Raw genomic sequence first — 57671 nt, forward strand, 5'->3', positions numbered from 1 at the left:
TTATCATAAATGATAATATTATTAATACACTTAAATCTTGTTTTAGCGCAGTAATTACCCTATCATCAATCACTTGCTTAGTCTAGCATCTGAGCGCGGTTCAATTTTTCTTATACCAAGCTTATTTATTTTTTCTAAAATTAAATCATAACAATATTGAATATCGCCGTCTTTTTCTAAATGCACTCCTTCTAAGTTGACTTTATAGGTACCTTTGGGAATATTAGCCTTATTCCAACCAGTATATTCTTCCCATTCCCAAAAAGTTGCCATATCGGCAATATATAAATCGCCAGTGATATTAAGATAAAAATATTTATCACTGAATATTACACGCCTATCATCATTACTGGGCATTTCATTTAAAAACAATCGAACGATATAGCCACCATCATCAATCCCCATGATAGGTAAGGCAATACCTTCATCAAGCACAACATCACCTTTATCTGTGGTTGTAAATTCTTGAAGAATGTTTTTTCCATTCTCTATTTTCCCGCCAAAAAGAGTCAGTATTCCTGGATAATCAAAAATAATTATCCCATTAAAATCAACGTCAATATGTATTGTTTTAACCATATCTGGCTCCCAAATTTTTATTCAATTATTTATTGTGTTATCGATTCAATTTTTGTATTTAAACTTTTTATAGAAAAGAAAAGACGTTTATATTTATTCATGTTCAAAAAGGGATAGCTATTTTCTTTTGAAGTTTTTCTTCAAAAACGATTATTAACGCCTGAAAAATGTTTTCCCAATTTCTAATATATGCTAATGAATCAACTTCTATAGAAAAATCAGGTAGTAATTTATTCGGCATTCCAGTAGATTTACCTTGTTTATATGATAAAAGGATCGTTTCATCTTTCACTTCATAGTATAAATAAAAATCAGATCCTTGTTCACAAAACCATATTGTTTCTTTTTTAGTGTGTGATAATTTGGCCGCATTTATTGAGTTAATAATGTCATCTAAACAGATCAAAAAATCAGAAAACAGATCTAAAGTAACGTTTAACCCATTTTTAAATGTGATATGTATCAATCCATTAATATATTGAGATAACTCAACAAGAGCAAATTCAAAAGAGGATAGCTCCATTTCATCCTGATCTAAAAATTCATCCAATTCAGGGGGTTTCTCGTTAATAACTAAACTAATATTCATATCTTAATTTTCCTATAAATAAATTGGCTACAGCAACAGCTTTATTTTTTGTGATAACATGCTTAATGTTATGTGTTTAATTTAACTATGTGCTTAATAAAAATGCCCACATAAAAATATACGCAATGTTATTCAATGAATTCTAATCAAAAAGGTGCTGATGCTATATTTGAAAATATCAATATCTGAGCAATTTATTTTACCAAATTGAAAATCAAAATAGTTCTAAAGATTTGTGCCATAATAAATAATATCAATGTTCTACACTGATAAAACTGGGGCTAATTGTTGTGTCGCTCTTGTTAATTTATCTTCTCGTTTTTCTGTCTCGGTTCCCCAATAATTGGTAACCATAAATGATTATATTAAATATCAAATAAAAGCGCATGGATAGGAGCATGTAAGGCTTGTCGAATGTAGTTTTGATTTTCAAGCGTATAATCATTCCAATAATAAAAACCGGGCGAAGTGGGCAATATTTCCATTAAAAATGATTTTAATTCAGATGGAAAAGTAATTTGATAATATTCTTCTGCATGTTTAATTTCCGTGGCAGTCATGCCTTTATCAAATGATATATTTTGATTGATACGTATTATCTAATTGATACCACGCCTACTTTACCTTCTTGAGATAAACCGATAACGATGCCATTTCCCTCAAGCTGTATCACATTATATATGTTATTAACATGCCAGCCTTTTTGTTTAGATAATGCCAGCCAATCATTAAGTTTCCAGTTAGCTACTTCGCCAAAATCAACCACTTTTTTTCTAACACCATGCAAATCAATATCTATCGCTATCACAATGTTATTTTCTGAATAAATAGTAACATTACCATATATATGACAATATATTTTTGTTTTTTTATTTAGTTTTGTGGTAGGCAACTCTGGCTCTCCCATTATTTCATAAATAACTGAATCAGGCGCACCAATATGAAGCCCATGAATTCGTAATTTATTAATGACATGAATCAATTGTATTTGAAATAATGGTTTCCACTCTTTATTCATCATCAACAGCCTAAATTAATATTGTATTTTTCCTATTACAAGCAATATCACTAGACAAATACTTTATCATGACCTAAAAAATTCATAAAAAAATTACACTGTATGTTTTAAGATTTAATGGGTGTTATGTTGATTTATAAAATCAATGACAGGTTGCCAAATTTCTTGTTCTGGCGCTTGATAATCCCATAAAGGTGTGACTAAATCATCTAATATTTTCAGTTTAGTATTAAAATTTTGTGAATAAATTTGACGTTGTTCTTGTGAAATAGCTAATAGTCTTTCAGAGTATATATATTTGCGCTTTCGTCGAGGGTTTTCAATAAAATTAGCTAACCCCAATAATTCTGCTTGGTCTTTACATTCTGTATAGGAAATAGGATAGGTCTGTTCGACCTGTTCAATAGCTTCCGCAATAGCTGATAAATTGACAGCTTGCATTGCTGGCACAATATATTTTGCTATAGAAAAATTCCATAAAAGATTACACCAACCATCACTTTGCCAGTGGCAAATAGTATTAATGACAACAAAGGCATAAAAAGCCTTTCGCTCCAGTTTTATGTGTAGTTCTGATTCACAAGGTATGCATTCACAAATCTTATCAAAAAATTCTATTATATCTTCAGGATCGGATAGTTTTTTATTTTGCGTTAATGTATTAATCGTTATCATTTTGACTCTTCATTCTATTTTGCTTCAAATTTTATTTGAAAAGCAGTATTAAAATCATACTATTTTAAGCAATTGAAAGGTTCACTCCTACACAAAATAGGTAGAGGCTACAGCCCCTTGGTCTATTGAGAATATTTTAAAATATCTTTTATAAAAAGAGTTAGTTAATATTGCTTATTATATTGATTTTTTAAGCAATTCCATAATTAAATAGCGTCATAAATATTGGCATAATCAATGTTAATAAAAAGCCTTGAACAATTGCTGGAGGCACTATGGTTACCCCTGCTCCTTTTTGCAACATGGGTAATGTGAAATCCATTGAGGTGGCGCCACATAAACCAAGTGCGGTAAATTTATAGCGTTTTATTAAAGTTGGAATTAATATGATAGCAGATAGTTCACGCAAAATGTCGTTTAGAAAAGTAGTACTACCAATAATTGGTCCATGAGCTTCAGTCATTAAGATGCCTGATAACGAATACCAACCAAATCCTGATGACATTGCTAACCCAACATGTATTGGTTGGCCTAATATTAATGCAGCAATAATACCACCTAAAAATGCACTAATGACAACTATAATCGTTGTCACGATCCCCACTTTATTGAGCAAAATTTGTTTTAGTGAAATATTATTGCTACGTAGTTGAATTCCAATTAATAGCAATAAAAAAACGAGTACAACCTTGGTAATATCTTCGCTATATTGCCAAATAAAAAGTGGCAATAACCCCACAACAAAACCAAGAGCTAGCGCAATGCAAACACGTAATGACTCTAAGATCATTTTAAAGCGAGATTCATAAGTTTGAACTGTACTTGAAGCTTGCGAAGGAAAACACCGCTCAATCAATATCAAAAAGATAAAATTGCCACCAAATGTGCATAGAAAAATAATACCAGTATAAAATAGAATAATTTGTAAGTTAGCAGTAAGATTATCTAAGCGGGCAAGCTCGCTACCCATAATAAACAGAATAAAATAAACCATCCAGCTTAAGGTTTGGTTAATTTTGGTAATCCAATTCGGTTCATTTAATTTAATCAGATAGCCTATACATAAAGGCACTAGCGCAATAAGAATACCAAAATACATTTTATATTCCTTAACAGTTTATTTTTGTATTTATACTATAAAAAATGGGTTTATTGGATTTTAACATCGCTTGTGTGAATTTAATACAAGCGATTTATTTGTATTCGTTTTAGAAGTACTTAAGTGCATTAAAATAACAAATTTATTTTAATGATGTTAATTGTTCTTCTATTTTGGTTTGAAGTTGATCTAACAGTGTATAACGGTTACGGTATTCTGAACGTTTTTTGCTAGCGATTTCTTCAATTGATTTTCGATGAATTTGGTTGGGTAGTAAAAATAAACCTTGAGCATCTTGTTTGCCATCAATAGTTAACCAAAATTCATCATAATCAGACAAAATACGTTCCTGACGACTATTATAGCGCCAATTGTTGTATATGTGAGTTTTGTTCCCTACAGCAATAATTTGTGTTAAGTGATAATAACGTGCAATGATTAATGCCGCTTCAACAGCAATGCGCTTAGGAAATAGCCCATAACATGCTTTAGTTGCTTTTTGTACACGCGTGCGTGCATCAGAGTAGCCAGTACCTTGTAATCCTGCAATGAAAAGAGTGGGCTTACCTTGATATTCAATAATGGAAAATGTTAATGTTGCTAAATCAATTCCATCACTATCATAAAAATAAAGGCTAATTTCACCTTCCCTCGCAAATTTGTTACGAGCTTGAACCGCAATTTGGATATTGGTTTCATTTTTAACCGACATATCTGCCAGTATAAAAGGTGATTGCGGGTTGTAAAATGCTTTAGTCAAGCTATCAGACTGTTTTGCTAAAAAATCATAATGATAGACTAAGGCATCATATCGCGCTTTTTGACTTAGACAAGATGCCAAATAAGGTCGTTGCAATTTACACGGTAAATTTGTTTGACACGAAAAGTAATAGCCAAGTAACGGGTACTGTCTTAATTTATCAAGCCATTTTAAAGTTATTGGGCTTAAAAACAAGGTTCTTAAAAAAAACTTATAACGATAGGTCGAGTTAAGCCATAATTCATTTAGCGGTAGTTTACCAGTATAAAGCCAGTTAAAGAGTTGCCATTTACTTTTTGGCTGAGACATATTCGTAATATTATTCATAAGTAGAGCTTTAAATCGAGTTAGTTATTTTATCAATTATAAGGAGGCTTATTAATCAATACATATTGATTTTTCAAAAGCCATAAACAATCAAACGGTAAGAGTACAACACAACCTTAGTTGGTGCAACTATTCCTACATTAAGCAGGATTAAATTATATGAAAATAAAAAACGGTGAACTAGTCACCGTTTTTATAAGTGATAATTTAGTTTATCAAAAACTAATTATTGACCCTTAACTTCTTTTAAACCGTTAAATGGTGCTTTTGAACCTAAAGCTTCTTCAATACGAATTAATTGGTTGTATTTAGCAACACGATCAGAACGGCTCATTGAACCCGTTTTGATTTGGCCAGCAGCTAAACCAACAGCTAAATCAGCAATTGTTGAATCTTCAGTTTCACCACTACGGTGAGAAATAACCGCAGTATAACCAGCATCTTTAGCCATCTTAACTGCAGCAATAGATTCAGTTAATGTACCGATTTGGTTAACTTTAACTAAGATTGAGTTAGCGATACCTTTTTCAATGCCTTGTTTGAAGATTTTAGTGTTAGTAACAAATAGATCGTCACCAACTAATTGGATTTTGTGACCTAATGCTTTAGTTTGGTATGCCCAACCATCCCAATCGCTTTCGTCTAAACCATCTTCAATTGATACGATTGGATATTGCTCAGTTAAGCTTTCTAAATAGTGAGTGAATTCTTGAGAGGTGAACTCTTTATTTCCTTCACCTTTTAATACGTATTTACCAGTTTCTTTGTTGTAGAATTCAGAAGCTGCACAGTCCATCGCTAAAGTAATATCTTTACCTAATACGTAACCAGCTTTTTCTACTGCTTCTTTAATGCAAGCTAAAGCTTCAGCATTTGAGCCTAAGTTAGGCGCAAAACCACCTTCGTCACCAACAGCAGTATTCATGCCTTTAGCGTGAAGCACTTTAGCTAAGTTGTGGAATACTTCAGAACCCATACGGATTGCTTCACGTACTGATTTAGCACCAACTGGTTGAATCATGAATTCTTGAAGGTCGATATTGTTATCTGCGTGCTCACCGCCATTGATGATGTTCATCATAGGTAATGGCATTGAGTATTGACCTGGAGTGCCATTAAGATCCGCAATGTGTTGATAAAGCGGAACACCTTTAGCGGCTGCTGCTGCTTTAGCTGTTGCTAAAGATACAGCAAGAATTGAGTTAGCACCTAAGTTAGATTTAAAATCGGTGCCATCTAAATCAAGCATGATTTGGTCGATTACTGCTTGATCTAACGCATCTTTACCAACAACTGCTTTAGCAATTGGACCATTTACGTTTTCAACTGCTTTTAATACGCCTTTTCCTAAGAAACGAGATTTGTCACCATCACGAAGTTCTAGCGCTTCACGAGAACCTGTTGATGCACCTGATGGAACGATTGCCAGACCAACAAAACCGCCCTCTAAATGAACTTCAGCTTCAACAGTTGGGTTACCACGAGAGTCGATGACTTCACGACCATGTACTTTAACGATTTTTGCCATGTTATTTTCCTCTATATGACAGATATTGATATATATTAATTCAAAACTATTTTTGTTGCTGCTCTTGGTATGCTTTGGCAGCTTTTATAAAACTACTAAACAGTGGGTGCCCATCTCGTGGTGTTGAAGTAAATTCAGGGTGGAACTGACAAGCAACAAACCATGGATGGTCTGGAATTTCAATGATCTCAACCAACTTTCTATCTGTTGAAAGACCAGTGACTTTTAACCCTGCCTTAACCACTTCTGGTAATAAATTGTTGTTTACCTCGTAACGATGGCGGTGGCGCTCAGTAATTGACTCTTTCTTATACATATCAAATACTAATGAATCTGGCTCTAAATGACAAATTTGTGAGCCTAATCGCATCGTACCACCTAAATCACTATCTTCACTGCGTTGAACAACGTTACCTGATTTATCGCTCCATTCCGTGATTAAAGCAATGATTGGATTTGAGCAATCTTTAACAAACTCAGTTGAGTTAGCATCTTTAATACCAGCAATATTACGTGCATACTCAATAATAGCCACTTGTAAGCCAAGGCAAATACCTAAATATGGGATTTTGTTTTCACGCGCATAGCGAGCAGCCATAATTTTACCTTCGACACCACGATAACCAAATCCGCCAGGGATTAAAATCGCATCTAAACCTTGAAGTAATTCTGCACCTCGAGATTCAAGATCTTCCGAGTCAATATAACGGATATGAACGGTTAAACGGTTTTTTAACCCCCCATGTTTTAAAGCTTCATTGACAGATTTATAGGCATCTGGCAAAGCAATATATTTACCCACCATACCAATAGTGACTTCACCAACAGGGTTGGCTTCTTCATAAATGACTTGCTCCCACTCAGAAAGATCGGCTTCTTTACATTCAAGATTAAATCGTTTGCAAACAAAAGTATCCAAGTTTTGCGATTTTAATAATGCCGGAATTTTATAGATAGAATCGACATCTTTAAGCGAAATAACAGCGCGCTCAGGCACATTACAAAATAACGCGATTTTAGCGCGTTCATGAGCAGGGATAATACGATCGGAGCGACAAATTAATACATCAGGTTGAATACCAATTGACAATAATTCTTTTACTGAATGCTGTGTTGGTTTAGTTTTCACTTCACCTGCTGAAGCTAAATATGGCACTAATGTTAGGTGCATAAATAAGGTATGCTCACGACCAACATCAACCGCTAATTGACGGATCGCCTCTAAAAATGGCAGTGATTCAATGTCACCTACCGTACCACCAATTTCGACAATCGCAACGTCAAATCCTTTTGCGCCATCAATCACTCGTGACTTAATTGCATTAGTGATATGTGGAATGACTTGCACCGTCGCACCTAAATAATCACCGCGACGCTCTTTACGTAACACATCAGAATAAATGCGTCCAGTCGTGAAGTTATTTTTTCGCGTCATTTTAGTGCGAATAAAGCGCTCATAATGCCCTAAATCAAGATCAGTTTCGGCACCGTCTTCAGTCACAAATACTTCACCATGCTGAATAGGACTCATTGTGCCTGGATCGACATTAATATAGGGATCAAGTTTGAGCATGGTGACTTTTAAATTGCGGGCTTCTAAAATTGCAGCTAATGATGCTGCGGCAATGCCTTTACCAAGTGAAGAAACGACACCGCCTGTAACAAAAATATAATTCGTGACCATTAATACCAGACCATTATTAATTTAATAGAATAATATCGCACTGATTTTAAACCTTAAAAACCAAAGCAATATACGATGAATCAGACGGGAAATTAGTATAACAGAATCTACTTTGTCTCACAATTGAATAATTAATTTTAACTGTTTCTTTAAGCGCGTTAGCAAAATTTATTTTTTAAAGGAACTACTTTTTATTAATACATTGAGAATTTATTATACCTATATTAATCGAGTTATTCTTTTTAGTGGCATTTTATACATTCATCAGCAATTTTTAACCATTTTAATGTTCGTAAAAACCCTTTGTTTGAATAACACAGTCTATTAAGGAATTTATCTTATTGAAAAATAAAATTTTTAAACATTTTTATTCAATTCATGTTTTATTCACTTGAAATTTTTAGACAATACTTCAATTGCTAAATTATTAGCATCTACATTCGACATTAAACTACTTGCTTTTGTGCTATATAGCAAAGTGCTAATTAACTTATTTTTTGCCTAAATGCCCTAAATTTATTAACAACATACTGAATTATATTACTTATAATTATTTACCAATTCTAATCCTCAAATAATTCAGTATTTGTTTTTTTATATCACTTTATAGTTTATAACTTGCAGTCAGCAAGAAAGCTCTCGGAGTGCCTGGCATACTACTTGAACGCCAATATGCTTTACCTAACAAATTAGTCAATGCCAACGTTACCTCAAAGGATGGCGATTGATAACCAACCGCAGCATTCCATACACTATAACCAGCACGTTTAAATTGATTTTTATCATCGTTATACATAGCTCCTTTATAATTGACTTCCAATTCTGTAAACCAATTATCGTAAGGTAAATAACGAATGCTTAAATAACCACTATTTTTAGCAGTATTAGGCAAATATTTTCCTTGGTTGGCCGGTGTTTTTTTATCTTTGTGAACTTTGGCTTGTTGATAACCAATACCACTATTTATATACCATTTTGATGCCAACTGACCAATAACACTTAACTCTATGCCTCGGCTACGATCACTACCTTTAACCGCCCAATTATAAGGATCGTTAATAGCATCAGGTTGATAACGGACATTGTATAATTCAAGATCATAAAGGGCTATTTGAGAAGAAAGCTTATCATCTAACCAATCACTTTTGACACCAATTTCATACTGGCGTGAATATTGAGGTTTATCATCATAAACTGTTTTTGAGTCAGTAGATATAGTAATAAGCCCACGCCCGCCATAAGGTGCAAAATTTTTACTATAAGAAGCATAAAAACTCTGTGATTCTATAGGTTGCCAAATTAAACCAACTCGAGGACTTAACGTGTGTCCATCATATGAACGATTTTGGTGTTTTAATTTATCGTCTGATGCAAATTTATAATCGTCATAACGTAATCCTGCCAGTAACTTCCACTGTGTTGTAAAACTGATTAAATCTTGCCAATAAAAGCCTGTCGATGTTGCTTTATGGTTAGTTTTGGTATTTAATTTATTGTAATGAGGCTTTTGGGAATGCCAATGAGGATGAAAAGGATCAACGGCCTCAGGATAAGCGCTTGTTAAGGCTAATCTTGGCTGACGTTTTTCAATGTTATATTCCACACCAATAAGCATATCATGAACAATACTGGCCGTATTAAATTTTCCCATTAAATCAACAGTATTGCTATAGGTTTTATTGGCTGTCTCTTGCCAAGCGCGGCGAAATTGCAACTTCCCCGGATGGACACAAGCTTTGCCGTTGTTCAATTTTCCATTTAAATGGCAATAACTACCCGCATAAATGTGATCGAAGTTTTGAGCTGCTTGGCGGTATAAATTCGTTAATTTAATTGACCAATCATGATTAAATGCAAATCCCATAACAGAGCGTAATGAACTAAAATTATCTTTCACATAATCATCTGGATGAGCATAAGACGTTTTAGTTGACACGCCTTTGGGTAAATCATAATAAGCTGGCGGCCGATCAGGTTTACGCCACAAATGATCATGCGTGTATTGAACTAACCAATTAAATCCCTCTAAATTATCATAAAGTAGGCTTGGCGACACCATTGTATCTCTTTGCTTAATCCCTTTACGAAAACTTTTATCTGATTGATGATCAATAGTCATTCGCATTACCAGTTTATCATGTAAAATATGATTAATATCAATCATACCACCATATTTATCCCATGAACCTCCACGTAAGCTTAAGGTTGTTGGTGAATCAAAATTAGCTTGTTTACTAATCATATTAATTATTCCACCACCCGAACCCCGTCCATAAAGCACAGATGCGGGACCTTTCAATACTTCTATTCGTTCTATATTTGCAGTACTTTGCCTAACCTGCCCACTAGCACGAACGCCATCACGATAAATATCACCAGAGCTTGCCGAAAAACCGCGAATTTTTACCCCCTCATCACGCATATCATATGTTGTATCAACTCCAGGCAATTTATTTACTATTACATTTAAATCACTTTGCCCATAAATTTTCTGTTGCTCAAGATTCACTGAATTGATCGTTTGCGGAACATCTTTGATATCAAAAGGCATTTTTGTCGCTGTTGATGATTTTTTTATCCGCTGATCATTATTATCTTTAACATTAGCGATAACTTTCATGGTCTCGATATTAGTATCATCTTTAATATTTTCCTGAGCACAAACAATAACCGATGCTGTACTCAATAAGCCGAATATGGTTAATTGATTAACGAATTTCATTGTTTTTCCTATCTTTTATTGTTTTATCAAACCTAAAAATTAATAGTAATGATAACTATTATCATTTGCATTATCAACTTATTTTATGAATTTTGAGCAATTTGCAGGAAAACGCTTACATTGTTTATAGTGATTGGAAAAATTATGGCGAAGAATAGACATAAATTATTATCGAAAAAATAAGTAAAAGTCATCTCAATAATATAAATAAAAATCAGAGGAAAACATTATGGCCAAAAAAGTCAGTACAGTGTTCAGATAACAGACGGTTGACAATGCTTTATCAATACCTGTCTTTGGTTAGCCGAAATCCTTAACCATTTAACTATTGCTAAATTATGCTTGATAAAGGGATGAGGAAAATCAGGTGCAGGTAAACCGATAACAGTAAAAATTATCGCCTTGAATATATTTAAATCTATTATAATCAAGTTTATCGACACTCAGCTGATGGCTCAATATCGCCAAAATAAAATGAAAAGTAGCATTACCTAAATAATATATTTATAACGTCGAGTATTATCTAATATTTTGCCGAGAAGGAAAATTACGAATATTATTTAATATATCAATGAAATAAGCCTTTTCTGGCTTATCGATTCTAGATGAATAGCACCTATTCTTTTTATATGAATGATTTCAAATTTTCTTTTGCTTAAATTAAGGCACACAACGCGCCTTAATTAAATATATTAACTAAAAATACAGTTATTTGACTGTTCTTTCACTACGCGATAAACCAATGATCCCAGATCGAACCATTTCAACAATATTACATGTTTCGCGAATTGAAGCTAAAAATGAGTCTAACTTTTCACTGGTGCCCGATAATTGCACAATATAATGTGTTGCGGTGACATCCACGATCGATCCCCTAAAAATATCGGCACAACGTTTTACTTCGTCACGCGCATCAGCGCCTTTTGCGGCAACTTTGACTAGCATGATTTCTCGCTCGACATGTGGTCCTTCGGTTAAATCATGCACGCGATAAACATTAACCAATTTATGCAACTGTTTTTGGATCTGTTCAAGCACATGCTCATCGCCTGTGGTTTGGATTGTCATACGATGCATAGTTGGGTCTTCAGTTTGTGCGGTGGTTATTGTTTCAATATTAAAACCCCGCTGTGAAAACAAGCCAATAATTCGTGACAATGCGCCCGGTTCGTTTTCAGTTAAAATTGATAATATATAACGCATTAGGTTCTCTCCGTTTTACTAAGCCACATTTCGTTCATTGCGCCACCTCGCACTTGCATTGGGTAAACATGTTCAGTAGCATCAGTCATGACATCAACAAAAACCAAACGGTTTTTAATTTCCAGTGCTTGTTTAAGTTTAGACTCAAGCTCTTCACGCTTAGTTATTACTATACCTACATGGCCATAAGCTTCTGCAATTTTAGCAAAATCAGGAAGGGACTCCATATAAGAACTCGAATGTCGGCCAGCATAAATCATATCTTGCCACTGCTTAACCATGCCTAAAAAACGGTTATTTAAATTTAAAACTAGTACAGGCAAACCATATTGCAAAGCTGTTGAAAGCTCCTGTATATTCATTTGAATACTACCGTCACCTGTCACACAAACAACGGTTTTTTTAGGAAATGCTAATTTAACACCAAGCGCTGCTGGCAAACCGAATCCCATCGTGCCAAGTCCACCTGAGGTAATAAAATGGCGTGGTTTATCAAACGGGTAATAAAGTGCCGTGAACATTTGATGTTGCCCTACATCGGTTGCCACAAAGGCATCCCCTTTGGTCAATTTATATAATACTTCAATTGCTTCTTGTGGTTTGATGCTTTGCCCTTCATGACTATAAGCTAAACAGTGACGAGCGCGCCAGTGTTCGATCTGCTTCCACCAATCAATCAAAGCATCAAGATCACGTTCAGTATTTAATTCATCTAACATTGACAACATCGTTTCAAGAACAACTTTTGCATCACCCACCACAGGGATCGAAGCCAAAATAGTTTTAGAAATAGAAGTAGGATCAATATCAATATGAATAATCTTGGCTTTTGGGCAATATTTTTCAACATTGTTGGTAGTTCGATCATCAAAACGAGCACCAATTGCAAAAATCACATCAGCGTTATGCATAGCCATATTGGCTTCATAGACGCCATGCATACCAATCATGCCAAGATAATGTTTATCGGTACAAGGAAAAGCGCTAATCCCCATTAATGTTGAAGTAACAGGTAAATTGAGTTTTTCAGCTAGCGTTTTAATTTCCTGACTTGCATCAGAGGCAATTGCGCCTCCACCAATAAACAACACTGGTTTTTTTGCAGTTAATAGCGTCGTTAATGCTTTTTTGATCTGCTTTTTATGTCCTTGAATAGTTGGATTATAAGATCGCATTAAGACAGATTTTGGGTAGTGATAATGATATTTATTAGCTGGATTAACAATATCTTTTGGCAAATCAATCACCACTGGACCTGGTCGTCCAGTCGAAGCGATATAAAACGCTTTTTTGATAGTTTCTGGAATATCTTTACTGTCTTGAATTAAAAAACTATGTTTAACAATGGGGCGTGAAATGCCGATCATATCACATTCTTGGAATGCATCATTACCAATTAGATTACTGGCGACTTGGCCAGACAATATAACTAATGGCACAGAGTCCATATAAGCGGTTGCAATACCAGTAATTGTATTGGTTGCTCCAGGGCCTGAGGTAACTAAAACAACGCCGACATCGCCTGTTGCTCTAGCATAACCGTCTGCCATATGTACCGCTGCTTGTTCATGACGAACTAAAATATGTTCAATGCCGCCTAACGTGTGAATTGCATCATAAATATCAAGAACACTACCACCGGGATAACCAAAAATCTGCTTTACGCCTTGGTCAATCAAAGATTGAATAACCATTTCTGCACCTGACAGTTTTGCCATGGTTGTTGCCTCCAATGTAACTGATTTGTCATTTTCTGAATCATTTTGCATCAACTTGTAAACAAAATCAATAAAGTCAATTAACTAAGTACATTACAGGCAAAATTAGGTGCTAACAAAATTAATTTTTGCAATATCATGAATAATATTCATAAGCTATCCCTATTTATTTAAATATTGCTAGTTGATTTGATTGTTAATTTTTTATTTTTTATATACACTCAAAGCCTAAGTTTTTCTAGTCATCATGTTACTAGGATTCTTCATTACCTAAAGGTACTAATATGAGCAATATTTTTTCTAAACCAACTTCCCTTGCTGATTGGCAATTAGTTAAAGTTTCAGGCCAAGATAACCGAGTTTTTCTGCAAGGGCAAATAACTAACGACATTAATCGGCTTTCTGAACAGGCAACACTCTATGCTGCTCATTGTGATAATAAAGGCAGAATGTGGAGTACTTTACTGTTATTTCAGCGAGGCGATGATATCTACTATATCGTGCGTAAAAGCGTTGTAAAAAAACAAATTGCTGAGCTAGCAAAATATGCTGTTTTTTCTAAAGTAACTATTGAGCCAGTCCAAGATTTGAATATAATTGGGTTGGTCGGTAATGCGATTCCGTCAACAATTGCAACCAAATTAAGTAATATCAGCTGTTTTACTGAAAATAACATTACCTATATCAAACTTCCTTTACCACAAATGCGCGTTATAATGGTAACGCCAGAGCCTATTCAAGATGATTTACTACCATGCGATGAGTGGTTAAAACTTGATTTACAAGCAGGCTATCCTATTATTGATGATAACAATATGGCAACGTTATTACCGCAAGCCTGTAATTTACAATCTTATGATGCAATCAGTTTTGAAAAAGGCTGTTATTGTGGTCAAGAAATGGTAGCAAGAGCGCAATTTCGCGGCGCTAATACTCGTGGTATGTATGTAATAAAAGGTACCAGTGATGTCCTCCCTGAAATTGGTAGCACGCTTGAATACAAGCTTGCTGGTGGCTGGCGAGAAGGAGGAATTGTATTAGCCGCTGCAAAATTAGACGAAAAAGACGGCGTTTGTGTCCAAGTTGTACTTAATAATGGGATTGATTTAAATACCCCATTTAGAGTTTATGGAAATGATAACAGCCGAATGACCTTTTAGTTATTTTTAGCGATAAACTGGAATAATATAATGCTTATTCCAGTTATCTTTATGCCCATCTTTTAAAATTAGTTTGCAAGTTCTTGGTTAACAATTGCTATAAAATAACTTACCCCCGTTGTTAACACTTCATCATTAAAATTAAATGCTGGATTATGCAAATTAGCACCACTACCTGCACCTAACCAAACATAAGCGCCGGGAATTTTTTGCAACATAAAGGCAAAATCTTCAGCCCCCATCGACGGATTGGGATCGATGATCAAGTGATCTTCACCGACGACTTTTTTAGCGGCTGTCATTGCAATTTTGGCTTGTTTAGCGTGATTGATTGTCGCAGGATAACGTCGCTGATAATCGACTTCGGCTTTGGCTTCAAATGTTGCGGCAATACCTGTTGCTATTTGTTTAATGCGACTTTCAGCCATATCTTGCACTTGAGCACTAAATGCCCTAACCGTTCCACGAATCACTGCGTGCTGAGGTAATACATTCCAAGTATCCCCGCTGTGAATTTGCGTCACGCTAACGACTAATGAGCTAAGTGGATCAGCACTACGGCTAACAATACTCTGTAAACCATTCACAATCTGAGTAGCCGTTAAAATAGTATCTTTACCTAAATGAGGAGCTGCTGCATGCGCGCCAATACCCGTTATTTTAATTTCAAATACATCATATGATGCCATCATTGGACCGTGGTTAATGTAAAAGTGATTTAACTGCATATTAGGTTGATTATGAATACCATATACAGCTTCAATAGGAAACCTATCAAATAAACCATTTTCAACCATAACTCGAGCGCCACCCTCATTTTCTTCAGCGGGTTGAAAAATAACAACAACTGTGCCCGAAAAATCACGATGCTCACTAAGATATTTGGCTGTACCTAGTAATATTGCCGTATGCCCATCATGGCCACAGCCATGCATTTTGCCTGAGATAGTGGAGCAATAATCGATATTATTTTCTTCAATAATATCTAATGCATCAATATCAGCTCGCAGAGCAATCCATCGCCCTTCTTTATTGCCTTTAATAACACCAACTACGCCAGTTGGCGCAAAATCCGTATATAATTGAGTAATACCAAATGATTGCAGTTTTTCGATAATAAATTGCGTAGTTTTGACTTCTTCAAAAGCCGTTTCGGGGTGAGCGTGAATATGATGACGCCATGCTATCATTTCACTTTTTAGATCATTAATACTATTTGATATCATGAGTGATTCCTTAATGGGTAACTAACTTACAGCATAACACGCTGTTTTTATCAACACTATAACGTGATTCCCACTTTTATAAAAATAACTATTTTTACTATGAATATCAATTTTAGTTATATCTTACATATATTGAAAATGATATAAATTTATACATTGTTAACAGGTTAATAATTAACAAATTTTAACTAAAATAATAGATCGCATAACCAGAAATTAATAAAAAAGGACCAAATGGAATAATCGTTAAGGTATTTTTATTAAGCACATATCGCAACAAAAAATAATATACCATCCCCAGTAAAGAGGAAAAAATCAACAACATGGGTAAGCTTGTATAAGGGAGCCAAGCGCCTAATGCTGCAAGCAATTTGATATCTCCTCCGCCTAAGCCCTGTTTTTTAGTGGCAAAATAAAATAAAGAAGCAGGGACTTTTAATAATAGATAACCCCCAAATATACCTAATAGAGCCTCAGTTAAGATGATATTTGCCATGTCTAAATAGGAAAAGATTACACCAGCCCACATCAACGGTTGAGTAAACAAATCAGGTAATAAATAATATTTAAAATCGATTAAGGCCAAAAATAAAAAATAACAACTAAGAATCATCAACATACCACTTTGATAGTTAATACCATAATCAAAATAAATAATAGTAAATAGCGTTGCTACTAATAACTCTATAATAAGATAATGATGCGAAATCTTAGCATGACAGTAATAACAGTGCCCTTTTAATATTAACCAAGACACAACGGGCACCAATTGCCACGCTTTGAGCCTATTGTGGCAATGTGGACACGCTGACCGATAAACACTAATACGGCATAAATATTGGCATGGTGTCAGTGTTGGCAAATAGCGACAGTATGCAACATAAACAAAGCTACCCATACACAGGCCGAAATAAATAATTATAAACGTTAGCATTAATGAATCACATCACCCATTTGAAATATTGGTAAATACATCGCTACAATTAAGCTTCCAATAATTAAAGCTAATACCAGCATAAGTAGTGGTTCAAAAGCTTGCGATAAATTATCGATTAAGACTTGATTTTGTTCTTGATAATAGATTGCTAACTTATCGAGCATTAAATCCAATGTGCCTGACTCTTCACCTACGTGAATTAATTGTGAGCATAAATTAGGAAAATATAATTGCTGGTGTAAAACATGACTAAATGAATAACCTTGTTCAATACCCGCAATGATCTGTAAAATACTATTACGATAAAGGCTGTAATAAGTGATATTCGTTGTTGCAGCTAAACCTGTTAATAATGGTATACCTGCTTTTTGAGTAATCGCAATGGTTTGAAAAATCTGGGTTAAGCAACTAGTTTGAACCGCCTTACCAACAATAGGGCATTTTATTATCATCGCTTCAATTTGCAGTCGATAGCGCATTTTAAAATAGCGTTTATAACAAAAATAACTGACCATAAATCCTATACACCACATTAACCAACTTTGTTGCAAATTGTTGGAAAAATCAATAATACATTGAGTAAAAGCGGGTAATTGAGCATCGAAATCTTGATAAATATCTGAAAATTTTGGCAACACAAATAACAACATCACTAAACTGACGATCATCGCAACCGATAATAAAAACAGAGGGTAACGCACTGCTTTTTTAAAACTTTTTTGTAATTTGATTGATTTTTCAAGCAATAATGCTAGCTGTTCAAAACTCTCATCAAGTTGTCCTGTTAACTCGCCAACTGCAATAATTTCACAATATAAAGGAGAAAACACCGAATGGTGTTGGTGTAGTACATGAGACAATGCTTCACCTTTAGCGATTTGTTGCTTGATATCAGATAACAAATATTGCCAATGCGGTTTAGGTTGTTCTTGGACTAACAAATGTAATGTATCAATAATAGATAATCCCGCTTTTAACATAGTAGCTAATTGTTTGGTAATTATTAGCAAATCAACACAGTGAAAACTACGTGCAGTAATAATAGCGCCTGCTTTAATCTTAATAGCAATTTTACCTTCCAGTAATAACTGACGCTTAGCGAGTTGTTGTGATTGAGCGATGATTTTGTGTTGATTAAAATCTAGATCATACCAATAGTAGAGTCTTTTCATGCTTTATCTCCCAAGACTCGATTTAACTCCGCTAAGCTTGTGATACCCTGCTTAATTAAATTTTGACCTGCTATTTTTAACGACGTCATATTTGAAGGCAAAATAACTTGGTTTGCTAATATTTGCTTTTGAATGTCGGGGGTAATAACTAAAAATTCATATAGTCCAATTCGCCCTTTATAACCGCCAATACAATTTGGGCAACCCAAAGCTTGATAATTTGCTATTTGCTCTTTACCCAATCTAATTAGCTCACTTGCCCTAACCTTACAGTGTGGGCACAGCTTTCTGACTAGTCGCTGAGCGATAACTAATTTTAGGCTCGATGAAAGTAAATAATTTTCAATACCCATTTGATTTAACCGTGTTATGGCTTCAATGCTAGAATTAGTGTGCAAAGTTGATAAGACTAAGTGCCCTGTCTGTGCTGCTTGAATAGCAATTTCAGCCGTTTCATGATCGCGGATCTCACCTATCATCATCACATCAGGATCTTGTCGCAATAAGGCTCGTAATACGATACCAAATGTCAATCCAGCTTTGGGATTAATTGCCGTTTGATTAACACCTTCAAGAGGAATTTCTATAGGGTCTTCAACACTACAAAGGTTACGCTCAATTTTATTTAATTGTTTTAGTGCGCTATATAACGTAACCGTTTTTCCGCTTCCAGTGGGTCCCGTCACCAATATCAATCCTTGTGGATAGTCTAAAATTTGTTTGAATAGAAAAAGATCTTCATCTGTTAATCCCAAATCATTAATGGTTAGTTCAGATTCATGATTATCCATAACTCTTAAAACTATTTTTTCACCATTCATTACCGGTAAGGTAGCAATACGCATAGTATAACGACCAATGATCAATTGACCATCTTGCGGTAATCTGTGCTCGGCAATATTTAGCTTAGACATAATTTTTAATCTTGCGGTTATTTGTTTAGCCAATGCAAGAGGTGGTGACAACATATCATGTAAAACCCCATCAATACGCATGCGAATACGATAACTATGCAGGTAAGGCTCAAAATGAATATCCGAAGCTCGCTTATCTAATGCTTCAAGCAATAATTTGTCAATACTTTCAATGAGCTGATCTTCTTGCATAAAAGCGCTTCCTTATCCATAAAAGATTAAAGAGTTAACATCAAAATTTGAAAATATCTTCACAAGCACGGGTTAAACTAGCATCGGCTGGCGATGTCGTACAAACCCGGTGCCAATCTAAATTACCGTGGGTAGCACTTACTGTTGGTGTTAATGTGGCCGTTAATCCAGTTAAAGCACTGGTTCCAACTAAGGTAATAACGCCGTTATTGACCGTAATTGATGTGACATAATTAGACGTTCGGCTTGCCGGTATACCATTATTACCACTACTACAGTTGGTTAAACTGCCTTGTTCTACTGCGCAGATTTCGACGGCTGTTTTATATGACGTCATGATTTGCAACATATCTGTCAACGCAGCTTTTTTTACATATCCTTGATAAGCAGGCACACCAATAGCCGTTAAGATAGCAATCACAATAATAGCAATCATCAGTTCAAATAAAGTAAAACCCGCTTGTTTAGACATAAATACCTCAAAATATCAATGAATGATTCAATAGAAAGAGTCTTTATAGCAAAACAAAAAAGTGGAATAATAACGAAGTGTTAAGCGTGGAAAAGAAAATCCATAACACAATGAATTATTACTTTAAATGTGCAAGCTATGAGAAGCTGATCGCAAAAATATTTAGGCATCGGTTTATCAGATAAGTTGGAGTCAATATGTCCTTAAAAATTGTTAATGGTTGGTTACAGGGTGTTAAGCAAGTTATTTCACCTTTTTATGATGAACGACCAATCAATAAGCCGATATCGCTACTTGTTATCCATAATATTAGCTTACCGCCCAATGAATATGACGGACCTTATGTTGAACAGCTATTTACAGGGCAACTTAATCCTGAGGAGCACCCGTACTTTGCTTCGATTTATCAACTTAAAGTGTCAAGTCATCTATTTATTCGGCGTGATGGTGAAATTATTCAATTTGTTCCATTCAATAAACGCGCTTGGCATGCAGGAAAATCAGTATTTGAAGGCCAAGAAAATTGTAATGATTTTTCAATTGGTATTGAAATGGAAGGATGCGATACCGATAGCTTTACTAGCATACAATATCAACAGCTCGCAAAAATCACTTTATTACTTCAACAACACTATGCTATTGAAAATATTGCTGGGCATAGCGATATTGCCCCTGATCGTAAAACAGATCCAGGGCCTTGTTTCGATTGGCAATATTATCAAAGTTTGCTAATGCAACAATCACAAGAGTATATGCTACTGAATCAACTTCAAAAAATAACTAAAGAATTACAAAAAATCAATTTATGGCAAACAATGCCACCAAACCCAGATGCCTTTTTAAGTCAAGAACCCTTTGCTCTAGACACAATGCAACCACACGAATGGTTACAATGGGTTTTTATTCCACGCATGCAAGCACTAATTGATGCCAAAGCTAATTTACCTAAATTTGCCTTGCATCCTTATTTTGAAGAAGCGCTAAAAGAGCAAAAACAAAATGTTAATTATCTACTTTCTCTAATTAAGCAACTTGATGAATTATATTGATTTAATCATAAAAAGTTACCGCATTAATATGCGGTAATGGTTAAAGTGAACGTATTTAAATAAAATACTTTTACAGAGTTAATTATATTTAACGCTGTTTTTAAAACGCTAATTCCCACCGCTAGTCATTCGGCGATACTCATTCACCGCCTGCTGGTGATTGCTGTAAGTACTTGAAAACGTATGCCCACCAGTTCCATTAGCAACAAAAAACAGATAATTAGTTTTAGCTGGGTGTGCCGCAGCTTCAAGCGAGGCAAGACTTGGCATGGAGATTGGCGTTGGCGGTAATCCTTCAATAACATAAGTATTATAAGGGTTTTCAGTATCAGTCAAATCGACACGTCTAATAGTACCTTTATAGTTATCACCTAAACCATAAATAATTGTTGGATCAGTTTGTAACTTCATTTTGGCATTTAAGCGATTAACAAATACTGAAGCCACATTAGCTCGCTCAGAACTGACGCCTGTTTCTTTTTCAATTATTGATGCAATAATCAATAATTCATAAGGTGTTTGATACGGTAAGTTGCTATCACGATTATCCCAAATTTTTTGTAGATTACTTTTCATCGTCATGTGCGCACGTTTGAGAATATTGATATCTAATGTGTCTGCTGTATAACGGTAAGTATCGGGCGATAACCAACCTTCAATAGAACCGTCAATGCCTAACAACTTCGCTATTTCTTCATCTGTTTTACCTACTAAAGTTTGCTGAATGTAAGGCGTATTTTGAATTACTTTCAACCAGTCTTTAGCACGTTTACCTTCAATAAATTGAATTGAAAAATTACTTTCTTTGCCAGACACTAACAATTTCAAAAACTCCTCAACAGTCATATGTGGGTGTAATTGATAAGAGCCTGCTTTAATTGATCTTAATGACGGATTTAGCTTACACAAATAAGGTAACAAATAAGCTTGTTGCATTAACTTGCTTTCTTTTACTTGGGCAACTAATTGATGCATAGACGTACCTTTCTTCAAAATAAACATCTGATTTTCATCATTTACTTGCATTTGCTGTTGAGAAAACTGGTGTAAAAAATAATAACCAATAGTCATTGAACCTCCCACAATTAATACTAGGGGGAGTAGAGTGTATAAAAATATTTTTTTAATCATAACTTATTTATCTACTATAATGAATTTTTGCGCGTGAAGTTAAGCGTGTTATTAACTCGTAAGCACTTATACCTGTATGCTTAGCGATTTCCTCGACGGGGAGTTCTGGTCCCCAAAATATGACTTCGTCACCCGGTTTTTCACTGCTATTTATTCCCAAATCAACCACAATCATATCCATTGAGACTCGGCCAACAATGGGGACTTTCCGTCCATTAATCAAAACTGGGGTATTTGGTGGAATACTTCGAGAATAACCATCGCCATAACCCATCGCAACGACGCCAAGAAAGGTATCTTGCTGACTACACCAAATTTGCCCATAACCAACCGATTCCCCTTTTTTGTGTTTTCGTACTGCAATTAATTCAGATTTAAATGTCATGGCTGGTTTAAGTCCCGCAACTGGCGCCTCAAAGGGCGAGACGCCATATAAAGCAATTCCAGAGCGAACCACCTCATAATGCGCTTGTGGCCAAGCCAATGTGCCACCCGATGCAGCAAGCGAACGCTTTCCAATCAGTGATTTGTCATCAATTGAAGCAATAAACTGATCAAATAGCGCGATTTGCTTTAACGTTTGTTCAGAAGTAAGATCATCGGCCGAACTAAAATGACTCATAATATTAATTGGCTGGCAAATCACTGAACAACGAGCTAAACGATAAAATTCAGCTTTAGCCTCGTCAATACAAAACCCTAACCGATGCATTCCTGTATCAAGTTTAAACCAAGGAATAATTTGCTCACTCAAAGGAGAGCAACACAGCGCATCGATTTGCCATTTACTGTGGATAACAGGTTGAATATTAAAATCAATCAAATCATCAATGCTTTCATGAGGGAAAAAACCTTCCAAAGCCACGATAGGCGCATTAATGCCATTATTGCGCAACGCGATTGCTTCGGAAATTCTCGATACCCCTAAATAATCGACTTTATCACATAACAACTGTGCAATTTCTTTTATTCCGTGTGAATAAGCATTGGCTTTAATGATGGCAACTAGCTGGCTATTAGGCGCTATACTTTTAAGATATTCAACATTATGAATAACTGATTGACGGTTAACTTCAACAACTGCAATAGACATGTACTTACCTGAATTTTGATTGAATGACTATTTTAAATTCTGTTTGTAATAATAACAAATTTTTATTTTTATACATATCTATTAATAGGTTAAGCCTTTTTTGATTTACAAAGCTTTTTATTTATATATCAAATGATAATGATTATTATTTAGATTATCATTTGAATAACTTTTTGCTAGTATAGGATAAAATAAACAATGAAATTAGCTACTTCAAAAACTTATATTAAGCCAACATTATATATTACACTACTAAACCTTTGCTTAAGCACAAATACTTTTGCGGCAGAAAACCGAACCTCCCCACAAGACACAATTATAGTGACCGCAGATCGTAATGAAAAAACCGTATGGGATAGTTCGGTATCAGTTAACGCAATTAATCGTGATGATATCGAAAAACAAAATGGTGATTCTGTTGTCGAAGCGTTACGTGATATTCCAGGTATTGAAATTACGGATAATTCACTCGCTGGACGTAAGCAAATTATGATCAGAGGCGAAGCTCCAGCACGAATTTTAATGTTAATTGATGGGCAAGAAGTAACATATCACCGCTCAGGACATGGTTCTGGTGCTGGTGTATTAATTGATATGGAATCCGTTGAACGAATAGAAGTGATTAAAGGTCCGCATTCCGTTCTTTATGGCTCACAGGCTATTGGTGGTGTCGTTAACTTTATTACACGTAAAGGGAGCAAAAACAACGCTCCGCTTAATGGCGATGTTAAACTTGTTTATAACCAATCCACCGATGGCTTTACCGAAATGGGTACCGTTAATGGCACCATCGATAGTATTTTTGATTATAGAATTAGCGGCTCTAACGCTAAAAATAACGATCGTAAAGCCTATCAAGGTAAATTGCACAATACTGATTTCGATAATGAGAGCTTAAGTTCATGGTTTGGGCTTAATATCGACAAACATAAATTTGGGCTTTCACTTGATCGTTACCAGCTTGATACTAAAACCTATTTTGCTAAAGATGATAATTCACCTTCAATTAAGGATTTTTCTGTTAAATTACCTAAATTACAACGTGAAAAAATGGGGCTATTTTATGACTATGATCTTGATAACCCATTCCTGAAAAAATCCATTACGATGCTTATGCACAAAAATTAAATCGACAATTTATAAATCATGTTGTCGTCTCACCACGCCCGATAATGAATGTCAATACCCATACCACCACAAATGATGAACAAAAAACGTATGGCATGACATTCTAATCTGATTTTGTTCTACATAAAGATATGAAATTGATTATGGGCTCACAATATCAACAAGACAATGTTGATCAACATTCACATAATACGATTGTATCAAAAATGCCGTCGCCAAGAGCCAGTTATACTCAGCACAAATATTTAGCCAATAAATGGCAACAATCGAGCTTTTCGCTATTTGCTCAAAACGACTGGGCTATCACTGATGATATATCATGGAATATAGGAGCTCGCCAATATTGGGTAACATCAAAACTTAAGCATGGTTCAAGCTCAATCAATAAAATCCCAACAATCGGACAACCATTAGTAACACACAAAATTGATAGTAAAAAGAAAGACAGTGATAATAACTTTGTTGTGTCTTCTGGATTAACTTATTCTGGCATTAAAAATGCGCAATTAAGAGCCTCTTTTGCACAAGGCTATGTTTACCCGACGCTTTCTCATCTTTATGCTGTAACTTCAGCAGCAAGCCAAACACTTTATGGAAACTCAAAATTAAAAGCGGAAAAGTCAAATAATTACGAAATTGGATTACGTTATAATAATAGTAAATGGTTAGTTGATACGGCCATTTACTATTCAGCGGCTAAAAACTATATTACAGAAATAAGTTGCAATGGTTCTGCAATTTGCGACGGCGCATCAGGGGCTAATTTTAATTATTACAATAATGCCAACAAAGCCAAAACCCATGGTTTAGAATTGAGTATTGAATACCTTGATTTAGCTTTTACCCCTTATATTAAAGGCAATTATCTACGTCGCCAGATTAAAACTGACAAATATACTACATATGATTCAGGTAACCCACGCTTTACTGGCCGTGTTGGCGTAAAACACACCGCCTATTTTGATCACTTTGATCTTGATTCAGATCTATTTATGCGATTTGCCAGCAATGCAACTCAGCGTAGCGATTCATCGGTTTATCGTTATCGTGGTTGGTCAACATTAAATTTATCTACCAGCACGGCATTTGGCGATAATCGGCAATATAAAATTGGTTTAGATATCAACAATATATTAAATAAAAACTACACAACCGCCTACGAAAGCATACCCGCTGCAAAATCTCACGCTATAGTGAGTGCTAGCATAAAATTTTAAAAATAGAAAACTTAACACGATATGCACTATTTATATCATAATGGTTACTCTAATTGTTACTATGCGATTTACCGCATAGTAACTGTTAGCTAACAAACTACTTACTCAACAAATTTTTATAAAGATGTCGCAATGCCATGATAGGATGATAAATCATCATTCTTGGACCAGAAAACCGCATGACTTGCTTTATTTTTTGTTTATAATCTTTACGATAACAATGCTTAGGACATCGTTCACACGTCGTTTTATTCTCACCAAAGCGACACATTGTTAAACGTTGCATAGCATATTGCAACAGATCGTTGCATTCATTACATAACTGATGATTTTTGCTATTATGCTGTTTATGACAATATAAATAGAGCATGGCACTCACCGTTTTTTTCTCTTGACTAATCTTTGGTCCGGTATTATTGGCAACCATAACTAAAAAACCACTGAATAAAGTGTTAAAATAAAACTAAAACATACCTTTATCATCACAAGGAATAGTAAAAATGGCAAGAATTATTAATAAAGATACCACGGTTTGTATGTCACTTTCAGCAAGGCCAAGCAATTTTGGTACTCGGTTTCATAATTATTTATATGAAAAACTTGATCTTAATTACTTATATAAAGCCTTTACTACCAATAATTTAAAAGATGCAATTTATGGCATTAAGGCCTTAGCTATTCGAGGCTGTGCCATTTCAATGCCGTATAAAGAAGCTTGTATTGAGTTTATTGATGAATTAGATGATTCGGTAAAATCGATTCAATCGGTGAATACCATTGTTAATACCAACTATCACTTAAAAGCTTATAATACAGATTATATTGCTGTTGCTAAACTTATTACAGCCAATAAAATTGATCATACTACGCCCTTTGTTTTAAAAGGTAGTGGTGGTATGGCTAACGCGGTGATTGGGGCTTTTTATGATGCAGGATTTAAAAATGGCATTATTGTTGCGCGTAACCAACTCAAAGGTGAAGCTTTAGCCAAAAGATACAACTACACATGGGTAAAAAACGAGCAGGACATATTACCACAGCAAGCGAAATTAATTATTAACGTCACTCCAATTGGGATGCTTGGTGGGGTTGAAGCTGATGAATTAGCTTTTCCTCAACCCATGATAAACAATGCCGATATTGTTTTTGATGTGGTTGCATTGCCAGTTGAAACACCCATGATAAAATATGCTAGAAAACTAAATAAAATCATTATTTCTGGAGCAGATGTTGCAACAATACAGGCACTAGAACAATTTGTGCTATACACTGGCGTAACACCTTCTGCCGAATTGGTTAAACAAGCCAGTGAGTTCGCAAGGCAAGCTTAATTGATATTCCCCCTAAAGAACGGGGGATTGTTATCGCAGTTGATAGCAAATTACCTTGGTGGTTTTCTACTATCTACTCTTTTCTTTTTATCCCAATAGATTGAACTAATCGCTTAACGAAAGCACAAGCGGAAGATTTCGATTTTGTTTTTAACACTTAAACTTTAAGTCAAAAACCATTCAGAAAAGCTATTGATTTTATTAAGGTTTTTGTTTTGTTAAATCAATGCGTTGGGTAACTATCTGTAAAACTACCTGTAAACAAGACTTTTTATTCTTTTCTTTTTATCCCAATAAATTGAACTAATCGCTTAACAAAAGCACAAGCGGAAGATTTCGATTTTGTTTTTAATACTTAAATTTTAAGCTAAAAATCGTTCAGAAAAGCTATTGATTTTATTAAAGTTTTTATCTTCTATTTTTTTAGCTAAATCAATGTGTTGGGCAACTATCTGTAAAACTACCTGTAAAAAACTTTTACTCTTTTCTTTTTATCCCAATAAATTGAACTAATCGCTTAGCAAAAGTACAAGCGAAAGATTTCGATTTTGTTTTTAATACTTAAATTTTAAGCTAAAAATCGTTCAGAAAACCTATTGATTTTATTGAAGTTTTTGTTTTATGTTTTTTAGTTAAATCAGCGAGTTAGACAAATAAACAGATAAATTTAACTATTCCACCGAATTGATTCGGTGGAATTTTAATAGCGATGCTATAGCATCGCTTGATGTAATTTATGATACACGGCTAACAACTTTTGATGCATTGCAAACTGCTCTAAATTGTTATTGGCTAGTTCATCGACTGAGGCAAAATCCGCCAAGCCAAAAAATGTTTTTTCACCATTAGCATATTGCCACATTTCATCAACACAATCTTTGCCATACATTTTGCTAAATGCATTTTGGTATTGAGTAAACGTTTGAGGATCACGTTCAATCATAAAATTAACTAGTGTTTGCAAGCAACGATAGGCATGATTACGTGCTGGTGTAAATATCGAAGCATTCATTTCAATCGTCCAGTCAATCCATTGTTGTGCTTGATCTAAATCTTTACCCGCCAAGGCCAGCATCGCCTTTAATTCGCCAATTCGCAATGTTAACCAAGCATTATCGCTACCGGTTGCAATGCCCAGTAATTCACGAACACGCGCATAATCATCCAGACCTTCATTATCAAGCTGTTCAATCATTGCCAAATACTGTTTTGTGCTAAATTTCTTATAAGGTAATGACAAAATAAGATCGCGTAGACCAATTGCCATGTTGCTATTGGCAAGTAACAGATCTTCCGGCGGGTAAATTTCGGACATGCCAACAGCTAAAATACGACAAGCGTAAACGCCCAGATGCTCATAGTCCATGATGAGTACTTCTGTATTATGGCGCTGGAAAATAGACATTAAATTAGTGAACTCTTGATCTGTGGTACCCGAAAAATCCCAATCCACAAATTCATAATCGGCTTGCTCTTTAAATAGATCCCATGAAATCAAGCCACTTGAATCGATAAAGTGCGTTTCTAAATTACTAAGATCCGCTATCTCATCATTATCAAAACTTGGCGGAGAAAACACATCAAGATCTTTTAAACTGCGCCCTTGTAATAGCTCGGTGACGGTTCGTTCAAAGGCAACTCCAAAATTTGGATGTGCACCAAATGACGCATAACACGTTCCATTTTGCGGATTAAACAACACAACACAAATCACGGGAAATTCACCACCCAATGAGGCGTCAAAGCAATAAAGCGGAAAACCTTCACTTTCAAGTGCGCTAATGGCTGCCAAAACAGCTGGGTACCGGTTAATCACTTCGATTGGAATTAGAGGTAAGCTAATTGCTTCGGCTATGATTTTGTTTTTGGTATAACGTTCAAAAATTTCTGATAACCCTTGCACGCGTGCTTCATTTCGAGTATTGCCCGCTGACATACCGTTAGATGCATATAAATTAGCAATTAAATTAACTGGCACATAAACCGTTTGCTTATCGGATTGTTGCTCAAATGGTAACGCACAAATACCCCGCTCACCATGACTTGATTGTAAATCGACTAAATCGGTTGCACATAGTTCATTATCCGGATCATAAAACTTCAGCAAGTTTGGGGTTAATAATCCTTTAGGTAAGGAATTATCCTCAGGAATGGTAAACCATTTTTCGGTTGGGTAATGCACAAAATCGGCATTTGCTACTTGTTTTCCTAAATAAAAATCGGAAAAAAAGTAATTAGTAGATAACCGCTCAAAATACTCACCCAAGGCCGATGCTAACGCCGCTTTTTTGCTTGCACCTTTACCATTAGCAAAGCACAAGGGGCACTTTGTATTTTGAATATGCACTGACCATACATTCGGTACAGGATTAAGCCAAGAAGCTTCTTTTACATCTAAATCATATTTTGCTAATTGTTGCTGAAAATAATTAATTGAATCTTCAAGTGCAGCATCTTTTCCAGGAATATAAGTTTTCATAATTAATCTCAAAATAATTTCATGTTACAATAATCACGCTTTACAGCTTTAAAGGCTTATAACTGTATACGCAAATTAGAAAAAATAGAAGTCAAAAATTAATCTCCCTTTCAATAAGGAAATAAAATGAACAAAAAAATAAATTTTAAAGATATTTCCATCAAAGACTTTTTTTTCTTTGATAAAATGATGACACCTGTATTTATCACTATCGTATATTGGATTGCTTTAGTGCTTGTTGGCTTTAGTGCATTAAGCATAATAATAGGTAGCTTTGCTATATTTCCCTATAGCGCTTCCGCAGGAATAGTTGCGTTTTTCACCGGTATCATTACTTTTGTTGTAGGATTTATTTCGACTCGTATTGGTTTTGAATTACTTTGTGTATTATTTAGCATCAACAATAACATCAGAAAACTCGCTGAAGAAAAAACAGGTGTTGAAAATACTAATTCGGAAAAAACAGAATAATCATCGAGCCAAATACAGCAAATTAACAATAAGTAAACTGATTATTTATGCTAAAAAGCGGGAACTTATTCCCGCTTTTTATTGCTTTATCAATAAAATTAAAACCACAATTATTCATTAACTACACTAAGCTCGTTAAGTGGCCACCTTGGTCTAACATTAATGGCCAAATCGGAATACTGCTTCGCTTTTAAATGAATCATACCGGCATAGGCAATCATAGCGCCATTATCGGTACAAAACTCAAGTCTTGGGTAATAAACCTGACCTTTACGCTGTTGCATCAACTGAGTTAATTTATCACGTAAGGTATTATTAGCACTAACACCACCAGCAATGACTAAACGGTTAAAGCCCGTTTGATCAAGCGCTCGACGTGATTTAATTAATAAAGTATCAACTAAAGCATCTTCAAAGGCTCGCGCAATATCCGCTTTAGTTTGGCTGTCAAGCTCATTGCCCTCTGTGCTATGCTGATAAATGGTATTAGCCGCCGCAGTTTTTAGCCCCGAAAAGCTAAAATCAAGCCCTGGTCTATCCGTCATTGGGCGAGGAAACGAAAAACGTGACGCATTGCCTTGTTGGGCTAACTTTGACAATTTTGCGCCACCAGGATAATCCAACCCGAGTAATTTAGCTGTTTTATCAAAAGCTTCACCAGCAGCATCATCAATGGATTCACCAATAAGTTCATATTGACCAATACCTGTAACGCTAATAAGCTGTGTATGCCCGCCAGAAACTAATAAGGCAACAAATGGAAATTCAGGTGGGTTATCTTCAAGCATTGGTGCAAGCAAATGCCCTTCCATGTGATGCACTGCAATAGCTGGCACATTCCATGCATAAGCAAGCGATCGCCCAATTGATGCACCAACCATCAAAGCTCCGATCAAACCAGGACCCGCAGTATAAGCGACACCATCGATATCAGCTGAATCTAAATGTGCTTCTTTTAATGCGGCTTGAATTAACGGCACTGTTTTACGTATATGATCGCGTGAAGCAAGCTCAGGCACAACGCCACCATAATCAGCATGTAATTTAACTTGAGAATAAAGTTGGTTTGCAATCAAACCATGAATATCATCATAAATGGCGATGCCTGTTTCATCGCACGAGGTTTCAATGCCTAGGATCTTCATTAATGTCTACCTGCAAAATCAGTAAGATCTTCTTCACTCCAGAGATCTTGGTCAGTGCTATCTTTATCGGAGATGCGGTGCGCTTCAGTTGCCCAATCGCCTAAATCAATAAGTTGGCAGCGTTTACTGCAAAATGGACGATAAAGACTATCATTATTCCATTCCACTTTTTTTTGACAAGTTGGGCAATTAACAAATATAGCTGTATTTTTATTCATTTCGACTCTTTCTTTTCAGTAATCAGTATTTAAAGTACTAACAGCAAGCTAATTCAAATTCAAGCTTATCGGTATTGACGTTATCACAAACATCTAGCGATAAAAAACGAATACTAAAGCGCGACATATGACCTGATACTTGTGGATACACATTTTTATCTGACGAAACTCGAATCCGAACCAAGTTTACATCACCATTAGTTTCTTGAAAAAAATTGTTAAAACAAACAAATCGCTTAAATTCGCCCATTTGCCTAATTAGTTGCATATAGTATGTTAGAGATTTATCCAGCGTTGACAAGTGCTCTAGCCAACTTTTAACTTGAATATCGCGCTTTTCTTGTGAAATATTGAGCCATAAGTGAAACGAAGGCAAATCAAAACTACAACACCCACCTGGGATCATCAAACGTTGGCGAATAGCAGTAATAAAACGATCATCTCTTAATGGCTGTCCCAAGCGTCCTATCTCATTAAATTGAGCTGAAAAACCATCAAACTGGTGGATCAATTCATTAATGAGATCATGATCAACACAATCAAAAGTTAGCCACAAAGTTAACTTTTGTTTTTGCGATTCAAGCTCTTTAGTCAAATCGCCTTTAACATCATTACGCTCAATAATTTCTAACAGTTCGGACAATGCATGAAAAAAAAGCAATGCATTATTCTGATCAAAATGGCAATGTGTATTTAATTGATTTAATAAAAATTCGATACGGAGCCAAGTACGCATTTTTTCGTTTAATGGATGTTCAAAAATAATGTCATTCATCTATCTAAATCTTACCATTAAAGTTATGTAAATATTGTTGATGCAATTGATCAACTTGCGCAGTTAGCGACGTAAAATTATCATCATTAACAATGATATCATCAGCATAAGATAAGCGTTTTTGCAAAGATACTTGCGATCGTATCATCTTTTCAGCTAGTGATTGACTAATATTATCCCTTTCTATTAATCGCGCCAATTGTAACGAGATCGGGGCATCGATTATTAATACGCGATCTGCTAATGTGTGTAAATTGTTTTCAATCAATAGTGGTACAACCCAAATAACATATGTTGAATTTTGCCTAGCAATTTGTTTTTGTGTTTCTTGTTGAATTATGGGGTGCAGTAAATGATTAAGCCAAAGGCGTTCATGATCATTATTAAAAATAATCTCGCGTAACTGACTGCGATCGAGTTCGCCATTGGCAAGCAAAATTTCTTGGCTAAAGTGCTTAACAATTTGGTTAAGCGCATCGCTACCAACTTGCACAACTTGCCTTGCAATAATGTCTGCATCGATAATAGGCACACCTAATTTGGCAAACAAATTGGCAATAGTACTTTTACCACTGGCAATACCGCCACTTAAAGCAACAACATAAGGCATAAAGTCAATTCCAATCCAACAAAAATATTAAGTTATTATAGCATACAAGTAGATTGATTATGTAACTCAAACCATAAGCTTGAGTTAATAATTCAGCTAACAAAACTATTCATCCAAATAGTACATAATAGCTATAATTCGAAAAATTTATCCACGATTATAAAATAAATTAAATAAAACAGTTGTTTTATATCACTAGCTGTATATAATTACATATATCTGTATATAAAAACAGGAAAAAATAATGAGGCCACTAACCGCACGTCAGCAACAAATTTATGATCTAATAAAAGACAACATTCAAACCACAGGTATGCCACCAACGCGTGCCGAAATCGCCAAAAAATTAGGGTTTCGATCCGCTAATGCAGCCGAAGAACACCTTAAAGCTTTAGCTAAAAAAGGAGCTATTGAAATGATTGCAGGATCTTCACGAGGTATCCGCCTTTTGCTTGAAACTCCTGTTGAACAAAATGATTTTGAAGGTTTACCGCTTATTGGTCAAGTTGCCGCAGGATCACCAATACTAGCGCAAGAGCATATCGAAAGCCATTACCAAGTCGATCCTTCACTGTTTAAACCTCATGCCGACTTTTTATTAAGAGTGCATGGCATGTCAATGAAAGATATCGGAATATTAGATGGTGACTTATTAGCAGTACACAAAACTCAAGACGTTAAAAATGGTCAAATCGTTGTTGCTCGCATTGATGACGAAGTCACCGTTAAACGTTTATCTTGCAAAGGTAAGCATGTCCGTTTAATTGCCGAAAATGAAGAGTTTTCACCAATTGAAGTTGATTTAGAACAACAAAACTTTGCCATTGAAGGACTTGCTGTTGGTATCATCCGTAACGGATCGTGGATGTAACAATAAACATCATTGCAAGTGTATAGATGTATAAGAAAAGTTAGTATAAAATAACAACCACACTAAAGTGTGGGGAGACAACTATGTGGCTATTTTGGTTATACGAATTTTTAGGATTTATTGCAACGCTATTACTTATTTTAGGCTACTGCCGTTTTAGAGGAATTGGATTTTGGTCCTTAATATGGAAACAATTAAAATGGGTATCTTTAGCTGTACTCATTGTTTGGTTAATCATTGCTGTGCTTTGCCGAACTGATTTATACAATGCAACTCACTGCTATTTTAGAGGTGAAAGCATGCATGCCAACACCAAATATTCTATCTTTTTGGGTGAATGCCAAGTTGAAACGCCAAGCGGTAGTTATGTGCCTATCGAACGCTCTAGAGCGATACCAGGATCAAGTAGCCACGATCACGGAAGTGACGATAACAGCAATGTGACAGATGATTTTTACCCAGTTGATTAACCGATTAACTTATAAAAAATAATAAAACAACTACAAATCCAGTATCAAATTACTGGATTTTTTTATCCTAAAAATAAATTAAATAATAAATCGATACAAGCAGATATAACGCAACAGATGAACTCTCCCATGCATGACTACAAAATGCGATTATTGATAGTTGCTCATATCATCCATAATACTCACTTTTTTGAGTGATTGATTCTTGTCAAAATATTAGACTGTGCTCGTCGCTATAAACGCTATAAATACGTTATTAACATTAAGATAATACTGCTTTTCAACTCTGCCTATAGCCGCCTGTTAGCGCGCTGTTTTTGCTATACCCTGAGTTATCTTGAAATTAGTGAAGAACGTTAAAAAGGGCTTGATTAGCCCTTTTGTGATTAGTCAATTTTTACTATTTTTTATTTAATCAAAGTCTATTTAATCATCTTCACAATCACTTGGTTTTACATCCACTGAAAAAACTTTATCATTATTGATATAGTAATTATGGTTAGCGCCTCGTGGAAAGACTAATCGTAGTGTTTTCATACTTGCACTATCACCACAATAAAACTCAATCAAGTTGTTTTTTACCTCTTTTTGAGTGCTTTCATTTTGTAATGCATCTTTAGTGATATTATTCACATTATATTTATAATTAATAGTATTATTCTCAGCTGATACATCAACTAAAGTAGTACTTGAATCCATTGTGGCCGGTAATTTTGTTTTGATCGCTTTAAGCATTAAATCTTGAGCAACGCCATAATGACCTTCTCTTACCTTATTAAGCATATCATCCTTTTCAGATTTTGTTTGTTCATACAAATCTTGAGCTTTATCACTAACAGCTGAACTAACTTGCTTAACTTGCTCGCTGACTTTTGCACCTAATTGGCTGGCCTTATCACTAACTTGTGAGCTTAATTGTTCAGCTTTCTCTTCAATTTGCGAGCCTAATTTACTAGCTTTATCACTCATTTCACTGCCTAATTGCTCTGCCTTATCACTCATTTCTGAGCCTGTTTGCTCACTTTTTTGTTTAATATCATCAGTTGTTGATTTTGAATTATCACAATTAACTAAAAAAAAGCCTAACATTGCTAACGTAATCACTTTTAAAAGTTTCATTTTATTGCCCTTTTGGTTTTCTATTTTTATATTGGTGACTATAATGATTTTATACATCATAGCCTGTTGATTTTAAATCATAAATCATATCATAGCATTAACTGCAAAAGGACTTAAATCCGCCCTTTTGCAGTAAAAAATATCAATTAATTAATATGCATACCACCTGTAACGCCATAGGTTTCGCCAGTGGTATAACTTGACTCTTCTGATGCTAAATGTACATAAACACCAGCAAGTTCAACTGGCTGACCTGCTCTTTGTAATGGAGTTTGTTGACCAAATTCAGGAATGACATCACTTGGTTGACCACCACAAATTTGTAATGGAGTCCAAACAGGCCCTGGTGCCACGCTATTCACACGAATGCCCTTATGCGCTAATTGCTTAGCTAAACCACGAGTAAAAGCGATAATGGCCGTTTTGGTGGCGGCATAATCTAATAAATTACCACTCGGCTGATAAGCTTGAACAGACGAAGTAGTAATAATTGTTGAACCTGGTTTTAAATAACCCAACGCCGCTTTAGTAACCCAAAAAAGTGAAAACACATTAATTTCAAAGGTTTTCTTAATTTGCTCAGTTGTGAGATCCATAATATCTTCAACCGCAGTTTGCTTACCCGCAACCAAGGTTAAATTATCTAATCCACCTAATTGATGGTGCGCTTCATCAACTAATTTTTTGCAAAAAGCTTCATCGCTTAAATCACCAGGAATTAGCACCGCTTTACGTCCAGATGCTTGAATAACTTTGGCGACTTCTTCTGCATCTTTTTGCTCAATTGGAAGGTAGTTTATTGCCACATCAGCGCCCTCTTTAGCATAAGCAATTGCTGCTGCACGGCCAATACCTGAATCGCCACCAGTAACAAGTATCTTACGTCCCTCTAGGCGCCCGTGACCTTGATAACTTTTTTCACCACAATCTGGAGTTGGGGTCATTTCGCACTGTAAAGCGGGAGCAGTCTGTGTTTGTTTTGGGAAATTAGTATGATGATATTTGGTAAGTGGATTATAGATGTGTTTGCTCATAATTTTCTCCTAAGTTAACCATGTATTTGAAAACAAATTCAATATAACTTAAATAAAATTAATTAATGATCACAAAATCCTATTGCTAAGCATATTTTAATCTTTAAAATACCTAACTAATTCAATAAATTATATTTACCGATAATAAAAAATTAGAATATTTATTTCTTAAAGCTTAATAGTATTTCTCAATATCATTGCCTCAAACTTTTAAACTAAATGCATAACAACTAAATGCATAAAAACTAAATGAATAAAAATTTTAGGCGACTAAATAATAAAAGGTGACTTTCCATGATTGGCTTGGTGGAGTCAATAAAAGCAATAATACCAAAGCCATAAATGCTGCATAATCTTGCACCTGATTAAGTGTAGCAAATTACGATATATTAAGCTAGTGATAACAGGCTTAGTACAGCAAATTATTTTCATTAATAACCAATTGATTTAAATTAAATTATAACGGTTTTATTATAATTAATATCGTAGCAATAGTTAACACCATCAAGAAAATGTTTTTAGCACTTTTACTCTATCGCTGTTTTCAATATTGAAACTTTTTTATCAATTCTTCATTTCATATTACAAATCATATTACAAAAGCTAAAAAAAACTGTTGCACTTTTTTTTAAAACGAGTATTTTGTTAGAAATAGTTTTTAAAAATGACAAAAAAGTTAATTATACAACATTATGAAATTTTCACTCAAACTCGTCCTCATCAACATTATTATTGTCAGCGTGGTCATTATTCCAACGCGGGGGCGTTTTTTGAATTAAAAATATGTTCGTACATAACTCAAAAACCCCCGCTCTCCAAAAGCGGGGGTTTTTTTATGAATAACAACTGAACAAAAAAAGCACAAGTGAGGAATAAATGTTAGGAACACAGTGGATAGTAAAAACCTTAAAAGAAAAAGGCGTAACCACCGTTTTTGGGTATCCTGGTGGACAAATTATGCCTCTTTACGATGCACTTTATGATGGCGGCATTGAGCATGTGCTGTGTCGGCATGAGCAAGGAGCCGCTATGGCCGCCATTGGCTATGCGCGTGCAACTGGAAAAATCGGGGTTTGCATCGCTACATCAGGGCCTGGTGCAACTAACATCATTACAGGTCTTGCTGATGCCTTAATTGATTCAGTTCCTGTTGTTGCTATAACAGGGCAAGTACCGACCAAGTTAATTGGCACCGATGCCTTTCAAGAAGTCGATGTTTTAGGATTATCGCTAGCTTGTACCAAGCACAGTTACTTAATTGACGACGCCAAAGACTTACCAAATACCTTAGAACAGGCGTTTAATTTAGCCTGTTCAGGCAGACCTGGGCCAATATTGATTGATATTCCCAAAGATATACAGCTTGCCAACCTTGACTATCAACAATATTTAACACCATCCTCATTAAAAACCACTCAAGATAAGACTCAACTCTACCCAATCAGGCCTAGTGATATAAAACACGCTAAAGAAATGATTGCCCAAGCCAAAAAGCCAATACTTTACATTGGTGGCGGGGTTGGGCTGTCTGGTGCAATATCTGAGCTAAGAGACTTTATGACATTCACACAAATCCCAAGTGTATCAACCCTAAAAGGACTTGGCGTTGCAGATATTAATAACCCTTATTATTTAGGATTAATTGGTATGCACGGAGCCAAAGCGGCGAACTTAGCGGTGCAAGAGTGCGATTTATTAATTGCTTTAGGCGTTCGATTTGATGACAGGGTGACTGGTAATCTTAATGAATTTGCGCGATATGCTAAAGTGCTTCATATCGATATTGATCAAGCCGAAATCAATAAATTACGCCAAAGTCACTTAGGATTACAAGGGGACATAAAGCAGGTATTACCATTGCTTAATCAAAGCGTATCGATACAAGCTTGGCACCAAAAGATTGAAGAACTAAAAGCTCAACACCCAACTCGTTACGATCATCCTGGTGAGGCTATTTACGCCCCAACATTATTAAAAATGATTTCGGAACGCAAATTGGCCAACACCATTATCACAACAGATGTTGGGCAACACCAAATGTGGACAGCCCAGCATATGCGTTTTAATCATCCACAAAACTTTATTACATCAAGTGGGCTTGGCACAATGGGCTTTGGTTTACCTGCAGCAGTTGGCGCACAAATGGCAAGGCCAACTGATTGTGTGATTTGCGTATCAGGTGATGGATCTTTTATGATGAATGTCCAAGAATTAACCACGATTAAACGTAAAAAATTACCAATAAAAATTGTATTAATTGATAATCAACGCTTAGGCATGGTTCGCCAGTGGCAAGAGTTATTTTTTAACGAAAGATATAGCGAAACCAATTTATCAGACAACCCAGACTTTTTAATGTTAGCCAAAGCGTTTGACATACCGGGGCAAAGTATCAGTAAAAAATCACAAATCAATACAGCGCTTGATAACTTGTTCAATTCAACTGGTGCTTACCTTTTGCATGTATGCATAGATGAATTAGAAAACGTATGGCCTTTAGTACCGCCAGGAGCGGCTAACGAAAACATGTTAGATAAAAGTGGTAAGGAGTAAGTGATGAACGAACAGATGCAACATCAATTGACCATAAAAGCTTATGACAAATTGGGCTCGCTTGAACGTATATTACGGGTGCTCCGTCATCGTGGTGGGCACATTACATCAATGCAAATGCAAACTATTGAAAACAATTTATTGATTCTAACCATCACTCTAACAACTGAAAGATGGCTTTCCACATTACAAAAGCAAGTCGAAAAATTAGAGGATGTAATAGCAATTGAATAAAAGCCATTAAAAATAACTTATTATTAAATAGATAGTTAAATAAATCAAACAAATATTTTAGCCGTTAAATAAACAAAAAAGTATAGTATAATGCTTGACCGTTAAAGCAAAAATACCTAAAGCAAAATACATGCTTAGCAAATAGTAAAATTGAAGAGGAAAACACAATGAGTTCGACAACAAAATCTGATTATATTTGGTTAAATGGTGAGATGGTTCCATGGGCAGATGCCAAAGTGCACGTTATGTCGCATGCCTTACATTATGGCACATCAGTATTTGAAGGTGTTCGTTGTTATAATACACATAAAGGACCTGCAATATTTCGTCATAAAGAACACGCACAAAGATTATTAAATTCAGCCAAAATTTATCGTTTTCCTGTTCCTTATTCACTTGAAGAAATCATGGAAGCGACTCGCCAAGTCATCAAGAAAAACAATTTAGAAAGCGCTTACATTCGCCCTCTTGTGTTTATTGGTGATGTAGGCATGGGCGTTAATCCACCTGCTGGCTATAAAACTGATGTTATGATTGCCGCATTTCCATGGGGCGCCTATTTAGGTGAAGAAGCATTAGATCAAGGTATTGATGCTATGGTATCTTCTTGGAATCGTGTTGCATCAAATACCATTCCAGCTGCTGCTAAAGCAGGTGGTAACTATTTATCATCATTATTAATCGGCTCAGAAGCGCGCGCTAATGGCTTCCAAGAAGGTATTGCATTAGATGTGCATGGTCACTTATCTGAGGGGGCTGGCGAAAATCTATTTATTATTAAAGACGGTATTTTATATACGCCTGTTTTATCGTCTTCAGCGCTACCAGGTATTACGCGCGATGCAGTATTAACGCTAGCACGCGATATTGGTATTGAAGTTCGCGAACAAATACTATCACGTGAATCACTTTATCTAGCCGACGAAGTCTTTATGACAGGTACTGCTGCCGAAATCACACCTGTGCGCAGTGTTGACCGCATTCAAATTGGTATTGGTCGTTGTGGTCCAATTACCAAACAAATTCAACAAGCATTTTTTGGCTTATTTAATGGTAACACTGAAGATAAATACGGTTGGTTAGATCCAATTAAATAAACTATAAAATCAAAATCCGCCAACGTATTTGGCGGATAGCATGTTAACTTGATGATAGATTTTAAAGAACTATAAACCGTTACACACGGTTACTTGCATAAAAATTGGGAGCAAGAAATGCCTAAATATCGTTCAGCAACCTCGATCGAAGGCCGAAATATGGCTGGCGCCCGCGCATTATGGCGTGCAACTGGCGTTAAAAATGAAGACTTTGGTAAACCCATCATTGCGGTGGTTAACTCATTCACACAATTTGTACCTGGGCATGTCCATTTAAAAGATATTGGACAACTGGTCGCCAAGCAAATTGAAGCATCTGGTGGCATTGCCAAAGAATTTAATACTATTGCCGTTGATGATGGTATCGCTATGGGGCATGGTGGGATGCTTTATTCCTTACCATCACGGGAACTGATTGCTGATTCAGTGGAATATATGGTTAATGCACATTGTGCTGATGCCATGATCTGCATTTCAAACTGCGACAAAATCACACCGGGTATGTTAATGGCCTCGCTTCGCTTAAATATTCCAACGGTATTTGTATCAGGTGGACCAATGGAGGCAGGTAAAACCAAATTATCTGACCAAATCATCAAATTAGACTTAGTCGATGCCATGATCCAAAGTGCCAATCCCAATGTTAGCGATGAAGATAGCAAAGCCATTGAAGAATCAGCCTGTCCTACCTGTGGCTCTTGCTCTGGCATGTTTACCGCCAATTCCATGAACTGCTTAACCGAAGCTTTAGGGCTTTCACTACCTGGTAATGGCTCGCTGGTTGCGACACACAAACAACGTGAACAACTCTTTTTAAATGCAGCTAAACGTATTGTTGAAATCACCAAACGTTATTATGAACAAGATGATGAATCTTATCTTCCTCGTTCCATTGCCACCAAAGCCGCATACGAAAACGCCATGTCACTTGATATAGCTATGGGCGGTTCAACGAATACAGTATTACATTTATTGGCAACCGCGCAAGAAGGCGAAATTGACTTTACCATGTCTGACATTGACAGACTATCACGCAAAGTCCCTCACTTATGTAAAGTGGCACCAAGCACGCAATTATATCATATGGAAGATGTGCACCGTGCGGGTGGCGTTGTAGCTATTATGTCAGAATTAAACAAAGCGGGGTTACTCAACCGTAATGTTCATAATGTACTTGGGCTTTCGTTAGAGGAAACTTTTGCTAAATATGACATTACACAAACCACTGATGAATCCATAAAAAAAATGTATCGTAGTGGACCTGCTGGCATTCGAACCACCAAAGCATTTTCACAAGATTGCTACTGGGATACGCTTGATGATGATCGCCAAAATGGTTGCATTCGTAACAAAGCACATGCCTATAGCCAAGATGGCGGGCTTGCCACACTCTATGGTAACGTTGCGCTTGATGGCGCTATTGTAAAAACCGCAGGGGTTGCCGCTGAAAATCTCGTTTTTAAAGGACCAGCAAAAGTGTTTGAAAGCCAAGAAGACGCCGTCGATGCGATTTTAGGTGGCAAAGTCGTGGCTGGTGATGTGGTTGTCATTATTTACGAAGGTCCAAAAGGGGGACCTGGTATGCAAGAAATGCTCTATCCAACAAGCTACTTAAAATCAATGGGGCTTGGCAAATCCTGTGCACTAATTACCGATGGCAGATTTTCGGGTGGTTCATCGGGCTTATCCATTGGTCATATCTCGCCAGAAGCGGCAAATGGTGGATTAATCGGTCTGGTACGAAATGGCGACATGATTGATATTGATATCCCAAATCGCAAATTAGTATTAGATGTGCCTGCTGATGAACTTGAGCGCCGTCGCGTAGCCGAACTTGCCCGTGGCGACAAAGCCTTTACTCCGCATAACCGCAATCGCTATGTATCATACGCGCTTAAAGCTTACGCCAGTTTAGCAACAAGTGCCGATAAAGGCGCCGTTCGTGATAAAAGCAAACTAGGGGGTTAATATGAAACAACACAACAACAAGCTCACTGGTGCCGATTATTTAAAAGCAACACTATGTAGCGCCGTATACGATGTGGCCGATGTTACACCTCTTGAAAAAATGGAAAAAATCTCAACCAGATTAAAAAACCAAATTTTTGTAAAACGAGAAGATCGTCAATTAGTCCATAGTTTTAAAATTCGTGGCGCCCAAGCCATGATAGCTAGCCTGAGCGAAGAAGAACGCCAATGTGGTGTTATTGCTGCATCAGCGGGTAATCATGCTCAAGGTGTTGCATTTTCGGCAAGTAAGCTAGGTATAAATTCATTAATCGTAATGCCATTAACCACCGCCGATATAAAAGTCGAGGCCGTTAAAAGTTTTGGTGGTGAAGTGCTCCTTTATGGTGCCAATTTTGACGAAGCCAAGGCCAAAGCCATGGAGCTTGCCAAACAACAAAATCGCATTTTTATTCCACCATTTGATCATCCACTGGTCATTGCAGGACAAGGCAGTATTGCCATGGAGTTATTACAACAAAATGCTAAACTTGATCGCATCTTTGTACCTGTTGGCGGTGGAGGGCTTGCTGCTGGTATTGCGGTATTAATTAAACAGATCATGCCAACAATAAAAGTCATCGCCGTTGAGCCAGCCGACGCTGCTTGCTTAAAGGCCGCACTTGATGCAGGTAAGCCAGTTGATTTAAGCCGTGTTGGGCTATTTGCTGAAGGTGTCGCTGTTAAACGAATTGGCGATGAAACATTTAGACTTTGCCAACAATATATTGATGACATCATCACCGTTGATAGCGATGAAATTTGCGCTGCTGTTAAAGACTTATTTGATGACGTGCGGGCAATCGCTGAGCCCTCTGGCGCTGTGGCTCTTGCTGGTTTAAAAAAATATGTAGATCAACATAACATCTGCGGTGAAAACCTTGCGCATATACTATCTGGCGCTAATTTAAACTTCCACAATTTACGTTATGTATCAGAGCGTTGTGAGCTAGGTGAAAAACGTGAAGCACTTTTCGCCGTCACCATTCCCGAAAAGAAAGGCAGTTTTTTAAAATTTTGCCAATTACTAGGCGGGCGGGCGGTAACCGAATTTAATTACCGCTATCACGATGACCAATCAGCTTGTGTTTTTGTTGGGGTTAAAATTGCCCAAAGCAATGAAAAGGACGAAATCATACAAGAATTAACTGCAGCAAATTATGCCGTTGTAGATTTAACCGAAGATGAGATGGCAAAACTGCATGTGCGCTACATGATTGGCGGCAAACCTTGCAAGCCTATTCAAGAGCAAGTTTATAGTTTTGAATTTCCAGAATCACAAGGTGCATTACTTAAATTCTTACAAATGCTAGGTACCAATTGGAATATCTCAATGTTCCATTATCGTAGCCATGGCACCGATTACGGACGTGTGCTTGCTGCATTCGAAATCGACGAATCAACCATTAATCAGTTCAATCAACACCTAGCCGAGTTGGGTTATGGCTTTCACAACGAAACGCATAATCCATCACTTAAGCTATTTTTGATCAATCAAAATTAAAATCAATAATCACTATCCCCCATCAGGTCGGATAGTGATTTAGCCAAAATTATTCGCTAAAATAAAGGTAAAACAACTAAACTCATTATCGTTCAAACGTAAAAATAAGGTAGCTAAAAACGACACTATATTAAAAAGCTTTATGTTAATGTTAAGATTAATATAAAACTAATTATTTTTTATAATCATTTGTACTGGGTAGTGATCAGAATAGTTATCGGTAAACTCATCTTTTAACACTTTTACATCCATGACATCATTTTTAAGCATTGGTGAAATATAAATATAATCATAGCGTAATGGTGTTGATGCTTGATCGTAAAACACTTTAGTTGGCGCGGTAGCAACAAAATTTTTATTTTTTAACTTCAAAGCATCAATAAACCCAGCATCTAAAAGATTTTGCTGCACGGTATAACTTAACTGACCATCAACTAAATTTTCTAAAATTGGGCGCTTTTTTTGTTTTTCTTTTATATCTTCAAGCAAATTACTTTTGTCATATTCGGTTTTATCCGCAGGTGAAAACGAATTTAAATCGCCCGCTATAATCCACTTGCCATTAGGATCATGGCTATATTTTATTGAATCAATAATAAGATTTATTTCATCTATTCTTTTCGCTGTCCAAAATGGGTTCATATGCGTAACAACAAAATGATATTTGCCAATATCGGCATACAAAGCACCATGCCACATATTATCAATCACTTTATTTACATGAATAATTGGATATTTTGATGTAATTGCAACAGGGAAAAATGCAGCATCATCGGGGGATTCTTTCAATAATACGGCATATTTATGCCCATAACTGGCAGCGAATTTCTCAAGCTTTTCACGAGTAAAAAAATTCATTTCTTGCCAAGCAATAATATCGGCATCTTGTGCTTTTGCCCATTGAATAAACTTTTGTTTTCCTTCTGATTGATCTAATTGCATGCCATTATAGGCATTATAGCTAATCATCTTTAATTGTTTTACATCATCAAGTGCAGCAAAAGCCGTTGAAGTACTGAGCATTATACCACTTATAATCGCGGCAAATTTTAATTTACTTTTATTCATAATAATATCCCTTTCTTTTCTTTATCTATTCAATAGATATTATATTGATTTAGCATCCAGCAAATCTTTTTTTATAATTTATGTGATATGGGTCAATAATTTATCGAATTATTGTTATATAGTGGCTTTTTACTTGCTTAATGTTAATTAATAGCGCCACTATTTTTTGCTAAGGTTTATAAAGGTTAGACGCTTTAGAAATAAGCACATTTTTGCATTCAAAAACAGGTCAGAAAACCCATTGATTTTATTGAAGTTTTTCTTGGTGTTTTTAGCGTAATTTTTAGCTATAGAAATAAAACTAACCTATTGATTAAAAATCGCTTTTATTGCTATTACAAAAACATTTAACTGGAAGAGCATAATTCAATCGCCACCTGACTACAGGACGCTTTACTTGTTTGACTTAAATTCACTTTATATTACTTTTGGCAAAGTTAGGGTATTTTATCAATACCCAACGTTAGGGTTAGACACATAGGAAATACCCATTGCCATCATTCCAGCGAGAATCAACACGACTTTCCGCTAGGCTTACCATTATATGCCCGCTTACATTGAAAACGCCACTTGCCCAATGCCAATCAATGGTTATACGTTATACATTGCTTGCAATTGCTTTTATTAACGCTATATTATGCAACTCATTAATATAATCAATATTAAAATAAGAAAAACCGTGTAATATCCTGCCGGTAAAAAAATTAACTTGGAAAACCGTTTGCCATGCAAAAATTAATATTGTTATTAGCACTATTGTTATTTAACTGGTTTAATGCTCATTATTCTTTAGCTGATACCCAAAAAGCATCATCTCAATATAAACATAGAGAGCACTTTGATACTTTTGATGATTTTTACCAAAGTTTACCCATCTTAACCTTACCATTTGATACTCATGCTCTGGCGAAAGGTAAATTTGTAGATAGCAAGTTTTTTCATTTTAATGACGAAGATTATCGTTATTATGATAATCCTTCTGATAAGGAACGGCGTTATTTTACTTTAGAAAAGCTTACCGCTATTGGACGCTTTGAAATTGATAATATTCGATTTGTGATCTATCACTTTACCTTTGATAGCGAAGGTGAAGGAATTATGGAAGATTTGACTATATTAAATGCTTTTGATGAAAATGGAAAATATTTAGATGAGCTTATTTTAACTGGGAAAACTGGGCATGAAGATCATATGTTTTTGTATTCGGCTTTAGCTCTCGATAATTTATTTCACGTTCATATTAAGGCAGATTATGAGCTAGGGTATTTTATTGATGTCACTGATAATCATTATGATTATACAACAAATGTTGATTTAACTTACCAATTTAAAAATAATCAATTTTGGTTAAAAGAACATGAGCCGAACTGTCAAACACTTAATCTTAATAACTATTTAAATCAGCTTAACAAAAAGCAGTTTGCTGATGTTACCGATGTGATAGCTTTTAATAATTATATTGCTTGCTATCCCGTATCAGAAAATCTTCAAATATATAAAAAGATAGCTGATTATATCAGTGGCACTCGTGACCACTTTTTAAGTAACGCAGAATATTATCAGCTAAAAGATAGACTTAAAATCATTTTGGATGATAAGTGATCCTAACTAGGTTAGAATATTATGATGATCAATATGATTGACATCATCCCCCCTTTCTAAAGGAAGAAAATGCCAAATATGACGGTTTACTGCATGTAGTAAACCGTTTTTACGATTCGTTATTTAATTTGTTCAATATACCCTTTTACAATATTGATACTTTTTTCAAAGAGTTGTTTTTCGTTGTCAGTAAAATCAAGTTCAATGACTTTTTTTATTCCATGCTGATCTAAAATAGCTGGTACACCGATAGCGACATTTTTATAACCATATTCCCCATTTAAAACACAGCTAAGCGCTAAGGCACGGTGGCTATTAGTGAATATGTGCTGGCAAATTTCGGTGATGGTGCTAGCAATACCATATTCAGTACAGTGCTTTCGGCTAGCAATTTCAAACCCCATTTTTCTTGCTTGCGTTCCTATTGCTGCAAAATCAATTTTATTTTTTTCTAGATGATTAAGGTTTATTCCATAAACGGATGAATGTGACCAGACCGGAAATTGTGAATCACCATGTTCACCAACAATAAATGCGTCGATGCTTTGCGGACCAATATCCATTTGTTCGCCCAATAAGCGACGCAATCGCACCGTATCAAGCCACACCCCAGTGCCAATCACGCGGTGGCGTGGTAAGCCAGAGAGTTGCCAAACTTGATAGGTTATGGCATCACAAGGGTTAGTCGCAATGACAAAAATACCTTTAAAGCCGTTTTTCATCATATTAGGCACGATACTGGCAACAATTTTGGAGGTGCCCGCAAGCTCTTCGGATCGACTTTTTTGCGCAATGCCTGATGTAACAGTAATAATTGCGATATCAATATCAGCACAATCCGTTGATTCACGCAAACTCACTTTAACCATATTTTGCCGATAAGCCGCAGCATCTAACAAATCTTGCGCATGCCCATAGGCTAACTCTTTATTGAGATCAACAAGCGCAATTTCTTCACAAATGCCTCGGTTAACAAAGGTATAAGCAGTGGTTGACCCCACATTCCCCACACCGATAATCATCACTTTACGTAATTTCATACTAACCCCTCGCTTGATTTTAAAAATAAGGTAAGGTATAACAATAAAGATTCTTTTAATAATATACCTTTCGATATGTTCAATAAAGCAACATTGTTGTGATTTAACCAATTATATCTTTTGCTCTAGCTATTATTTAAATAGATGGAAGTATCTACTATTTAATTAAGTTTTATATAGAATGAACGAGTAATATAGCTCTATTAGTAATCAATGACGATAAGTAATGTGGATTTTTTAAAAATTTGACTTCCATTTGTTAATGATAATAATTATCATTAATGTTTGTTTTGTAATACAACTAATTCAAATACTAAAAATGCTCTTGATTTACGAATCACTTTTACAAAATTAGACAATTTTATTATTTGTTAATCCCAAGGAGTCGCTAATGAAGTTCAAATTATCTAAAAAACAGACAACATTATTAAAGGTTGTTTTAACTTCATTTATCGCTTTGCTCACTCTGTCTAAATCGGCTCACGCAGAAGAAAAAAAATTCAAAGCGGTTACCACTTTTACTGTGATTCAAGATATCGCGCAAAATATCGCTGGGGATGCAGCTATAGTTGAATCTATTACCAAAGTAGGGGCTGAAATCCATGAATACGATCCCACACCTCAAGATATTACCAAAGTGCTTTCAGCCGATTTAGTTTTATGGAATGGGCTAAATTTAGAACTATGGTTTAAGCGTTTTTTTGAAGATGTAAAACATGTTCCGTCAGTTATCGTCACTGAGGGCATTGAGCCCATGCCAATTCAAGAAGGTAGTTATAAAGGGAATCCAAACCCTCATGCTTGGATGTCACCGACGCTTGCATTAACCTATATTGAAAATATTCGTGCTGCGTTTGTTAAATATGATCCTAAAAATGCAGAAATTTATAATAAAAATGCTGCTGATTATATTGCCAAAATTAAAGCACTTGATGCCCCACTGCGTGAACGTTTAGCGAAGATCCCTGAAAGCAAACGTTGGTTAGTGACAAGCGAAGGCGCGTTTAGTTACTTAGCCAGAGATTATCATTTAAAAGAGGCTTACTTATGGCCAATTAATGCAGAACAACAAGGCACACCAAAGCAAGTTAAAAACCTGATCGATCTTGTACGAAAAAATAGTATTCCTGTTATATTTAGTGAAAGCACCATTTCCGACAAACCCGCCAAACAAGTGAGTAAAGAGACTGGCGCTAAATATGGTGGAGTTTTATATGTTGATTCACTTTCCACACAAAATGGTCCCGTGCCAACTTATATTGATTTGTTAAAAGTGACTGTTGAAACTATCGCTAAAGGATTCGAACAATAATGACTCAAATTTGCTTAAATGTTGATGATATCACCGTGACTTATAATAATGGTCACACCGCAATTTATGATGCCAGTTTTTGCTTAAATGGCGGTACTATCTGTGCTTTAGTCGGCGTTAATGGTAGTGGCAAGTCGACTTTATTTAAGAGTATTATGGGAATGGTTCGCCCAACCCGAGGTAAGGTAACTTTTAATGATATCCCCGTAAAACAAGCCTTAAAGCAAAATATTATTGCCTATGTGCCACAAACAGAAGAAGTCGATTGGGATTTTCCTGTGTTAGTTTCTGACGTGGTGATGATGGGGCGATACGGCCATATGTCTTTTTTACGTATTCCAAGTAAAGAAGACAAAAAGCAAGTCAATATGGCACTTGAAAAAGTTAATATGTTGGATTTTAAACATCGGCAAATTGGCGAACTTTCTGGCGGACAAAAAAAACGGGTTTTTTTAGCGCGCGCCTTAGCGCAACAAGGCAAAGTACTATTGCTAGACGAGCCTTTTACTGGCGTTGATGTTAAAACTGAAAATGCCATTATTGATCTTTTGAAAGATCTGCGTAAAGAAGGTCATTTAATTTTAGTTTCAACCCATAACTTAGGTAGTGTGCCTGATTTTTGTGATCAAGTCGTATTAATTAACCAAACTGTTTTGGCTTTTGGTCCAACGAAAACGACGTTTACACCACAAAATTTAATGACTACTTTTGGTGGTGCATTGCGTTATCTTAGCTTATCTGGCGATAAATTGCATGAGGATGAAGATCCTCGTAAAGTATCAATACTAACTGATGATGAACGTGCCGCAATTTTTTATGGGGAAGGAAAACACGACTCACCTCATCGAAATTTGCTGGTTGATCATACCCAAAACAGATCAAAAAGGTAACATAAAATGGAACTTTTACTTGAACCATTCACCTACGGCTTTATGCTTAAAGCCATTTGGGTCAGCAGTATTGTTGGTGCAGCTTGTGCTTTTTTGTCAGCTTTTTTGATGCTAAAAGGTTGGTCACTAATGGGAGATGCGCTTTCCCATTCTGTCGTGCCAGGTGTGGCTGGCGCATATGCACTGGGCTTGCCTTATTCAATTGGTGCCTTTTTTACTGGTTTACTTGCTGCGCTCGCCATTACTTTAGTTCGTGCCTTTACGCGATTAAAAGAAGACGCCATCATTGGCTTTATTTTTTCAACTTTTTTTGCGATTGGATTATTAATTATTTCGCTCAACCCAACCTCGGTTAATGCTCAAACTATTATATTTGGAAATATCCTTGGGATTGATGATAATGATATGTGGCAGGTCCAAATTATTATCTTAATTTCATTTGTCTTGTTACTGCTTTTTTGGAAAGATTTATTAGTGGTTTTTTTTGATGAAACCCATGCTAGATCAATTGGATTAAAACCTTTAAAACTTAAAATCCTATTTTTCACTATTTTAAGCGCATGCACTGTTGCGGCATTACAAACTGTTGGGGCAATTTTAGTGATTGCCATGGTTGTCACCCCAGGAGCAACCGCTTATTTACTGACGAATCGGTTTTCGCGATTATTGATGATTTCTGTTTTCATTGGCGCTATAACGAGTGCTGTTGGTGCTTGGATTAGTTACTTTTTAGATGGCGAAACTGGTGGCGTTATTGTGACATTGCAAACGCTAATCTTTATTGCTGCCTTTTTATTTGCACCAAAACAAGGGTTAATTGTAAACCGCCTCAAAATTCGTCAAAGTCGATTAAACAAAGGGGAAAAGGTATGACTGAGTGTTGGGAATTTATTTATTATCCACTTACCCTTCCTCTTATTCAACGCGCAATTTTAGCTTCATTAGCAACCGGCCTAGTTTGTGCACTGCTTTCTTGTTTTTTGGTTTTAAAAGGCTGGTCACTAATGGGTGATGCGGTTTCACATGCCGTTTTACCCGGCATTGTGCTAGCCTATTTAGCCGGCATTCCCATCATTATAGGCGCTTTTGCCTCGGGCTTATTTTGCTCGGTTGCAACCGGTTACATTAAGGAAAATAGCCGAATAAAAGAAGATACCGTCATGGGCATTGTCTTTTCAGGCATGTTTGCCTTTGGATTAGTACTTTTTTCAAAAGTAGATACTTCACAGCATTTAAATCATATCTTATTTGGTAATGTGCTTGGTACGAGTTATGACGAACTTAAACAAATTATTTTCATTGCCGTTATAGTATCAATTTTAATTATTATTAAACGTCGTGATCTCATGCTTTACTGCTTCGATCCTGTGCAAGCTAAAGTTGTTGGACTGCCTGTTAAACTATTGCATTATGGTTTATTGAGTGTGTTAGCATTAACTATTGTAGGATCGCTGAAAGTAGCTGGAATGATTTTAGTGATTGCGATGCTCATCGCTCCAGGCATCATTGCTTTTTCGCTAACAAAACGCTTTGAACGAATGTTAATAATTGCTGTATTGGTTTCGACGTTTTCAACCGTTATGGGCACCTTAATAAGCTATTATGCTGATGCGTCAACCAGTGCCTGCATTGTGATTTTACAAGCAACTATCTTTTTGATTGCCCAAATTTATCAGTTTATTGCTAGCAAAAAAACTCGCCGTTAATACTGTTGCTAAAACGGCTGTTTTAACAACAAATAACAGCGTAAAAGATATCTTTCATATTTTTTACGCTGTTGCTAATGTTTATTAACTTTAATCGTTATTCATCATCAAAATATTTACTAGAATCAGCATAATTATCAAAACGCGAAAATTGACCTTGGAATTTTAATCGTACTTTACCAATTGGACCATTACGCTGTTTACCTAAAATAATTTCTGCAATGCCTTTATGTTCAGATGCTTCATTATAAACCTCATCACGATAGATAAACATAATCACATCGGCATCTTGTTCAATTGATCCTGATTCTCGTAAGTCTGAGTTAACTGGTCGTTTATCGGCACGTTGCTCTAAGCTACGGTTAAGCTGTGATAATGCTACAACGGGAATTTGTAGTTCTTTGGCTAAGGCCTTTAACGAACGTGATATTTCGGCAATTTCAAGCGTTCGGTTTTCAGATATATTCGGTACGCGCATAAGTTGTAAGTAATCAACCATGATCATACTTAACCCTTTGTGTTCGCGATAAATTCGCCTTGCTCGTGAACGAAGTTCCATTGGCGTTAAACCCGATGAGTCATCAATATAGATGTTTTTCTTTTCAAGTAATAATCCCATCGTACTTGAAATTCTTGCCCAGTCATCGTCTTGTAATTGCCCTGTTCGAATGCGTGTTTGGTCAACACGTGAAAGCGAAGCTAGCATACGCATCATAATTTGTTCTGATGGCATTTCTAAGCTGAATATTAATACGGGCTTTTCTTGCTCTAAGGCGGCATTTTCGCACAGGTTCATGGCAAAAGTGGTTTTCCCCATTGATGGACGAGCAGCAATAATAATTAAGTCTGAACGCTGTAAACCTGCTGTTTTTTTGTCTAAATCAATATAACCCGTTGAAACACCTGTCACGCCATCATGTGGGCGTTGGAACAGCTCTTCAATTTTAGCGACAGTGGCTTCTAATACTTCGGTAATGCTTTTAGGACCTTCGCCTTGTTTCGTTCGGCTTTCGGCAATCTGAAAGATTTTACTTTCTGCAAAGTCTAAAATTTCAGTGCTATCTCGACCCTGAGTAGCGTAGCAGTTATCAGCAATTTCATTAGAAGCGCTGATAAGCTCACGCAAAATGGCTTGTTGGCGAATAATATCACTATAAGCAACAACATTAATTGCACTTGGTGTGTTTTTAGAAAGCTCAGCCAAATAAGCAAAGCCACCTACATCCGTTAATAGATCCTTACTCTCTAAGCTTTCCGAGAGCGTAATTAAATCGATCGGCGTTCCTTTACCAACCAAAGTATGCATTTCAGAAAAAATAAGCTGATGATGACGCGAGTAAAAATCACGCTCAGTAATCATTTCAGATACTGAATCCCAACGTTGGTTGTCAAGCATTAAACTACCAAGCACCGCTTGTTCAGCCTCAATTGAATGTGGTGGAAGCTTAATATTATGCAAATTTGATTTTTTCGCTTCTTGATTTTTATAATCTTTGTTTATGCTTGTTTCATTAGTGTTCATTACATTCATCTTTTTAATTCATTCATTTTTAAATAATCTAATTTATTTAATCAGTTATTTTAGAAACAAGGGGCCTAAATCCTGTGTTGGTATTTGATATTCAGATGGGTAATCCACCTGAACCAAGTATAACCCGTCAGGTTTTGCCGTTGCAGCAGCTTGCGTTCTGTCTTTAGCTTGTAATAACTCATCAATCCATTTTGGATGTTTATTACCGGCACCTACTTCAAGTAAACTGCCTACAATATTGCGCACCATGTGGTGAACAAATGCATTGGCTTTAATATCAACAACAATATATTCACCTTGTCGCCAAACTTCAATATGATGAATATTACGCCATGGGGTTAATGATTGACACTGCGCCGCTCTAAACGAGGTAAAATCATTTTCACCTAATAAATATTGTGCAGCTTGATGCATTAAGGTTTCGTCCAGTGGCAAATAATAATGTGATACTCCTTTAGCTAAAATCGCCGGTCTATAACGGTGATTATAGATCACATAACGGTAACGCCGAGCCGTTGCGCTAAATCTCGCATGAAAGTTATCATCAACCGTTTGCGACCAACGCACTGCAATATTATTAGGTAAATGCGAATTAACGCCCATTGTCCAAGCACTAGGTGATCGCACTGTTTGGGTTTCAAAATGAATAACTTGCCCTGTTGCATGTACACCGGCATCGGTTCGACCAGCGCAAAATACGTTTATTGGTGAATTAGCAATAATCGATAGCGCAGATTCCAGTCGCTCTTGGATGGAGTCAACAGCGCGTTGCCGTTGCCAACCAAAGTAATCACTACCATCATATTCAATACCCAGAGCAATTTTACAGGTAGTCATTAATGAGGATCTCAAGTGTCTCAATTAGCATTAGCGCCCCTAAATAACGGATATTATCAGCAACAGACCAAAATTGAATTTGTTCATAATGACCATAACTGTGTCTTAAATTCGATAATTTAATAGTTAGCTGATTTTCTGATTCAGCGCTGACTTCAGTTACCGGAGTTGGTAAGTTATCGTTTTGCACCTCAACACCAAACTCACCAAAACGGGTCATATCTAATTCAATTGGCAAGCTGCTTGATACATTAATGGCTTGTGACACGCCATAAAACACCGGCACAATAACTGACTCAATCGAGACCGGTAAATCATAATTACTAAGTACTTTACGAATTTGGTTAACTTGTGACTTTTCACCTAACATTGAGTCATGATGTTCGTGCGATATAGGTAATAAGTTAAATGCTAATTGTTTGTCAAATAGTTCATTATCAACTGGCATACCATTTAGTAAACGAGCACTTTGTCCAGCAAGCTCATCAACACCAGGCTTACCATACAAAGATGCAGGAATAAAACTGGTAGCATGTAAATTAGTTAATAATTCAATGTCAGTTAAAGACGCAACACATCGCAACAATTGGCATACAGTCGCACTTGCTACCGCTATAATGTTTTCATTACGATATTCGGTTAATACACTATTATTAACTTTTGGCACGACTAATGGAATGTGGTCTTGCTCGGCAAAATAACCACTTGCATCAATAACCACACAACCCGATTCTGCCGCAATTTGCGCATAAGTTTCACTAACTTTAGCGCTAGCCACAAAAAAGGCAAAATGACACTGGCTCCAGTCCATTTGTGCACTATCGGTGACAGTTAAATTTTTGCCAGCATAACGAACAACTTCGCCAGCACTATTATCACTACCAACTAAATAAAGATTGTCAATTTTTAAACTATTCTCTTGTAAACTACGTTGTTGTAATAATTCAACTAGCGCAGAACCCACTTGTCCTGTCGCACCAACAATAGCAATATTCCATGCAGACATATTTATAACCCAACTAATAAAAAAATTTAGCAATAATTATACCACTATATTGCTCAATATAGCGGAAAAAGATATTTGGTAGTAGCAATAGATGATTAGATCTTATCGAGTAGTTTATATAAATGTCTAAATAATTCATTGCGTTAAATTTACTTTATTGTTTTAACCTTTCAATGATTTAGTCTTATTCAAATCTGCATGAACTAATTTATCTTTTGCAAATAAATTTTATGATAACTAATGAGTATAGGTTATTACCTCCCATACTAATTGGCTAACTCACTTTCTATGTGTTTTATTGCTTGTCGTTGCTGTTCAATTAAGCAAGTCAACACTTTGTTTAAATAAGGATCAATATCCCGTTCGTAAATTGGCGCTAGCGTTGTTAAACAAGCTTTATTCATATGTTCATTTAACAGTGAAAACGATTCTTGCTGATGTTTTTTGTTATCAAGCAATTTTATTTTCTTTTTTAGCTGATCTTGATAATAATTATATACTCTAAAACCAAGGCTATAATCAGAAGAACCAGTACTAGGCAATTGATTAAAAAGTTCAATTGACTGTTCTAATGTTATACCGTACTCAACAGCGCCTTCATGAAAATAGGTATTAAATTGATTTGGGTAAATGATTTGGTAAGTTGCTTCTGGCGCTCCAATTAATACTTCTTTAAGCATAAATTTCATATTACTTGTATCAATATTGTAATGTTTCCACAATCGAGGAAACGTTCCAGACTGAGATTCTATTGGTTCTGATTTTATAGACGATAATGTATAAATATCGCCACTTGGTGCTATATAGTAATATTGAAAACCATGCCAAAGATCTGGATTATCAGAAAAAGCGTTATTTGCTAATAATAGTTTATCACTTACCTGATTTTTGTTGATCAAAGATAATGTAATATTTCTTCCTAAATTAGGTAAATATTCTTGATTTTTGCTATCAGGGTTAGCTAGAGCAATGCCCAATTTCAGTTGAAAATCGTTACCATTATAAACAAGAGAATCATCATTGATTAAATCATCTAATTTTTTAAAATCAAATTTTAAATTATGCAATGGGCAACGACTGTTATATTTTACCTTTTCTTTTTTATCAAGTTTTTGATATTCATCTTCGTTCCTTAAACAATCCTGTTCTAATTGATATAAATCAACCTTAGCAAAGAATGGCTCACCACGATATTTGGGATTAATATCAAGAGTATGACCATAAGTAAAAAAACTCAGTATCAATAGCATTGCATTAAAGAAATGTATTAGTTTCATATATTATTGTTACTACCTTATTATTAGCGAAGTAATTCAATTATATATTTTTTGTCAATTAAGTAAAACTTGCTCTTTATCTGTTTATAGTGCAAAGCGCAATATCGATAACTAACGCTATATTCACTATACATTAAATGCATCCCTAGCTGTTGATTAATTATTTACTCATATTTTTAATTACCAAGCTGACATTACACTCTAATTTTGTCATGTATTAAGGTGAAAATATGGTTGCTTCCATAATTTTCAATCAAACATATTAATTTGAGCTTTATTAAATAAATTATGATGGATGTTTTGGAACACAGATCCAAAAAATAAATGCTATCGGATTACAAATTGGAAGCTTACCGCTAAAGTAATCAATCATAGTTATCACTTAAGATTATTCATTATGGCAAAAAGCACTCTATCAACCATTGCAAAACAAGCTAATTTATCAATAGCCTCAGTATCAAGGGTTTTAAATAAACCCCATTTAACCTCGCCAATAACGCAATCTAAAGTGTATAAGGCCATTGAAGAACTAAATATTGACATTCATGACAATTTTAAATCATCGATGAATACTAATGGCTCAAATAAAATACTTGTACTTGATAATCAATTTATCACTCGAACTTTAATAAATTGTGGTTTGGAACAAACCTTGAAACAGGCAGGTTATATCATTTTTTATTTTCGCTTTCCTTATCAAACTAAAAAAGATATTTATTATTTAATTAAATATATTAACCAAAACAATTTTGCAGGCATTTTAATCATTAATGATGCAGCCTATTTATCAGAATTAAGGCATTTTAAAAAAATCTTACCGCCACTTGTTCTCATTAATCATTTTTCGCTTAATTATGCATGTGTCTATTTTGATCATTTAGTCATTGGCTACCAAATAACACAATATTTGCTAAATAATTCACATACTAAAATCGCAGTTTTATTTAATGATAACAATAATCATAGCTCCATACTTTTTTTGCAAGGCTATAAACAAGCTTTGTTAAGAAAAAATATAACGATTAATACAAACTATCTTATTCCAAATTGCATTACTTATGAGCATGGCAGATCAGCAATTAAAAGGCTAATCAATAGTAATAATCCCCCAACAGCTATTGTCTGCTGTGATAATACAAATTTAAATTATTTGGATGAGAATTACCACAACGAACAACATTACCTATCGCCTTATAGTGTCGTTTTAGGAGCCGTACATCAGGCCAATGAAAGTGAAGCTCAACTTATGCAACCATTAATCATTACTTATCTTAGTCATTCGCAAAATAGGCAATATAATGAATTAAATAGGTTAAGCCGAATAAATAAGCCTTTGTATGAAATGGGGAAAGCGTCCGCAACTTTGCTTTGCAAACGCATAAACAATAACAAGAAAACAATCAAACAATGTCATATTATTGAAGCTGAATCAATATTTTATTGAGCTATACATTTACATGTTCTTTTCACTAACTTTTTTAGCCAATAACACTAAAAACTATATACAATACAAAAGGATATTAAGAGATTGATACTAAGCGTTTTGGTGACAGTTGCCTAAATCGTTGCGTTCCTACGCCAATAAATTGTTTGCCTTGATAGATTCTTACTTGTGTTTCAACTGGTATGCTATTATCAAGTTCAATACTCCGCCCGAATAAAATGTCTTTACCTTGCTCATCAGTTAATGTTACTTTTTGGCAATCTTGTAAGGCGCTATCAATTGGCATTAGCAACTCATCTTTCAACACCATATTTTGTAAATCATCTAAAGTGACCATTTTTTCAATTGGGTAATTAGCAACTTGTAATCGTCTTAAATAAATAACATGTGCCCCACACCCCAGTAGCTCACCTAAATCATCAATAATGGTTCGAATATAGGTTCCTT

53 protein-coding genes and 1 pseudogene (1 of these 54 running past the window's edge) are annotated in these 57671 nt (G+C 35.6%); 20 read left to right on the top strand and 34 right to left on the bottom strand.

Features of this window, described 5'->3' with window-relative positions:
* Nucleotides 1-69: 69 nt before the first annotated feature.
* The 12 genes from A9G28_RS10040 to ilvI form a co-directional block, all read right to left on the bottom strand.
* On the bottom strand, nt 70-579 hold the full coding sequence (locus tag A9G28_RS10040; protein WP_065580588.1) for a hypothetical protein: 510 nt from the start codon (nt 577-579) through the stop codon (nt 70-72).
* Between the two features lie 103 nt (nt 580-682).
* Nucleotides 683-1168 carry a hypothetical protein gene (locus tag A9G28_RS10045; protein ID WP_065580589.1) on the bottom strand — a complete coding sequence of 162 codons (486 nt, stop codon included), beginning with the start codon at nt 1166-1168 and terminating at the stop codon, nt 683-685.
* Between the two features lie 365 nt (nt 1169-1533).
* Complete coding sequence (locus A9G28_RS10050; protein WP_065567076.1) at nt 1534-1728, bottom strand: SMI1/KNR4 family protein; 195 nt, start codon at nt 1726-1728, stop codon at nt 1534-1536.
* Nucleotides 1729-1763: 35 nt separating this feature from the next.
* Nucleotides 1764-2189 (bottom strand): hypothetical protein, encoded by a 426-nt coding sequence (locus tag A9G28_RS10055; protein ID WP_065567075.1) that lies wholly within the window; start codon nt 2187-2189, stop codon nt 1764-1766.
* Between the two features lie 111 nt (nt 2190-2300).
* The gene (locus tag A9G28_RS10060; protein ID WP_065580590.1) at nt 2301-2861 is read right to left on the bottom strand and encodes a hypothetical protein; all 561 of its coding nucleotides are present in this window, start codon (nt 2859-2861) and stop codon (nt 2301-2303) included.
* 190 nt (nt 2862-3051) lie between these two features.
* Complete coding sequence (locus A9G28_RS10065; RefSeq protein ID WP_065580591.1) at nt 3052-3960, bottom strand: lysine exporter LysO family protein; 909 nt, start codon at nt 3958-3960, stop codon at nt 3052-3054.
* Between the two features lie 142 nt (nt 3961-4102).
* Nucleotides 4103-5047, bottom strand: coding sequence for a VirK/YbjX family protein (locus A9G28_RS10070; protein WP_065580592.1), 945 nt, complete (start codon nt 5045-5047; stop codon nt 4103-4105).
* A gap of 226 nt (nt 5048-5273) precedes the next feature.
* A complete protein-coding gene (gene eno, locus A9G28_RS10075) occupies nt 5274-6575 on the bottom strand; it encodes a phosphopyruvate hydratase (RefSeq protein ID WP_065566679.1) in 1302 nt (433 codons plus the stop codon).
* Nucleotides 6576-6621: 46 nt separating this feature from the next.
* A complete protein-coding gene (pyrG, locus tag A9G28_RS10080; RefSeq protein WP_065566680.1) occupies nt 6622-8259 on the bottom strand; it encodes a glutamine hydrolyzing CTP synthase in 1638 nt (545 codons plus the stop codon).
* Between the two features lie 604 nt (nt 8260-8863).
* Nucleotides 8864-10981, bottom strand: a complete 2118-nt coding sequence (locus A9G28_RS10085; RefSeq protein ID WP_065580593.1) for a TonB-dependent receptor — start codon at nt 10979-10981, stop codon at nt 8864-8866.
* Between the two features lie 708 nt (nt 10982-11689).
* The gene (ilvN, locus tag A9G28_RS10090) at nt 11690-12184 is read right to left on the bottom strand and encodes an acetolactate synthase small subunit (protein WP_065566682.1); all 495 of its coding nucleotides are present in this window, start codon (nt 12182-12184) and stop codon (nt 11690-11692) included.
* On the bottom strand, nt 12184-13902 hold the full coding sequence (gene ilvI, locus A9G28_RS10095) for an acetolactate synthase 3 large subunit (protein ID WP_065580594.1): 1719 nt from the start codon (nt 13900-13902) through the stop codon (nt 12184-12186). The genes ilvN and ilvI overlap by 1 nt, the downstream gene beginning before the upstream one ends.
* Nucleotides 13903-14186: 284 nt before the next feature.
* On the opposite strand from ilvI, the gene ygfZ reads away from it, so the two are divergent.
* Nucleotides 14187-15062 carry a tRNA-modifying protein YgfZ gene (gene ygfZ, locus A9G28_RS10100; RefSeq protein ID WP_065580595.1) on the top strand — a complete coding sequence of 292 codons (876 nt, stop codon included), beginning with the start codon at nt 14187-14189 and terminating at the stop codon, nt 15060-15062.
* A 68-nt stretch (nt 15063-15130) separates the two neighbouring features.
* On the opposite strand, the gene A9G28_RS10105 is transcribed toward ygfZ, so the two are convergent.
* From A9G28_RS10105 to ppdD, 5 genes are all read right to left on the bottom strand, one after another.
* On the bottom strand, nt 15131-16288 hold the full coding sequence (locus A9G28_RS10105) for a M20 aminoacylase family protein (protein WP_065580596.1): 1158 nt from the start codon (nt 16286-16288) through the stop codon (nt 15131-15133).
* 184 nt (nt 16289-16472) lie between these two features.
* Nucleotides 16473-17222, bottom strand: coding sequence for a prepilin peptidase (locus A9G28_RS10110; protein ID WP_065580597.1), 750 nt, complete (start codon nt 17220-17222; stop codon nt 16473-16475).
* Nucleotides 17222-18397 (bottom strand): type II secretion system F family protein, encoded by a 1176-nt coding sequence (locus A9G28_RS10115; RefSeq protein ID WP_081301571.1) that lies wholly within the window; start codon nt 18395-18397, stop codon nt 17222-17224. Before A9G28_RS10115 ends, A9G28_RS10110 begins: the two co-directional genes overlap by 1 nt.
* Nucleotides 18394-19503 carry an ATPase, T2SS/T4P/T4SS family gene (locus tag A9G28_RS10120; protein ID WP_065580598.1) on the bottom strand — a complete coding sequence of 370 codons (1110 nt, stop codon included), beginning with the start codon at nt 19501-19503 and terminating at the stop codon, nt 18394-18396. Before A9G28_RS10120 ends, A9G28_RS10115 begins: the two co-directional genes overlap by 4 nt.
* A 40-nt stretch (nt 19504-19543) precedes the next feature.
* Nucleotides 19544-19975 (bottom strand): prepilin peptidase-dependent pilin, encoded by a 432-nt coding sequence (gene ppdD, locus A9G28_RS10125; RefSeq protein WP_065580599.1) that lies wholly within the window; start codon nt 19973-19975, stop codon nt 19544-19546.
* A gap of 197 nt (nt 19976-20172) precedes the next feature.
* On the opposite strand from ppdD, the pseudogene ampD reads away from it, so the two are divergent.
* Both ampD and A9G28_RS14235 read left to right on the top strand, forming a co-directional pair.
* Nucleotides 20173-20709: pseudogene (gene ampD, locus A9G28_RS14230) on the top strand (1,6-anhydro-N-acetylmuramyl-L-alanine amidase AmpD); the annotation flags it as partial.
* Nucleotides 20710-20727: 18 nt separating this feature from the next.
* Entirely contained in the window at nt 20728-21024 is a 297-nt protein-coding gene (locus A9G28_RS14235) for a YqcC family protein (protein ID WP_442903266.1), read from the top strand.
* A 108-nt stretch (nt 21025-21132) separates the two neighbouring features.
* Here A9G28_RS14235 and mltG read toward each other — a convergent pair whose 3' ends face one another.
* Entirely contained in the window at nt 21133-22155 is a 1023-nt protein-coding gene (gene mltG / locus A9G28_RS10135; protein WP_065580601.1) for an endolytic transglycosylase MltG, read from the bottom strand.
* A 7-nt stretch (nt 22156-22162) separates the two neighbouring features.
* A complete protein-coding gene (alr, locus tag A9G28_RS10140) occupies nt 22163-23248 on the bottom strand; it encodes an alanine racemase (RefSeq protein ID WP_065580602.1) in 1086 nt (361 codons plus the stop codon).
* 198 nt (nt 23249-23446) lie between these two features.
* Here alr and A9G28_RS13965 point away from each other — a divergent pair, with 198 nt between their 5' ends.
* On the top strand, nt 23447-24376 hold the full coding sequence (locus A9G28_RS13965; RefSeq protein WP_081301572.1) for a TonB-dependent receptor plug domain-containing protein: 930 nt from the start codon (nt 23447-23449) through the stop codon (nt 24374-24376).
* 143 nt (nt 24377-24519) lie between these two features.
* The gene (locus A9G28_RS13180) at nt 24520-25593 is read left to right on the top strand and encodes a TonB-dependent receptor domain-containing protein (RefSeq protein WP_176702146.1); all 1074 of its coding nucleotides are present in this window, start codon (nt 24520-24522) and stop codon (nt 25591-25593) included.
* A 97-nt stretch (nt 25594-25690) separates the two neighbouring features.
* On the opposite strand, the gene A9G28_RS10150 is transcribed toward A9G28_RS13180, so the two are convergent.
* Nucleotides 25691-26020, bottom strand: a complete 330-nt coding sequence (locus tag A9G28_RS10150; RefSeq protein ID WP_065566693.1) for a nitrous oxide-stimulated promoter family protein — start codon at nt 26018-26020, stop codon at nt 25691-25693.
* A gap of 73 nt (nt 26021-26093) precedes the next feature.
* Between A9G28_RS10150 and A9G28_RS10155 the strand changes: the two genes are divergently transcribed.
* Entirely contained in the window at nt 26094-26924 is an 831-nt protein-coding gene (locus A9G28_RS10155; protein WP_065566694.1) for a shikimate 5-dehydrogenase, read from the top strand.
* 712 nt (nt 26925-27636) lie between these two features.
* Here A9G28_RS10155 and ycaO read toward each other — a convergent pair.
* Nucleotides 27637-29406 (bottom strand): 30S ribosomal protein S12 methylthiotransferase accessory factor YcaO, encoded by a 1770-nt coding sequence (gene ycaO, locus A9G28_RS10160; protein ID WP_065580639.1) that lies wholly within the window; start codon nt 29404-29406, stop codon nt 27637-27639.
* A 123-nt stretch (nt 29407-29529) separates the two neighbouring features.
* Here ycaO and A9G28_RS10165 point away from each other — a divergent pair, with 123 nt between their 5' ends.
* The gene (locus A9G28_RS10165; protein ID WP_081301574.1) at nt 29530-29874 is read left to right on the top strand and encodes a DUF4282 domain-containing protein; all 345 of its coding nucleotides are present in this window, start codon (nt 29530-29532) and stop codon (nt 29872-29874) included.
* A gap of 110 nt (nt 29875-29984) precedes the next feature.
* On the opposite strand, the gene tsaD is transcribed toward A9G28_RS10165, so the two are convergent.
* Genes tsaD through coaE form a run of 4 tightly spaced genes read right to left on the bottom strand, consistent with a single transcriptional unit; the run spans nt 29985 to nt 32622 of the window.
* The gene (gene tsaD / locus A9G28_RS10170; protein WP_065566695.1) at nt 29985-31019 is read right to left on the bottom strand and encodes a tRNA (adenosine(37)-N6)-threonylcarbamoyltransferase complex transferase subunit TsaD; all 1035 of its coding nucleotides are present in this window, start codon (nt 31017-31019) and stop codon (nt 29985-29987) included.
* A complete protein-coding gene (gene yacG / locus A9G28_RS10175; RefSeq protein ID WP_065566696.1) occupies nt 31019-31237 on the bottom strand; it encodes a DNA gyrase inhibitor YacG in 219 nt (72 codons plus the stop codon). The genes tsaD and yacG overlap by 1 nt, the downstream gene beginning before the upstream one ends.
* Nucleotides 31238-31274: 37 nt before the next feature.
* Entirely contained in the window at nt 31275-32012 is a 738-nt protein-coding gene (locus tag A9G28_RS10180; protein ID WP_065566697.1) for a cell division protein ZapD, read from the bottom strand.
* Between the two features lie 4 nt (nt 32013-32016).
* A complete protein-coding gene (gene coaE / locus A9G28_RS10185) occupies nt 32017-32622 on the bottom strand; it encodes a dephospho-CoA kinase (RefSeq protein ID WP_065566698.1) in 606 nt (201 codons plus the stop codon).
* A 244-nt stretch (nt 32623-32866) separates the two neighbouring features.
* Here coaE and lexA point away from each other — a divergent pair, with 244 nt between their 5' ends.
* Both lexA and A9G28_RS10195 read left to right on the top strand, forming a co-directional pair.
* Nucleotides 32867-33493 (top strand): transcriptional repressor LexA, encoded by a 627-nt coding sequence (gene lexA, locus A9G28_RS10190; RefSeq protein ID WP_065580603.1) that lies wholly within the window; start codon nt 32867-32869, stop codon nt 33491-33493.
* 83 nt (nt 33494-33576) lie between these two features.
* On the top strand, nt 33577-33963 hold the full coding sequence (locus A9G28_RS10195) for a hypothetical protein (protein ID WP_065580604.1): 387 nt from the start codon (nt 33577-33579) through the stop codon (nt 33961-33963).
* 426 nt (nt 33964-34389) lie between these two features.
* On the opposite strand, the gene A9G28_RS10200 is transcribed toward A9G28_RS10195, so the two are convergent.
* Both A9G28_RS10200 and A9G28_RS10205 read right to left on the bottom strand, forming a co-directional pair.
* Nucleotides 34390-35082: a hypothetical protein gene (locus A9G28_RS10200; RefSeq protein WP_065580605.1), complete on the bottom strand. Its 693-nt coding sequence runs from the start codon at nt 35080-35082 to the stop codon at nt 34390-34392.
* 146 nt (nt 35083-35228) lie between these two features.
* Nucleotides 35229-36116 (bottom strand): SDR family oxidoreductase, encoded by an 888-nt coding sequence (locus tag A9G28_RS10205; RefSeq protein WP_065566702.1) that lies wholly within the window; start codon nt 36114-36116, stop codon nt 35229-35231.
* An 876-nt stretch (nt 36117-36992) separates the two neighbouring features.
* Here A9G28_RS10205 and ilvG point away from each other — a divergent pair.
* The 5 genes from ilvG to ilvA all read left to right on the top strand — a co-directional run bounded on the left by ilvG (nt 36993) and on the right by ilvA (nt 43511).
* Entirely contained in the window at nt 36993-38669 is a 1677-nt protein-coding gene (gene ilvG, locus A9G28_RS10210; protein ID WP_065580606.1) for an acetolactate synthase 2 catalytic subunit, read from the top strand.
* A gap of 3 nt (nt 38670-38672) precedes the next feature.
* Nucleotides 38673-38903: an acetolactate synthase 2 small subunit gene (ilvM, locus tag A9G28_RS10215; RefSeq protein WP_081297880.1), complete on the top strand. Its 231-nt coding sequence runs from the start codon at nt 38673-38675 to the stop codon at nt 38901-38903.
* A gap of 167 nt (nt 38904-39070) precedes the next feature.
* Entirely contained in the window at nt 39071-40000 is a 930-nt protein-coding gene (locus A9G28_RS10220) for a branched-chain amino acid transaminase (protein ID WP_065566704.1), read from the top strand.
* Between the two features lie 117 nt (nt 40001-40117).
* Nucleotides 40118-41968 (top strand): dihydroxy-acid dehydratase, encoded by a 1851-nt coding sequence (ilvD, locus tag A9G28_RS10225; RefSeq protein ID WP_065580607.1) that lies wholly within the window; start codon nt 40118-40120, stop codon nt 41966-41968.
* A 1-nt stretch (nt 41969) separates the two neighbouring features.
* Nucleotides 41970-43511, top strand: coding sequence for a threonine ammonia-lyase, biosynthetic (ilvA, locus tag A9G28_RS10230; RefSeq protein ID WP_065580608.1), 1542 nt, complete (start codon nt 41970-41972; stop codon nt 43509-43511).
* A 168-nt stretch (nt 43512-43679) separates the two neighbouring features.
* On the opposite strand, the gene A9G28_RS10235 is transcribed toward ilvA, so the two are convergent.
* On the bottom strand, nt 43680-44579 hold the full coding sequence (locus tag A9G28_RS10235) for an endonuclease/exonuclease/phosphatase family protein (RefSeq protein ID WP_081301575.1): 900 nt from the start codon (nt 44577-44579) through the stop codon (nt 43680-43682).
* Between the two features lie 726 nt (nt 44580-45305).
* Between A9G28_RS10235 and A9G28_RS10240 the strand changes: the two genes are divergently transcribed.
* Nucleotides 45306-46181 (top strand): hypothetical protein, encoded by an 876-nt coding sequence (locus A9G28_RS10240; RefSeq protein ID WP_065580609.1) that lies wholly within the window; start codon nt 45306-45308, stop codon nt 46179-46181.
* A gap of 119 nt (nt 46182-46300) precedes the next feature.
* Here the strand turns inward: A9G28_RS10240 and A9G28_RS10245 are convergent, their stop codons facing one another.
* Nucleotides 46301-47221, bottom strand: a complete 921-nt coding sequence (locus A9G28_RS10245) for an L-lactate dehydrogenase (protein ID WP_065580610.1) — start codon at nt 47219-47221, stop codon at nt 46301-46303.
* A gap of 391 nt (nt 47222-47612) precedes the next feature.
* Here A9G28_RS10245 and A9G28_RS10250 point away from each other — a divergent pair, with 391 nt between their 5' ends.
* Genes A9G28_RS10250 through A9G28_RS10265 form a run of 4 tightly spaced genes read left to right on the top strand, consistent with a single transcriptional unit; the run spans nt 47613 to nt 51129 of the window.
* Complete coding sequence (locus A9G28_RS10250; RefSeq protein ID WP_065566709.1) at nt 47613-48533, top strand: metal ABC transporter substrate-binding protein; 921 nt, start codon at nt 47613-47615, stop codon at nt 48531-48533.
* Complete coding sequence (locus A9G28_RS10255) at nt 48533-49423, top strand: manganese/iron ABC transporter ATP-binding protein (protein ID WP_065566710.1); 891 nt, start codon at nt 48533-48535, stop codon at nt 49421-49423. The genes A9G28_RS10250 and A9G28_RS10255 overlap by 1 nt, the downstream gene beginning before the upstream one ends.
* Before the next feature lie 6 nt (nt 49424-49429).
* Nucleotides 49430-50296 carry a metal ABC transporter permease gene (locus A9G28_RS10260; RefSeq protein ID WP_065566711.1) on the top strand — a complete coding sequence of 289 codons (867 nt, stop codon included), beginning with the start codon at nt 49430-49432 and terminating at the stop codon, nt 50294-50296.
* Nucleotides 50293-51129, top strand: a complete 837-nt coding sequence (locus A9G28_RS10265) for a metal ABC transporter permease (protein ID WP_065580611.1) — start codon at nt 50293-50295, stop codon at nt 51127-51129. The genes A9G28_RS10260 and A9G28_RS10265 overlap by 4 nt, the downstream gene beginning before the upstream one ends.
* A 97-nt stretch (nt 51130-51226) precedes the next feature.
* On the opposite strand, the gene dnaB is transcribed toward A9G28_RS10265, so the two are convergent.
* From dnaB to A9G28_RS10285, 4 genes are all read right to left on the bottom strand, one after another.
* Nucleotides 51227-52651, bottom strand: a complete 1425-nt coding sequence (gene dnaB, locus A9G28_RS10270) for a replicative DNA helicase (RefSeq protein WP_065566713.1) — start codon at nt 52649-52651, stop codon at nt 51227-51229.
* A 54-nt stretch (nt 52652-52705) separates the two neighbouring features.
* Entirely contained in the window at nt 52706-53497 is a 792-nt protein-coding gene (gene truA, locus A9G28_RS10275; RefSeq protein ID WP_065580612.1) for a tRNA pseudouridine(38-40) synthase TruA, read from the bottom strand.
* Nucleotides 53484-54503 (bottom strand): aspartate-semialdehyde dehydrogenase, encoded by a 1020-nt coding sequence (locus tag A9G28_RS10280; protein WP_065580613.1) that lies wholly within the window; start codon nt 54501-54503, stop codon nt 53484-53486. Before A9G28_RS10280 ends, truA begins: the two co-directional genes overlap by 14 nt.
* A 266-nt stretch (nt 54504-54769) precedes the next feature.
* On the bottom strand, nt 54770-55780 hold the full coding sequence (locus tag A9G28_RS10285) for a hypothetical protein (RefSeq protein WP_065580614.1): 1011 nt from the start codon (nt 55778-55780) through the stop codon (nt 54770-54772).
* Nucleotides 55781-56177: 397 nt separating this feature from the next.
* On the opposite strand from A9G28_RS10285, the gene A9G28_RS10290 reads away from it, so the two are divergent.
* Nucleotides 56178-57224 carry a LacI family DNA-binding transcriptional regulator gene (locus A9G28_RS10290; RefSeq protein ID WP_065580615.1) on the top strand — a complete coding sequence of 349 codons (1047 nt, stop codon included), beginning with the start codon at nt 56178-56180 and terminating at the stop codon, nt 57222-57224.
* Between the two features lie 76 nt (nt 57225-57300).
* On the opposite strand, the gene truB is transcribed toward A9G28_RS10290, so the two are convergent.
* Nucleotides 57301-57671, bottom strand: the 3' portion of a protein-coding gene (gene truB, locus A9G28_RS10295; RefSeq protein ID WP_065580616.1) for a tRNA pseudouridine(55) synthase TruB. Its footprint extends 532 nt past the window's final position; the window shows 371 of its 903 coding nt (coding positions 533-903); the start codon falls outside the window, past its right edge — the gene reads right to left on this strand; the stop codon is at nt 57301-57303.

Origin of the sequence: Gilliamella sp. Fer1-1 (genome assembly GCF_001690825.1) — a bacterium.
Taxonomy (GTDB): Bacteria; Pseudomonadota; Gammaproteobacteria; order Enterobacterales; family Orbaceae; genus Gilliamella; species Gilliamella apicola_C.

What these genes read in the sequence shown, in the direction of transcription:
- ilvI (WP_065580594.1), bottom strand. Translation starts at nt 13,902, where the DNA reads ATGGCAAAACTGTCAGGTGCAGAAATGGTTATTCAATCTTTGATTGAC.
- A9G28_RS10255 (WP_065566710.1), top strand. Translation starts at nt 48,533, where the DNA reads ATGACTCAAATTTGCTTAAATGTTGATGATATCACCGTGACTTATAAT.
- A9G28_RS10085 (WP_065580593.1), bottom strand. Translation starts at nt 10,981, where the DNA reads ATGAAATTCGTTAATCAATTAACCATATTCGGCTTATTGAGTACAGCA.
- ilvA (WP_065580608.1), top strand. Translation starts at nt 41,970, where the DNA reads ATGAAACAACACAACAACAAGCTCACTGGTGCCGATTATTTAAAAGCA.
- A9G28_RS10110 (WP_065580597.1), bottom strand. Translation starts at nt 17,222, where the DNA reads ATGCTAACGTTTATAATTATTTATTTCGGCCTGTGTATGGGTAGCTTT.
- coaE (WP_065566698.1), bottom strand. Translation starts at nt 32,622, where the DNA reads ATGCCTTATGTTGTTGCTTTAAGTGGCGGTATTGCCAGTGGTAAAAGT.
- A9G28_RS10150 (WP_065566693.1), bottom strand. Translation starts at nt 26,020, where the DNA reads ATGGTTGCCAATAATACCGGACCAAAGATTAGTCAAGAGAAAAAAACG.
- A9G28_RS10155 (WP_065566694.1), top strand. Translation starts at nt 26,094, where the DNA reads ATGGCAAGAATTATTAATAAAGATACCACGGTTTGTATGTCACTTTCA.
- A9G28_RS10040 (WP_065580588.1), bottom strand. Translation starts at nt 579, where the DNA reads ATGGTTAAAACAATACATATTGACGTTGATTTTAATGGGATAATTATT.
- A9G28_RS10260 (WP_065566711.1), top strand. Translation starts at nt 49,430, where the DNA reads ATGGAACTTTTACTTGAACCATTCACCTACGGCTTTATGCTTAAAGCC.
- mltG (WP_065580601.1), bottom strand. Translation starts at nt 22,155, where the DNA reads ATGATTAAAAAAATATTTTTATACACTCTACTCCCCCTAGTATTAATT.
- eno (WP_065566679.1), bottom strand. Translation starts at nt 6,575, where the DNA reads ATGGCAAAAATCGTTAAAGTACATGGTCGTGAAGTCATCGACTCTCGT.
- A9G28_RS10200 (WP_065580605.1), bottom strand. Translation starts at nt 35,082, where the DNA reads ATGAAACTTTTAAAAGTGATTACGTTAGCAATGTTAGGCTTTTTTTTA.
- pyrG (WP_065566680.1), bottom strand. Translation starts at nt 8,259, where the DNA reads ATGGTCACGAATTATATTTTTGTTACAGGCGGTGTCGTTTCTTCACTT.
- A9G28_RS10240 (WP_065580609.1), top strand. Translation starts at nt 45,306, where the DNA reads ATGCAAAAATTAATATTGTTATTAGCACTATTGTTATTTAACTGGTTT.
- A9G28_RS10280 (WP_065580613.1), bottom strand. Translation starts at nt 54,503, where the DNA reads ATGTCTGCATGGAATATTGCTATTGTTGGTGCGACAGGACAAGTGGGT.
- A9G28_RS10060 (WP_065580590.1), bottom strand. Translation starts at nt 2,861, where the DNA reads ATGATAACGATTAATACATTAACGCAAAATAAAAAACTATCCGATCCT.
- ilvN (WP_065566682.1), bottom strand. Translation starts at nt 12,184, where the DNA reads ATGCGTTATATATTATCAATTTTAACTGAAAACGAACCGGGCGCATTG.
- A9G28_RS10120 (WP_065580598.1), bottom strand. Translation starts at nt 19,503, where the DNA reads ATGCAAGAAGATCAGCTCATTGAAAGTATTGACAAATTATTGCTTGAA.
- alr (WP_065580602.1), bottom strand. Translation starts at nt 23,248, where the DNA reads ATGTCTATTGCAGTTGTTGAAGTTAACCGTCAATCAGTTATTCATAAT.
- A9G28_RS10055 (WP_065567075.1), bottom strand. Translation starts at nt 2,189, where the DNA reads ATGATGAATAAAGAGTGGAAACCATTATTTCAAATACAATTGATTCAT.
- A9G28_RS10235 (WP_081301575.1), bottom strand. Translation starts at nt 44,579, where the DNA reads ATGAATAAAAGTAAATTAAAATTTGCCGCGATTATAAGTGGTATAATG.
- A9G28_RS10245 (WP_065580610.1), bottom strand. Translation starts at nt 47,221, where the DNA reads ATGAAATTACGTAAAGTGATGATTATCGGTGTGGGGAATGTGGGGTCA.
- ilvM (WP_081297880.1), top strand. Translation starts at nt 38,673, where the DNA reads ATGAACGAACAGATGCAACATCAATTGACCATAAAAGCTTATGACAAA.
- A9G28_RS10195 (WP_065580604.1), top strand. Translation starts at nt 33,577, where the DNA reads ATGTGGCTATTTTGGTTATACGAATTTTTAGGATTTATTGCAACGCTA.
- truA (WP_065580612.1), bottom strand. Translation starts at nt 53,497, where the DNA reads ATGACTACCTGTAAAATTGCTCTGGGTATTGAATATGATGGTAGTGAT.
- ilvG (WP_065580606.1), top strand. Translation starts at nt 36,993, where the DNA reads ATGTTAGGAACACAGTGGATAGTAAAAACCTTAAAAGAAAAAGGCGTA.
- A9G28_RS10165 (WP_081301574.1), top strand. Translation starts at nt 29,530, where the DNA reads ATGAACAAAAAAATAAATTTTAAAGATATTTCCATCAAAGACTTTTTT.
- A9G28_RS10050 (WP_065567076.1), bottom strand. Translation starts at nt 1,728, where the DNA reads ATGACTGCCACGGAAATTAAACATGCAGAAGAATATTATCAAATTACT.
- yacG (WP_065566696.1), bottom strand. Translation starts at nt 31,237, where the DNA reads ATGAATAAAAATACAGCTATATTTGTTAATTGCCCAACTTGTCAAAAA.
- A9G28_RS10070 (WP_065580592.1), bottom strand. Translation starts at nt 5,047, where the DNA reads ATGAATAATATTACGAATATGTCTCAGCCAAAAAGTAAATGGCAACTC.
- A9G28_RS10220 (WP_065566704.1), top strand. Translation starts at nt 39,071, where the DNA reads ATGAGTTCGACAACAAAATCTGATTATATTTGGTTAAATGGTGAGATG.
- A9G28_RS10045 (WP_065580589.1), bottom strand. Translation starts at nt 1,168, where the DNA reads ATGAATATTAGTTTAGTTATTAACGAGAAACCCCCTGAATTGGATGAA.
- A9G28_RS10265 (WP_065580611.1), top strand. Translation starts at nt 50,293, where the DNA reads ATGACTGAGTGTTGGGAATTTATTTATTATCCACTTACCCTTCCTCTT.
- A9G28_RS10105 (WP_065580596.1), bottom strand. Translation starts at nt 16,288, where the DNA reads ATGATATCAAATAGTATTAATGATCTAAAAAGTGAAATGATAGCATGG.
- A9G28_RS10180 (WP_065566697.1), bottom strand. Translation starts at nt 32,012, where the DNA reads ATGAATGACATTATTTTTGAACATCCATTAAACGAAAAAATGCGTACT.
- A9G28_RS10065 (WP_065580591.1), bottom strand. Translation starts at nt 3,960, where the DNA reads ATGTATTTTGGTATTCTTATTGCGCTAGTGCCTTTATGTATAGGCTAT.
- A9G28_RS10205 (WP_065566702.1), bottom strand. Translation starts at nt 36,116, where the DNA reads ATGAGCAAACACATCTATAATCCACTTACCAAATATCATCATACTAAT.
- A9G28_RS10250 (WP_065566709.1), top strand. Translation starts at nt 47,613, where the DNA reads ATGAAGTTCAAATTATCTAAAAAACAGACAACATTATTAAAGGTTGTT.
- ygfZ (WP_065580595.1), top strand. Translation starts at nt 14,187, where the DNA reads ATGAGCAATATTTTTTCTAAACCAACTTCCCTTGCTGATTGGCAATTA.
- A9G28_RS13180 (WP_176702146.1), top strand. Translation starts at nt 24,520, where the DNA reads ATGGGCTCACAATATCAACAAGACAATGTTGATCAACATTCACATAAT.
- A9G28_RS13965 (WP_081301572.1), top strand. Translation starts at nt 23,447, where the DNA reads ATGAAATTAGCTACTTCAAAAACTTATATTAAGCCAACATTATATATT.
- ilvD (WP_065580607.1), top strand. Translation starts at nt 40,118, where the DNA reads ATGCCTAAATATCGTTCAGCAACCTCGATCGAAGGCCGAAATATGGCT.
- ppdD (WP_065580599.1), bottom strand. Translation starts at nt 19,975, where the DNA reads ATGTCTAAACAAGCGGGTTTTACTTTATTTGAACTGATGATTGCTATT.
- tsaD (WP_065566695.1), bottom strand. Translation starts at nt 31,019, where the DNA reads ATGAAGATCCTAGGCATTGAAACCTCGTGCGATGAAACAGGCATCGCC.
- lexA (WP_065580603.1), top strand. Translation starts at nt 32,867, where the DNA reads ATGAGGCCACTAACCGCACGTCAGCAACAAATTTATGATCTAATAAAA.
- dnaB (WP_065566713.1), bottom strand. Translation starts at nt 52,651, where the DNA reads ATGAACACTAATGAAACAAGCATAAACAAAGATTATAAAAATCAAGAA.
- A9G28_RS10285 (WP_065580614.1), bottom strand. Translation starts at nt 55,780, where the DNA reads ATGAAACTAATACATTTCTTTAATGCAATGCTATTGATACTGAGTTTT.
- A9G28_RS10290 (WP_065580615.1), top strand. Translation starts at nt 56,178, where the DNA reads ATGGCAAAAAGCACTCTATCAACCATTGCAAAACAAGCTAATTTATCA.
- A9G28_RS10115 (WP_081301571.1), bottom strand. Translation starts at nt 18,397, where the DNA reads ATGAAAAGACTCTACTATTGGTATGATCTAGATTTTAATCAACACAAA.
- A9G28_RS14235 (WP_442903266.1), top strand. Translation starts at nt 20,728, where the DNA reads ATGCTACTGAATCAACTTCAAAAAATAACTAAAGAATTACAAAAAATC.